The sequence below is a fragment of the Vibrio sp. 661 genome (assembly GCF_033339315.1).
Classification (GTDB): Bacteria; Pseudomonadota; Gammaproteobacteria; order Enterobacterales; family Vibrionaceae; genus Vibrio; species Vibrio alginolyticus.
The window spans coordinates 1-57671 of the sequence record NZ_JAWOUJ010000019.1 but is presented as its reverse complement, the minus strand read 5'-3'; the positions used below and the strand labels follow the sequence as shown (position 1 = coordinate 57671).

Below are 57671 nucleotides of genomic sequence, written 5' to 3'. Positions count from 1 at the left end.
GCTTGACGCAAGCTCTGTTAAGCTATTGGCGATATTGATGAGGAGGGTGTCGCCAGTATGATGGCCTAGCTGGTCGTTAACTGCTTTAAAATTATCTATATCAACAAACACTAAAGCAGACTGCTGAGACGGTTCGGTTTGAGGTTGATGATTAAAGTTTTCCTCAATTGCTTTTCTATTTAACAATCCAGTCAATGGATCACTCGAAGCCAACTTGGCCAGTTGCTGCTCATAACGCTTTTCTTTTGTAATATCGATATGAGTACCCATCATCCGTAGTGGTTCGCCATCAGAACCATACTCGACGATGCGCCCTCGATCGTAGACCCAACTATCACTGCCGTCTTTATGAATCATGCGATGAACTACCTCATAAAGGTCGGTTTTGCCAGCTAGGTGATCTTCAAATGCACCCACCGCAAGATCATAATCTTCAGGGTGGAGATTGTTTTTCCACGTTTCAACCGTCGCGGTTAACTCATGGGGCTGATAACCTAGCATTTTGCCCCACTGCATATTGAATATCGTCAAAGTACCTGAAGGAATATGCTGCTCCCACAAACACAGTCCATTACTGTCGAGTGCAGCATTCAACTTTTCTTGTAGTCGCGCATTCTTCCGCTTCAGCTCTTCATTTTCTTTTTCTAAGCAGGCAATTCGAGTTAGATATTCTTCCATTTTGCGCATAATTTACGTCGTTTTCGGAGCGACAATATACGAAAAATACTTTGCAATTTCTATGATTGAGCTTGGAGATATAAATATTGAATATGCGGTAAATAATAAAGAATCGGTGATGTTACTTAAGAGCAGCAAAGTAAATGCTTGGAAAACAAAGAAGGAAATAGGGGGTAAGCGAGGGGCTCTCCTGGTGCAAAGTCTTAAATGGAGGCCTTTGCACCGGGACTACTGAGGGCTAGCGGTTTAGTGCACCACAACGCTCAGGTTGGTATGTGATATCGACAATTTCAATTGTCTTCACTTGATTATTTGGCATTGGCCATTCAAGTTTTTGGCCGACAGACAAACCGATCAGTGCGCTGCCTACGGGCGCAAAAATAGAGATATCATCACTGCTTTTCAGTTCAGAAGGGTAAACCAGTGTCTTTGTCATGGTTCTATCTTCACCTGAAAATTTAAACTCTACAGTCGAGTTCATCGTGACCACGTTATCTGGCATTTGTTCTGGCTCAAGAACTGTTGCTCGGTCGAGCTCTGCTTCTAATTCCACAAGCTCCGCTGCGATGTTTGGCATTTTATCCAACAAGGCCGTGATTCGGTTCATATCTAAGCTTGAGATGTAGATAGAATTGTTTTCTGACATTTTATGACTCCCAAATAAAAGGCCGCCTCACAAAAATGGGACGGCACTCTATATGTCAATTACGGTATCAATCATATGGACGCTATTCCATATGAACTAAACCCGATTTTAGTCTTTATAGTGCGACTTAGCTAGTAAAAAATTTTTGTTGTGAAGCTTGATTTTTCTAAATCTTTCAATCACTTCAGATATTGTTCTCTGATCACCTTGAAACGGTGAAGTCAAGTGAGTGCGTCGTTTAGAAGCAAAACAGGATTTATCGTAGGTGTGCTCGGTTTCGATGGTCAGCCTAACTTCATAAAAGCAAAACGGTATAGTCCGTTGCTAGCATGGCTTCGGTTATCTCAGTTTGTTAAAACTACCAATATCCGTTAATAAATTACTTTTTATTTCGCAATAGTCAGATAAATACGTTCATCTACCCCTTTAGGGTAGTTTGAAATTGTAATTGATTTACATCATGTATTAATTTTCTTTCACAATTAACAATGAGCTCAGTGATAAGAACCTAACCCTTAGGAATTATAATGAGCAAGTTGAAGCTAGTAGTCATCGGTAACGGTATGGTAGGGCACCGTTATATTGAAGACTTAGTCGAGAAAGCTGATATGTCTAATATAGACATTACGGTTTTCTGTGAAGAACCTCGTGTCGCATACGACCGTGTGCACCTTTCCTCTTACTTTTCTCACCATACTGCAGATGAACTTTCTTTAGTAAAAGAAGGCTTCTACGAGAAACACGGTATTAACATGCTGATCGGTGAACGCGCGATTAACATCAACCGTGAAAACCGCATTGTTTACTCAAGCACTGGTCGCGAAGTTCAATACGACAAGCTGATTCTTGCTACTGGCTCATTCCCATTTGTTCCACCTATCAAAGGTCACGAAAGCAAAGACTGTTTTGTTTACCGTACTATCGAAGATCTTAAAGCGATCGAAGCGTGTGCGAAGAAGAGCAAATCAGGCGTTGTTGTCGGTGGTGGTCTGCTAGGTCTTGAAGCTGCGGGCGCATTGAAAGCTCTGGGTGTAGAAACGCACGTTGTTGAGTTCGCACCGAAGCTAATGGCTGAGCAACTTGACCTTGCTGGTGGTAACCAACTTCGTCAAAAAATCGAGCGTATGGGCGTGAACGTTCACACCAGCAAAAATACGCTTGAGATTGCGGCAGAAGGCACAAACGCACGCAATGTTATGCGTTTTGCTGACGGTTCAGAGCTAGAAACAGACTTCATCGTATTCTCTGCAGGTATTCGTCCACAAGACAAACTAGCACGTCAAATGGAGCTAGAAGTGGCACCTCGTGGCGGTGTTGCTATTAACGACCATTGTCAGACTTCTGATGAGAACATCTACGCTATCGGTGAATGTGCGTCTTGGAACGAAATGTTCTACGGCCTTGTTGCTCCTGGTTACAAGATGGCGACAGTTGCTGTTGATCACCTACTAGGTAACACAGAAAGCAAATTCGAAGGCGCTGACATGTCTGCGAAGCTGAAACTTCTAGGTGTAAAAGTAGGTTCAATCGGTGACGCGAACGGTCGTACTGAAGGTTGTAAGAGTTACGTTTACCAGAACGAAGAACAAGAAGTCTACAAACGTCTTATCGTTTCTAAAGACAACAAGAAACTGCTTGGCGCGGTTATGGTTGGCGATACGTCTGACTACGGCGACCTGCTTCAACTTATGTTGAACGAAATCGACCTACCAGAACACCCAGATGCGTTGATCCTTCCTGCACACGCAGGCGCTGAGAAACCAGCACTAGGTGCAGATGCTCTACCAGAAAGTGCAGTGATCTGCTCTTGTTTCGACGTAACCAAAGGCAAGATCGCACAAGCGGTTGCTGATGGTCACCACACATTGGGCGACATCAAAGCCGTGACGGGTGCGGGTACAGGCTGTGGTGGTTGTATTCCCCTAGTGACGTCTGTTCTAAATGCTGAGCTTGCTAAATCTGGTATCGAAGTGAAGAACGACGTGTGTGAGCACTTTGCATACTCACGCCAAGAGCTGTTCCACCTAATCCGTATTGAAGAGATCAAAACGTTTGATGAGCTTCTAGAGAAATACGGTAAAGGTTACGGCTGTGAAGTTTGTAAACCACTGGCTGGTTCTATCTTGGCTTCTTGCTGGGGTGAGCACATCCTTAAGCCACAACTGGTTAAGCTGCACGACACGAACGATAACTTCCTAGGTAACATCCAAAAAGACGGTACTTACTCTGTTATCCCACGTATGGCGGGTGGTGAAGTAACACCTCAAGCACTGAGTGCACTAGCGAACGTTGCAGCAGAATACAACCTATACACCAAAGTAACCGGTGCTCAACGTATTGGTCTGTTTGGTGCTCAAAAAGACGATCTTCCAGAGATCTGGCGCAAGCTTATCGACGCTGGTTTCGAAACAGGTCAAGCGTACGCAAAAGCACTTCGTATGGCGAAGACCTGTGTGGGCTCTACTTGGTGTCGTTACGGTGTTCAAGACTCTGTTGGTCTAGGTTCTTACATCGAGAACCGTTACAAAGGCATTCGTACACCTCATAAGATGAAGTTCGGTGTTTCTGGCTGTACTCGTGAGTGTGCGGAAGCACAAGGTAAAGACCTTGGTATTATCGCGACTGACGCTGGTTGGAACATGTACGTATGTGGTAACGGTGGTATGAAACCTCGTCACGCAGACCTACTTGCAAGTGACCTAGATAAAGAAACGCTAATCAAGTACATCGACCGCTTCATGATGTTCTACATCCGTACTGCTGCGCCACTACAACGCACATCAGTTTGGATGGAAAACATGGAAGGTGGCGTTGACTACCTACGCGAAGTGATTGTTGAAGACAAACTTGGCATCAACGCTCAACTAGAAGCAGACGTAGCGAAGCTTGTCGACGAGTACGAGTGTGAGTGGACTGCGACCATCAACGACGAATCACAACTGACTCGTTTCGCGCACTTCATCAACTCTGACAAGCGCGATGAAAACGTCGTGTTTGTACAAGAGCGTGAACAGCACCGCCCAGCAACCTTCACGGAAAAACACCCTGAAGCGAAAGGCGACATCCTACACGTAGCGATCACTGAAGCATAAGGGAAGGTTGATTATGTCATTTGAAAAGATTTGCCAAATCAGCGACATCGTACCGGGCACTGGCGTTTGTGCTTTGGTTAATGGTCAGCAAGTTGCGGTATTTCGCCCAACACAAGCAGAAGAAGTGCTGGCGATCAGCAACACAGACCCGTTCTTCCAATCAAACGTGCTTTCTCGCGGTTTGATCTGTGAGCACCAAGGCGAGCTTTGGGTGGCAAGCCCACTTAAGAAGCAGCGCTTTAACCTGACAACAGGTGCGTGCATGGAAGACGAACGTTTTAGCGTGAAAGCGTACAAAACGCGTGTAACCAACGGCGAAGTAGAAATCTCTGCGTAAGCTTGGTTTTCATTCCCTCCTCTTAGGGGGAGGGAATGAACTGAAACCTAGATTCAATAGACAAAGGCTTTCCAAGCATCATCTCAGGGGAACAGGGAAGCGAGGTGTTGTAGATAGCGTTCAGGTGTCAACGGGAAGCCTTTCTCTATTCAATCTTTAACTTTTTAACTTTCAATTTTGGATAAGGACACATTCATGTCTACTGATTTTAAGCCTGCAGAATTCGTGCAAACCATGATCAATGTTGGTGAAGCGAAAACTAATACAAGCACGCGAGACCTTCTGCTTCGCGGTACGATGGCTGGCGTTATTCTTTCGCTTGCGGTGGTGGTTGCTATTACCGCGATTGTACAAACGGGTATCGGTCTTGTAGGAGCACTTGTTTTCCCCGTTGGTTTCGTAATTCTAAGTGTGATGGGGTATGACCTAGTAACCGGTGTTTTTGGTCTAGCGCCTCTGGCTAAGTTTGCTAACCGTCCGGGCATCACTTGGGGTCGTATCTTCCGTTGTTGGGGTCTTGTAGGCTTGGGTAACCTTATCGGTTCTCTGATCGTTGCTTACCTAGTGGCTATCTCTCTAACAGGTAACTTCTCTCTAGAACTGAATGCAGTAGCGAAGAAATTTGTGGCTGTTTCTACCGCGCGTAGCCTTGGTTTTGAAAACATGGGTATGGACGGATGGATCACATGTTTCGTACGCGGCATCTTCTGTAACCTAATGGTGTGTCTAGGCGTTATCGGCAACATGACGGCACGTTCGGTGTCTGGTCGTGTAGCAATGATGTGGTTCCCAATCTTCATCTTCTTTGCGCTAGTATTTGAACACACCGTAGTAAACATGTTCCTATTCCCACTAGGTATGATTCTAGGTGCGGATTTTGGTATCGCGACTTGGTTGAACTTCAACCTTATTCCAACCATTCTAGGTAATATTGTCGGTGGTCTCGTAATGACTTGTATTCCACTGTACCTAACTCACGCAAAAACAGCGCCTTCTATCAACGTAGTTGAAGAAGAAGTAAAAACAGAGCCTGCAATCGCAAAATAAACCGCTTTTATCTGGCCCTACCTATGGTAGGTAGGGCTGTTCAACTCATTTAACTTTCGATAAGTATTGTATTGATTTAGCTATAAAAAGTAATAACTCCTTGGGGTGATTTTAACCTTGAGTTAATGACTTGAGTGTTACTTTTTATGTCCAAATTTTCGATAGGCGTTGATATGACAACTGTTAACTCATCTTTAAACAGCGGCTTTGTTTCTCTTGTTGGTGCAGGTCCTGGTGACCCTGATTTACTCACAGTAAAAGGCTTAAAAGCCATTCAAGCGGCTGAAGTTGTTGTGTACGACCGATTGGTATCAAAAGAGATTCTTGAGTTGGCGCATGCATCAGCAGAGATGATTTATGTTGGGAAAAAGCTCGATTTTCACTGCGTGCCTCAAGATCAAATCAACCAAATCTTGGTGCAAAAAGCGCAAGAAGGTAAACGCGTTGTACGTCTAAAAGGCGGCGATTCATTTATCTTTGGTCGTGGCGGTGAAGAGCTAGAAGAGCTAGCAGAATTCGGCATCAAATACGAAGTGGTTCCGGGTATCACAGCTGCTGCGGGTGCAACGGCTTACGCAGGTATTCCATTAACACACCGCGACCATGCACAAAGCGTTCAATTTATCACTGGTCATGTACAAAAAGATGGTCGTGAGATTGAATGGCATTCACTAGCGCAATCCAACAACACACTTGTGTTCTATATGGGTTTGAAGCAAAGCGGCCATATTATGGATAAGCTGATCACTCATGGGTTAGATCCTGAGATGTCATGCGCCATTATTGAAAACGGTACGCGCCCAGAGCAGCGCGTGTTCCAAGGAAAGTTGAACGAGCTATCGATCATGGCAGAGCAAGCCGTGAGCCCAGCATTGATTGTGGTTGGCAGCGTGACTCAACTTCACAACAAGTTGGATTGGTTCGCAAAGTAATACTGCTCAGAAGTGACTATATTTTACAGGGGCTTTGTTGCCTCTGCATTTCTTGCTTACGCATAGGCATTTGATCAATGAGGTTGTTGATAAACGGCCAGTCTGTTTCTGCGCCCCAGCGGTGCTTTTCTAGACCATCTTTACCAAGCAAAATAGCGGTATGAGAACCTTTTTCGACCGCATAAAGACGAGCTAGCATTTTTAGGTCGAACTCTTCTTTAAGCCAAGCAGGAAAAGTATAACCTTGTTCTGTAATGACCAGTGTGACGACATCTCTGTCTTCCAACTCACACTCATTCATAAGTGTTTCTAGCAAGAATTGTTTGACGTATTCATCATTTTCCGGCGCAAAGTAGAGCACACTTCTATGTGGCCAGTATTTGGAGTGCGCTGGATAACCAAATGCTGTCGATGACAAGATACAAGAAAGTAGTATCACTAGTAACTTTCCGCCCATGACAGTCCCCCTAGAAACCCAAATAACTTTTTATACGTTAAGTTTAGTGGAATTGGCTCATTGTGCTTTTTCCAAAACTGGCATAGGGTAGGCAGCAAATAAATTGAGCGTAGAAATAGATGAGTTCGGAAAGCAAACAAAAAATCGCCATTTTGGTTGATGTACAGAATGTGTATTACACCTGTCGCGAAGCGTATCGAAGCAATTTTGATTACAACCAGTTTTGGTATGTTGCCACACAAGGGAAAGAGGTGGTAAGTGCTCGTGCTTATGCTATTGCGAGCAATGATCCCAAGCAACGTCAGTTCCACCATATTCTTCGTGGTGTTGGATTTGAGGTGATGCTTAAACCCTACATCCAGCGTCGTGATGGCAGCTCGAAAGGCGATTGGGATGTGGGTATTACTCTCGATGCAATTGAAATTGCTCCCGAAGTTGAGGAAGTGATTCTAGTTTCGGGAGATGGAGACTTTAGTCTGCTAGTAGAGAGAATTCAGCAGCGCTTCAATAAAACGGTGACCGTTTATGGTGTACCTAAACTTACATCTCAAACTCTGATTGATTGTGCCGACAATTTTGTCGCGATTGATGACGATTTCTTGCTGTAGTTAATAGTGCAATAAAGAAAGGCGAGTCACTCAGGCTGTACGAAAATGTACAATGACTCGCCTCTAATTTATCGTTGATTTGGCTAGTTACGAAGGAATGATCATTTGCCCTAGCAAGTAACCCAAGCAACACGCACCAATCACGCCGATTAAGCCCACAGACATGAATGAGTGGTTGAAGTACCACTTACCAATCTTAGTTGTGCCCGAGGTATCGAAGTTCACAGTCGCGATATCTGAAGGGTAGTTGGGAATAAAGAAGTAGCCGTATACCGCTGGCATCAAGCCGATAAGCAGCGCAGGTTCCAAACCTAAGCCGAGACCAACAGGTAGCATCATGCGAGCCGTTGCAGCTTGAGAGTTCACCACAACCGACACAATGAATAACGCAAGCGCGAATGTCCAAGGGTAGTTGGTTACCATCTCTACGATGCCGGATTTAAATTGAGGCATAGCGTACTGGAAGTAGGTATCTGACATCCATGCAATACCGAAGATAGCAATCGCCGCCACCATACCAGATTTAAATACCACGCCATTTGGTACGTCGCGCGGGTCAGTTTTGGTCGCAAGCAAAATGATACCGCCGAAGCAGAGCATCATCATTTGAATCACAACGGCCATGCTGATTGGCTTCGAGCCATCTACGATGGTACGAATGTCTGGCCACATCGCGATAACGACGATAACCAAGATCGATGCAATGAACAGCAATACAGAGTTACGAGCACTTGTTGGTAGTACTTCATCAAGAGACGTTGCAGTTGTGTTGAGGATTTTTTCTCTCCACACTGGATCTTTCAAACGCTCTTGGTATTCTTCATCGTCGTCTAGCTCTTTACCACGCTTTAGGCTGTAAAGTGACATCAACAACGTACCGAATAGCGTTGCAGGTACAGTAACGAGCAGAATTGAGAGCAGAGTGATCTCGTGTTGAATGTCGGAGAGTTGCGCCAAGTAGTAAACCACTGCTGCTGAAATTGGCGAGGCTGTGATTGCGATTTGAGACGCGACAGAAGCGGCAGCCATAGGACGCTCTGGACGAATGCCGTTTTTCAATGCAACGTCGCCAATGATTGGCATAATGGAGTAAACCGCGTGGCCAGTACCAAGCAGGAAGGTCATAAAGTAAGTCACGAAAGGAGCAATAAGGGTGACGCGTTTTGGGTTCTTACGAAGCACACGCTCGGCAACTTGCAGCATGTATTTCAAACCGCCAGCGGCTTCAAGAATGGAAGCACATGTTACCACCGCTAAAATGATCAACATGACGGTGACAGGAGGAGAGGTTGGCGGCATCTTAAAGATGAATACTTCAATCACCAAGCCAATTCCGGATACGACACCAAGGCCTATACCACCATAACGTGAGCCGATATACAGCATCACGAGCAAAAATAGAAACTCAAGATACAACATGTGGATTTCCTTATTCAAAACAGAGGGCTACATAGCCAAATTACCTCTTTGTATTGTCTCGATATTCAGAAAGAAAATACTTCATGTTGTTCACAATCCGCTGGATAAGAAACAGCAATATTCAATTATTGGCAATAACTCACGCTACACAGGGAAACTGTTAACACAGTTTTATCAGGGTGTTTTTATGCTGTGTATTTTTGCGGTCATGTCAGCGCTAAATGCGAAGAGGTTTAAGAGTTTGTTGCTATTCATCGCATACTTAACCAGACCTTACAGCTTCACAGAACTCGGAAATACAGTCATAACTAACCCTAAGAGTGTTTCTTTGTTATGAAAACGCAAAGGATAATAGTTTGCATTGCGATTGGTGCTTGGGTATAAAGGTGTCAGAATGACTACACCAACAATAAGCCATCATGTCTGAGCAATTTTTCCCGCAACTGTTTCAAACTTCGAGTGAGATTACACCTTACCTACACGGTGATATCGGCGAGATAGGGCAAGAAGCTATCCATATCGAGAATGATATCAACCCGATCATCCAAGGCCTTTACCAGCAAATCTCGGAGGCTCATCCGGAAGCGGGAAAAGCATATTGGTTGACAAGAACGTGGGATTTACTTTGTTGGCAGCCAGTTTATGTCGCATTCATCTCTATTTACGGTTACCACACGTTGCCAAACATTCGCGAGATAGCGCAGCACCTCAAACCTTGTTTTGTTTCTGGGTACCGATTCGCCGACGAAGCGCATATACATGGCGAGCCAGAAGCGTTGATAAAAGAGGCGGGGCGTCAAATCCGAGAACTGTTCGACTTCTATCAACAAGAGATGAGTCAATGGACACGCATTCGTCCTGGCTTCACCCATCAATTGATGTCGGACGGAATCATGGCTTGTTTAATTCGTCTCCAACAGCGCTTTCCGCAAATGACTAACTCGACACTTCAGGAGCATGCGGTCTTGTGGCTAAGCGCAATGGGTTTGGATGTTGATAATAGCCGCTCACTTCATGAGACGGAATCAGATCAGTCGCTAAAGTTAGTAAGAAAAAGTTGTTGTTTAGTCTATAAGTGTGAAGGCAGAAAGCTTTGTGCAGATTGTCCTCGTTTAGAGGAAAATCGACAGCTTATGAGCAAGAAGGTTCTTAATTAACATTTATTTAACTTGTGTAACAGTGCTCGATTTGAGAGTGAGAATAAGTATCATTGCATGCTCTTGTTGACAACAAAAAGATAAATACAATGATGAAAAGGACGTTTTCTTTCAATCTCATCGTACTTGCGATGAGCAGTGGATACGCAGTTAGCTCAATAGCAGCAGAAGATCTTCAACAAACATCGACTCCAAGCGATGAGCAATTGGTTGTTGTAGGCAGTGTGATGCCGAAATCGATCTCCGATATTCCAGGAACGGTTTGGTTTGTTGGCCAAGAAGAGATTGCTCAGCAATATCGTGCGGGCAAGACACTGGGTGATATTCTTTCTGCAACCATCCCTTCTTTAGACGTCGGCACCGGTGGTCGAACTAACTATGGTCAGAACCTTCGCGGTAGAGCAATGTTGGTAATGATTGATGGTGTCTCGTTACAGTCTTCTCGCCCGATTAGTCGTCAGTTAGACGCAATAGACCCATTCAACATCGAGCGAATTGAAGTACTATCTGGTGCAACCTCCATTTATGGTGCAGGCGCTACTGGTGGTGTTATTAACATTATCACCAAGAAAGCGTACTCGGATGACTTGTCGTTTGAATCCTACGTGAGTGGCACTACAGGCTTTAATAGCAGCGATGACTTTGATTACAAACTCGCTCAGTCTATCTCGGGTGGTAATGAGCGAATTACCGCTAGAGGTTCGGTTGTGTACACCGAGACACAAGGTGCATTTGACGCAAATGGCGACATTGTCACCCCAGACATTTCACAGGGCTCTTTGCAGTATAATTCAACGCTCGATGTTATGGGATCGACCGAGATTCAAATCTCCGATGCCAGCAAGTTAAACCTTGTCGCACAATACTATGACAGCCAGCAAGATTCGCCATACGGTTTGTACATTGTTAACAATAAATTTGTTGACGTACGAGAGGGGTTCGATTCCGACCGTGAACATGGTACAGAGCGAGTTCTCTTAAGTGCGAACTACGCTCACGACAGCGTATTCGGTCATCAACTGATAGGCGAGTTATCTTACCGTAGTGAAGACCAAACCTTTACTCCTTATTACCAAAGTGCCTCTCAACAAAAAACAGAAGTTTTTGCTGGGCGCTTAGCGTTAGCTAAAAGCTGGGAGTCATTCAAACTTGTTTATGGTGTCGATGCGTACTTAGACCGTTTTGAAAGTAACCAGGCTCTGTTCGATCCAACCATTGCGAACAGCTCTGGGAACTTAATTAATCGAACCTATGCCGAAGTGGGACGTTACCCAGATGTTGATGTGGCGTCTTACGCAATGTTTGTCCAGGGGGATTACCAAATCAATCAAGATTGGTCAGTACAAGCAGGCTACCGCTACCAATACATGGACAATAAGATTGATGATTTTGTTGCCTATAGTATACAAAAGAAGATCGCATCGGGTAATGGTGTATCAGCGGATGCGGTTCCAGGTGGCAGCACCGACTACTCTGTGAGCTTATTTAATTTGGGCACTATTTATCAGCTTAACGATGAATCTCAGCTTTGGGCGAACTTCTCTCAAGGTTTCGAACTCGCTGATCCTGCAAAGTACTACGGCCAAGGTAGCTACGATGCCGCGGATGCAAATGGTCACTACTCGTTGAACAATAGCATTAATGTATCTGACTCAAAAATGTCGGGCATCAAAACGGACAGCTATGAAATTGGTTACCGATTAGATACGGATACTGTCGCACTGCAAGCGGCGGGTTACTACTCGGTGTCGGATAACTCAATCAAGTATGACAAGAAGACGCTCCTAATCACCAATGTTGATGACGAGCAACGTGTATACGGTGCCGAAGCAAACATTAAGTACTGGGTAAACCGTGATATTTTGTTAGGTGCATCAGGTCACTATGTGGTTTCTGAGCTGAAAACCAACGGTAAGTGGGAAGATCTAAGCGCGGGTAAAGCAAGTACATCAAAAGCGAACGCGTGGGCGGCTTACTATCAGGATGGCTATTCAGTACGTTTACAAAGCCAGACGATGTTTGATTACGAAGATGACGCAAACAATAAGCTAGATGGATACACTACGTTTGATCTTCTTGGTAACGTAACACTACCTATCGGGCAGTTAGGTTTTGGTATTCAAAACCTATTTGACGAAGACTACACAACCGCTTGGGGACAACGTGCGCAGATTCTTTATGCAGCACACTACGATGCTGCAGCGTACGACTACAAAGGAAGAGGTCGCACATTCACACTGAACTACAGTGTCGAATACTAAAGCTAACTATCTCCGAATATCAAAAAAGCCGCTTGAAGCGGCTTTTCTTTTAGGCTTGATCTGTCTGCGCTGTGTCTACAACGTTTTCCGTGTGTTCTGAAGCTTGGTTTTGTTCTTCAGCTTCCATTTTCGCGCGTTCAGCTTTGGAGATATAACGCGGCTTATTGCTCTTATGTAGCTTAGCGTTATGCTTCTTCTGCTTCGCTTTCAAGATCTGATTGATTTTCTTCTTGCGGTTCATGGTGGTGGTCCTTTAATTTAGCGAGGCAGGATAGTTACTTTTTTATCAAGTTACAACTAAATAAGCGCCGGTATCGGTCGCAAAATTCAAGTACGTTCCTATGTCCAATCATCTATCGCGTTTTAATGGAGCCCAAATGAAAACACTGTACACCGAACGTTTGATACTGCGTCTTGTGAGTGTAGATGATGCACCATTTATACTAGAACTTTATAACCACCCAGACTTCTACCGTTTTGTCGGAGACAAACAAATTCGTACCGAATATGAAGCGGCGCGTTACATAAAAGAAAACATGCTACGCATGCAACAAATTAAAGGCGTGAGTTTACTCGTTGTAGAGAAGAAAGAAGATGGGCAACCCATCGGGATTTGTGGGTTGGTTAAACGTGACACATTACAACACTATGATCTCGGATATGGATTTTTACCTTCCGCTTATGGCAACGGCTACGGAACGGAGTCTGCAACCGCAGTGCTGGATTACGCTAGAGAGGAAATGAAACTCGATAATTTGGTTGCCATCACCAACAATGACAATATTCGTAGTATAAGTTTGCTCAAAAAACTGGGCTTTGAGTTTGAACGAGTTGAGCAGCAATATGATAATGGCCGCACGTTAGAACTTTACACAATGATGTTGTGATTTTTGGATAGCGCATGAGCGATATTTTACTTGGCAAACTCGCCACTGAATTTAAGACAGTAAAAGCCATGGTAGAGGTTTACTGTCATGACCATCATGGAACAAAACGTGAATTATGCTCAGAATGTCGTGAGCTGCTTGAATACGCAGAAGTGCGCCTCGACCGCTGTCCTTATGGAGAGAATAAACCGACGTGTAATAAATGTCCGATTCACTGCTACAAACCAGAGCCGAAAGAACAAATGCGTTTGGTCATGCGTTACTCTGGCCCCAGAATGTTACTGAAACATCCCATCTTGGCGGTTCGTCATTTGCTTCATGAAAAGCGAATGGTACCGGAAAAGCCTGCAGCGAACGCGTCAAACCGTCACAAGCGTTTATCTAAACAAAAATGCGAAGAATAAAAAAACGAGGGCGACATGCCCTCGTTTTCGTTGAGTAGAAGCGGCGTGATTAGAGGCCAGCGGCCATACGCTGTTTGGTTTTGCTCGCAGCAAGTAGCATGTATACGCCAGTCGCAACCAAAGCGGCAAACAAGTAGCCTAGTAAGCCGTGTTCTTGGCCCATAAATTTATCAGCGACAACTGGGCCAGCAACAGAGCCGATGCTGTAGCTAAACAGCATGACTTGTGTCGCAGAGACAATAAAGCGTTCATCAAGTCCTTCGCAACCTAAGTTGATTGCTATCGGGTACAAGGCAAAAGTAGCTGCACCTAAAAAGAATAATGCAGCAGCCAATACCACGGCTGACGAGGAAATAAAGGTCATACCGATCGAAAAAATACCCAAAATACAGAAAAACGCCATTAGCACTGTGCGGCTCATGTATTTGTTTAACGCGGTCACCATTGGTTGAACTAGCATGCCACCTAGAATCACTAGCGCCATCAATGTACCAATGTCTTGATGGCTAATTTTACGGTTAGTTAACTCAACTGGCATTAATCCGTAGATTGCACCTAAGGTCAAACCTGAAACAACACAACCAATAATTGCTGCATGGTTTAGTTTGGCAATTTGCTTAAATGATAAAGCGGTTGATTCATGGCTGTTTGGCTGCTCACACTCAATGAACATTAGCACCAGCATTGCCATTAGGATCAACGTCGTGATCGCAATAAACGGAACGCCGCCACTTACGCCAAGCACGCCAATACCAAACTGGCCTAATGCTGAACCACCATAAAGCGATAGCATGTACAAGCTCAAACGTTTCGCACGCGATGCTTCGTCTCCAGACATTAGCCAAGACTCAACAATGACAAAAACACCAGCAACCGCGATACCCGCAATAAAGCGAGCGGCAAGCCACATCAATCCGTTAGCAAACACGGGTAGTGTGACGATAGTTAGCGAAAATACGGCCAAGCAACCAATAAACGCGTTACGGTGACCAACTTGACGTACGATACGTTCAATAAAAATAGCACCGGTTAATAAGCCGCCATAAAACACACTCGCCAACCAACTCGCGTAATCTGCTGAGATGTTGTATTCACCGAGCATGAGAGGGATCAAGCTCATTAAATAGCCCGAAGCCACCGCATAAAGAGACAGTGCGACGACTGGAACTGTAACTCGTGGTGATGCTGCAGGAACGACTGTGTTTTCCACTGTTTTGCGCCTATAAGTTAAATGAAATCTAAGGGTTATTCGGCGCGAATATGAGGCTAATAGTTAGGCAAGTAAAATGATAAATTTAAGTCGTTTCGACAAATAATATTTATTATCTAGATAGGTTGATAAGTTGCATAAAAACGCCAACCTACAAACAAGGTTGGCGTGGAAGATTATTTAGTAAGTGCTTGATTTAACCATTGATCAAATTGAGTTTTAGGTAACGCACCATTGATCATATCAACACGTTGACCATTTTTGAAAACCATAATGGTAGGAATGCTGCGAATACCAAATTGCGCCGCAAGTTGTTGTTGAGCTTCGGTATCAATCTTAACAAAACGAGCCGTTCCGGCTTGCTCATGAGCAACATCAGAGAAAACAGGAGCAAAACCAACGCACGGGTTGCACCATGGGGCCCAAAAATCTACTACAACAGGCATATCACTTTGTAATAGAGCAGAAAAGTTATCTTGTGTACCTTCGATAGGCGAGCCGTCTAAAAGTGCACTTTTACATTTACCGCAAGTTGCAGATTCGGCAACGCGCTCATTAGGGACACGATTTAGACCGCCGCACGAAGGGCAGCGAGTTTTAAACGATGACATGACTTCTTCCTTTATTACGTATTGATGAAAACATGACTTACCAGTCAGCCTCATTATTTGTATACTTATTTTTTAACCTGCCGAAATAACGCAGCGCAGGTTTGTATTTGAGCCTAAGGTTCTAAGAAATTTTATTAAAATACAACAATAAATAGGTCTGCGATGACAAATTACTACGCTGAAATTACAGGTTGGGGGAAATGTGTTCCGCCAGCCGTGCTCTCTAACGATGATCTTAGCACTTTCCTCGATACTTCCGATGAGTGGATTCGTACCCGCACTGGTATCGAAAACCGCCGTATTAGTCATGTAAACACGTCAGACATGGCGACCGTTGCTGCTAAACATGCATTAGCTCGAGCAGGCGTCGATGCAACAGACGTGGATTTAATCATTGTGGCGACTTGTTCACCAGATTCATTGATTCCAAATATCGCGTCTAAGGTACAGCAGAACCTAGGTATTCGTGCAGCCGCTGCCTTTGACTTAAATGCCGCATGTACGGGATTTGTCTATGGCCTAGAAACGGGCACACGTTTGATTCAATCAGGTAACTATCGTAACGCGATCATTATTGGTGCGGAAAGATTGTCTTTCTACATCGATTGGGCAATGCGAGATACCGCTGTTCTATTTGGTGATGGTGCGGGCGCCGTTGTGTTATCAAGAACGGAAAAAGAAACGGGTTTACTACAGTCTCAAATTGGTTGTGACGCAAAAGGCCGCGATATTCTGTCCGTACCAAAGTTTGGTACTTGTATGGATCGCTTTGCGGAAGACAACGGTTACTGGGATTTCAACTTTGTAGGACAAGAAATTTTCAAACGTGCAGTAAAAGGTATGGGGCTAGCTGCGAAAACCGTACTGAAAGCATCACAGTTAACGACGGAAAAAATCGATGTTGTGATTCCGCATCAAGCGAATATTCGTATTATTCAAACCTTGTGTGACCTGTCTGGAATTCCACACGACAAAGCGTTTGTTAACATTCAAAACTATGGCAATACTTCAGCTGCGACGGTGCCAATTGCATTGTGTGAAGCGGTAGAGCAAGGTCGAGTTAACCCAGGTGATAATATGCTTCTTGCTGCGTTTGGTGCAGGTTTGACATGGGGTGCGGCAGTATTGAAATGGGGTGACCGCGTAACGCCAATTGGCGAAAGTGATGCGGTTCTGCCTGAATGTGAGCAATCCGCGTTAGAATTACTTGAGCGTGCCATTAAGCTGTGTAACGAACGCCGTCGCGACGAGGTGTAACGGACACTTTGCAAACATAAGATGAGTAAGGGAGCGCGAGGCTCCCTTATTTGATGATGCGTTCTACAGCTACCTGTAAAATATCTTACGACATAAAACCCAGGTTTGAATGAGTAAAATTACGGATGTTCGGGAACACGTATTCCAGTGCAGCGTTATCACTCACGCCCATCCACTGCGCTAGTGTTGAACCAACTTGATCAGCGGCAATTTTGGGTATGAGTCGGCCTTGAGAGTAATCATCGTTTCCGCCCAGTATTAGTTCCGGCCATGTACCGATAGGTTGTTTCCCATTTACCGCGCCTCCAATTAATAGTTGATGGCCACCCCAGCCATGATCGGTACCATTTCCGTTGCTCATCATCCGTCGACCGAAGTCAGACATAGTGAAAGAGGTGACTTGCTTGTTTAGCCCTAACCGTTCGACCGCACGATACATTGCTAAAAGGTTTGTCGCGAGATCCTCAAGTAACACTGGATGACGTGCCAGTTGCGAATCGTGTAGGTCATACCCAGAGTGTTTAACGAAAAAGACTTGTCGTTGCTGCTTCAATACATCTTGGCTTGCTATCAATTTGTACACGGTTTGCATCTGCTTGCCGAGCGTCGATGACGTAAACAGCGGCTCGTCAGCAATGTGGTTGAGTTGCTCGCTCAGGACACTACTCATTACCATCGACTCATCAACCATCAAATTAAAATGACCATTAAATGGATTGTCAGTTTGATGAGAGAGAAGGCGACCATAGATCCCCTTGTATAGCGGGTTATCAATCGCGGTAAGCTGAACTGCGCGATCTTTTTTCAGGACGGTTTGGCGGTGTTCCATTGCCCGTAACCAAAGCGAGTTGCCATGCACACTGTATAGCGGTGTTATTTCTGATTCAGAGTTTAATACATCCAACATTCTGCCAGCCCAACCAAGATTTTTAGACTCGCTCATTCCACCAAGTAACCAAGCGTCTGTTTGAGAATTATGAGAAAACAGTTGCTCGGGAAGTGATGCTTCATCTTGCTCAATAGCTTGTTTGGTGACGGGATGGTTGAGAATGCCACTATTGAGCACGATGCTGGCATCGCCTTGTTCGAAAACGGAAGTTAACGCATTTAACTTTGGGTGTAAGCCGAGCTTCACTGGGTGATTTGAGCTATCGACAGCACTTAAATTGATAGGGAGTATGTCTTCTTTTGCGACAGAGAGTGGCCCTCTGACTTTGGAATATTGACGATAGTGCGCCTCCGATAATGGCAGTATGGTGTTGAATGCATCGTTTCCGCCTGCTAAATACACACATATTAATGCTCGAAAGTCATTGGATGGCGCTGCGAGAGAGTAACCTGGCAGACTAAGAGAGGCTAGTGCGCCCATCGATAGCGTGCTTTGTATAAAATGTCGTCGTGAAATATCCATAATTCACTCCTAATCCTGAATATAGAATTCGTCGCCAGAAATGGCGGTAAATATCACTAGAGCGAGTTTTGTTGTTGGCACATAGTCCCCACGATAATCATTCAGGGCGGTGAGCATGAGCTCTTTCAATTCAGCAGAAGCCGTTCCAGCAAAGAAACGCTCGTTAACCAATTCGACTAAGGCACGGTGATCGTCCAGAAGAAGATAAAACTCGTTAAGATCGAAGTGGTAGGAATCACCACCTCCTCTACGAGTGCTGGTTAACATATAGTTGACCAAATCGGTATAAACAGACCAATTGAGAAGTTCATACTCTGGAGAGTTAATACCAGACTCCGTAAACTCGTTAGACGGCTGATAGTCTGGAGAGTAAAAATTAAACACGGAAGGAGAACGAAGCGGCCCTTGATTAGCGATGTTCATCATCGTTGTTGCGTCTTCGTAACGTGATCCTTTAACCGTAAAACCTGATGCTCGATGAAAATTAGTCAGGACCAGTATCGGTTCTTTCACTTTTATAGGCGGGGTATCCGTCATCCCTAATGCTTCAGGGTCGAGCAATATGGCTCGAACAACGGCGGTTAGATCGCCTTTTTCTCCTTCCCCATTGTTGTTAAATATCGTAGCAACACGCGCGACGTACTCTGGGCTTGGATTTGAACTGACCAAACGTTGGATAAGTAACTTTGAAACAAATGGAGCAACATTTGGGTGAGACATCAACATATCAATCACTTTTGAAAGCTCTTCTTGTGCGGTTAGACCCGATGGGATCACGTTCCCTAGAAATCGCTTCTCGCCGGTGTCGTGTCTTTGACTGATAACTCGCATCGGTTTCACGAATGCGATGTCGGAATTTTTCCATCCAGTTAATGCTCGCGCGAGCTCTTGAATATCAGTTTGATTGTACGTGGGGATAGGTTTGCCTGTTGCGTGGTTTAGCTTTTTACTGCCATCTAAATTGAGTTCATACAAACCGATAGTGAATAACTGCATTAACTCTCGAGCAAAGTTCTCATCGGGAAGCGTTCCTGTCGCACTATTTTCTTTTGCACTACCGAGCATAGACAAATAGCTCCCCATGACTGGATGGATGGAAACGTCATACAACAGGTCTCGGTAGTTGCCAAACGCATGCTCAACCAACAGATCGTAGTAATTCACTAACCCTGTAGGTTTGCTGGAAAGAACGCCGCCATAACGAGAAACGACTACGATCTGACTCAATGCATAAGCCGTTCGCTGCCTAAGCTGATCTTCAGCAGTAACAACAATTTGATACCAAGCATTTTCTCGGTTTGACTGTAGGCCTTTAGAAAAAGGCGTTTGATAAAGTGGTTGATGGTAGGTTGCTGGCAGGTTGATTTGTTTCTGTATCCAATCCTCTAACCCGTTTTCCCTAACCTCATTAATTAACGCAGGTGTTGGTCCAAAAGAGGTTTGATAGAGAAAACGCGCAACGGTTTGATCGGATGGGGATTGCTGTATTTGTGCTGATACATTAGACACATGGCTCAGCAATAAGATAGCCAATCCTAGTACCCAAGCAGAGATTTTATTTAGCTTCTGACGTCTCATAGTTAACTCGCTTACCCGAAGTAACGATTTAAGTCCATTTAACGGGAGTTATTAAGCTCTTTTGAGCTGTTTAGTAAATTTATGAAAATCAAGCAGCTGCATAGGCGAGTATAGTAGCTATAAGTGGTGAACAAAAAACTCAAACGGTGAATTTGGTACTATAGTGCTAGAAGTTTTTGATGCTATTTTTTCTAAGATACTGATATTAAATATGGCCAATGAAGAGTGACAAGCAGAGATATCGCAATGGATATAGAAGGGGGACAGCTAAAGTACTGTTAACAAGAGATTGGTATGTTTGTTAAGGCTTAAGTTAGTTTCAAGAAATTATTGAGCCAATAAATAAAGTCCATTGGTTTACACAAGAGAAAACCACACGGATGTTCTCTTGTACAAAGCAACAAAGGTTATTTTCGGGCAAGCTTATGGTGAGCACGAGAGAAGTGATCGGCACAAAATGCGCCCACAATCGAGAGTTCGCCAGCTAGACAAAGCGAAGCTGCGACTTCGGCTAACGCTTTCGCATTGCCGTTGCCGTGCAAACCCAAAATATCCAAACATGCTTTTTGCGTTGGAAGGCCAGTACCACCGCCAACCGTTCCCACCATGATGTTTGGCAAGGTCACGCACGCGTACAAGTTGCCTTGAGCGTCCACATCCATACGAGTGATTCCAATGGCAGACTCTGCAACGCAAGCGGCATCTTGACCACAAGCAATGTAAAGCGCGGCAAGGGCATTTGCGTAATGCGCGTTGACGCCAATTGTCCCGCTGAGTAAACCACCCACCGTGGTCATTTTGCCAAATTGAACCATAGACTCCGGCGTCGTATGCAGATATTTTTCCACCAACTCAGCAGGAATGGTCACTTCGGCGGATACTTTCTTACCGCGTACCGAGCGCAGTGTGTGTGCGTTTGGTTTTTTGTCGCCTGATAAGTTGCCATCCAAGAATGCTTGAGTTGGTTTGATTGGGCTGGTCGCCAAAATATGATGGAACACTTCGTTTGTTGCGATGGTCACCATGTTTTGTCCGGAAGCGTCACCAGTCACGTATTCAAAGACCAAATAAACATGGTTTCCTTCGATATTTACATTGATGTCTTTGAGTTTGCCATGTGAGGTGGTGGATTCCGCAATTTGACGAAATACGTCAAACTGGGTCACAACCCAACTGACGAACTGGCCGGCGTCAGCAAGGTGATTAAAGGCGAATACTGGTGTTCGGCTCACCCCTTCACTTAGTAACAATGCGCTCGCGCCACCAGCGGCGGTGATAAGATTTGCGCCACGGTTGTAGGAAGCGACTAACGCGGCTTCTGTCGTTGCGAGCGGAACCAAAAAGTCATCGTTCGCATACAAGCCGTTGACGCGCAAAGGGCCTGCAATGCCGACCGGCACATTAACAGTACCAATGAAGTGCTCGATGTTGTTGGAGTAAGCATCGCAATGTGACTGCGTGAAAGGATCAAGGAGATGATCTTTATTGGTCACGTGTTCCAATACTTGCCAACGGCGCGCCAAATGCTTATCCGACAGGCCAGGGCTTAAGCAGAGACGTTTCTCTGGCTTGTGAAACTTCGGTTCTAATGCCGATTGAATCTTACTGCTGGTTTCGATATCGGAAAGGGCGGAGCTTTGAACAGGGTTATCTTGGTTTAACTTCGGCATACAAACGTTAACTGAAAAATCGAACCAGAGATTGTAGTGATTGAGGCTTTGATTACAACGTTGATTATACGTTTTGCAACAAATACCACTGTGCAAGCGCCTTTATTATCCAAGTGATTTGATATTGGAGCGACGAATTTACCGGACATAAATGGGTTTTGACAATGAATGTTGCAGTAAATGGCAGATCCGGGAGGTTATGCCTCTTAGAGAAACTGGCCTGTAGGTGTTTGGATTCGACAAGGTGTAAGCATGAGTGCCTTAAAAGCGGAATGGTTCAATCTATGACAGGAATAAATTGTCTAACCCAGTCCCTTGGGTTAGACGCTAGTTTGAATCCGTTGTTCAAAAACTAGTTGAAGGCGCGAGCCACACGTCCCGCACTTCGAATACGGTAATGGCCAACGTAAGCAGGAACAAATACAGACTGTCCTTTCGCGGCGGTTAACGTCTCACCGTTATCACTGATGAGTGTCAGGTCGGCATCAATCGCCATCAAAATCTCTGCGCTATTGGCATCAACCACTTCATTGTTCGGTTGGTTAAGAATGCTGAAACTAAAGTCTGCCACTGGGACCGGATAAAGGCTTTGGCAACCATCGGCACTGGGTTCTAGAACAAGGCTGTTAAACGGCTTAGGCACAAAGTCTGTGCATTTAACCAGTTCTTCAACATCCATGTGTTTCGGCGTGAGTCCTGCACGCAAAACGTTATCTGAGTTCGCCATGATCTCTAATCCCGTACCTTTAATGTAAGCGTGTGGCGTTCTTGCGCTCAGGAACATCGCTTCGCCAGGTTGCAGCGTGATGACATTCAACAGTAATGGCGCAAACAAGCCGACATCGCCAGGGTATTGAGTGGATAGATCCAAGATGAGCTGGAAAACGTCGCTGTCAGTGCCTTGCTCCGATTGACGTGAAGCGTGGGCAAGAAGCTGTTTCAGTGCTCGCTCTTTTGTTTCTCCTTCCATGGTAAGAATGTGCACAAAGAAATCGCGTAAACCTTGTGAGTTGATTTCGCGTTTGAATGTGTCAAGAGGCGCGCGTAGCTCATCGATATCGCAAAGGCTAAATGCCTCAATAATCTCGGCATACGAGCGAAAACCGTTCATGGCTTGGTAACTTGTCAGCGCGTACACCAACTCAGGTTTGTGGTTTGGATCCTTGTAGTTACGATGGCTTGCGTTTAGTGGGATCCCGGCACTTTGTTCTTTTTCGAAGCCTATTTCGGCATCTTGTTTGCTTGGGTGAACTTGAATCGACAGTGCATGTTCGGCCGCTAAGATCTTAAACAGAAAGGGCAGGTCGCCAAATTTCGCTGCGGTTTCTGCTGATAAGTAAGCGGGTTGGTTTTGTTTGATCAGTTCAGACAAAGGCAGCGTGTTTTGCTCAATCTGAACTTCAGAGCAGCCGTTTGGGTGAGTACCCATCCATACTTCTGCTTGAGGCTCATTCGTTTCGTTAGAAAAGCCAAACAAATCGTGAATAGAAGAGGTGCTTCCCCAAGCGTAGTTTTGGATTTTGTTGTTCATTTGAAAGAAGCTATGCGATGAAATAGTGTTCAAATTCATGAATTTTTCCCATAGTTAACCCTCCGAACTGAATCGGAAGAAAAATTGAGCAGAGATACGTTAAATAAGGTGGGCGAGCGCGGTTAGGTCACTCGCCAATTTGCCCGAAGGGCGATAAGTCGATTTACAACCGAGGTTTTGGTTCGAGTGGTTTTCGTGATGGTTGCGCTTGCAAAAATGGCAGCAACAAAAGGCCAATGACGGCTGCACAAACTGAAATGGTGATGAAGAAACCCGTCCAATGATATTCTTCAAGAATTAACGCCAGTGGATAACCAGACAATGCTGCGCCCATGTAGGCGAACAAGCCCACGAATCCTGTTGCCGCGCCGGCAGAATCTTTGTGAGAGCACTCAGCCGCCGCCATACCGATCAGCATTTGTGGTCCAAAGACAAAGAAGCCGATGGAGAACAATCCCGCCGCTTGGAATGCAAAGTTGGTCAGAGGCATCAGCCAAAGCGCAGAGACAGATAAGAAAATCCCAATCGCGAACAGCAAGTTCATTGGCCCACGGTTACCGCCGAAGAGTTTGTCTGAGCCCCAACCCGCAACCAATGAACCAACAAAACCGCCGATTTCAAACATAGACAGAGCAGCGTTGGCGTTAATCAGGCTATAGTGATGCTGCTCGGTCAAGTATAGGTTTCCCCAGTCATTGATTGCGGTACGAACGATGTAAACCAACACATAACTGAACGCGAGCAGCCAGATGTATTTGTTGTTAAATACGTACGATTTCAGAATTTCGCGGTAGGTGAGGCCACGTCCGTAATTTTCTTGCGCAAGTTCTAGCGCGTCGTTGCGCCATTGTCCGACACTTGGTAAACCCATTGTTGTGGGTTTATCGCGCAATCGCCAACAAACGAATAGACCGAGCAATACCCCGATGATGCCGGGTAGAATAAAGCCTTCACGCCAGCTGTAGTGCAACGTTAAATAGCCCACCCAAATAGGGATCAGCGCGCCACCAACGTTGTGTGCGGTGTTCCAAATGGCCCATAAGAAGCCACGCTCGGAGCGTGAATACCAAGTGGTTAACAGCTTGGAGCATGAAGGCCAGCCCCAGCCTTGGAACCACGCGTTTAAGATCCACAGAGTAATGAAAGCCGCGAGTGAGCTAGAAAAACCGAACGCGATATTGACCAGACCTGTCGCAATCAATCCTAATCCCATGAAATAACGAGGATTAGAGCGATCCGAAATCGTGCCAGAAATAAACTTCGAACAGCCGTAAGTAATGTAGAAAAGTGTACCGATAAGACCCAAATCGCCTTTATCTAAGCCAAGATCGGTAATCATCGCTGGTGCGGCGTAGTTAAAGGTCTTACGGGTAAAGTAGAAACCTGCGTAGCCGATGTACATCCCCAACATAATGTGCAAACGCCAATGGTGGTAATGCTGGTCGATTTGCTCGTTGCTCAGGCTCGGTTGAGTAAATTTAGGTGAACGTAAAAATCCAAACATCTTGAGTTACACCTTAGGTAAAGTAATGCTGATTTGTGTGCCGATCACTTGATCGCTGGTGGAGTAGATAACCATTTTTCCACCTAACGCGTGCACACGTTCTTGCATGCCGCGAACGCCCATGCCTTTCATGCTGTCCTGAACTTTGAATCCGACACCATCATCGTGAATCATCAGTGACACCGCAGCTTCTCCAATTGTCAGTTCAATATTGATCAACTGCGCTTCTGCGTACTTGGCAGCGTTATTTAATGACTCTTGGCATAAACGGAATAGGGTTACTTTGAGTGTGTCACTCAGGCTGGTGTAATCGCCTTGCCAGTTCAGTTGAACAGTTGTTCCGTGATTGGCGAATTCCATCTCTCGCGTCAGTTGCTCGACGGATTCTTTCAAGTCCAAATCATCCAGCATTTTGGGTCTTAGCTTGCTCAACAGTCGCTTAGTGGTGTCGTACACGTTGAGCGAAAGTCCTTCAATCATGTCTGCGCAACCTACGCGTGTTTCTGTGTTATTTACCCGCTTAATGATGTTGGCTTGTGTGCGGATTGCCGTGATGTTCTGGCCGATTTCGTCATGTAGCTCGCGCGCAATATCGCGTCTTACCGATTCTTCCGCTTTGATAAGCTGGCGAGACAAATTCTGATTGCGTGCAAGTTCGCCGCGCAGTTTGTGATTGAGGTCTTTTTGTTTCTGAACCCCTAAGCCGAGCATAATGCCGGTGATGGTTTGCGCCGAGAGAGATAATAACAAATCGGTGATTTCTAGATTTGATACGCCGCTGCGAGCCGCAATCAGCGCAATGCTGTTGAGCATGGTGGCGAGCAGGGCTCCTTGCCAGCCGTAACGAAGTGCCAACACGATAATTGGGATAGCCATACAAAATGGCGCAAATCGTTTTAGCTCTTCAGGTAAACTGGTTTGCACCAAAATACTGCCGATCAAAAGCAGCGCATAAAGCACGATATGACGCACCTGAAATACGACGGCATTACTAAGTAGGAGAGAGCTAAGCGGAGACCAACGACTTTGGAACAAATAGCTCCACAACAGGTAGCACATAGGCACCACGAGCAAGCCTCCAGAAATGCTAGCCAGCCATACCATGTAAACAGAAGGCACGTGAAATCCGACCGCCATTACGTTGATGAAGGCGGTAATGATGATCACAATGCCCATGACGGCTAAGTGGCGGTTTTGGTCACCGTAGTAGTATTTTTTCGCAATCAGTGTGACCGGGATACTGGCAATGCTCGCAATCAGCACGGTAAGCCACTGCGGTTGACCCAGTAACATCGCAAGTGCGATGGAAAGTCCCCACTCCGAAAGGTAAATCGTCGGCCAATAAGCGGTGCGAGTGTGTAGGGTGACACCTAATCGTAAAGCGAAAGGAAACAATAAGATCGCCAACTCGGGATCATTGACAAAGTAATAGGCAATCACCCACAAGCAAAACCAGGCGCAAGCCATAACAAATAGTCCGCAAATGGTGGTAACAGCGTAAGCTCGCATTAAAAGGACTCTTGAGAAAATAGTTTGGCGAGCTCAACGTTATTTTTCACGCCGAGTTTGTCGATGGCATTCGCACGATGCACATGCACGGTCTTGTGGCTCAAGCCAAGCTCTGCCGCGACAGACTTTACATCCAACCCGGTCGCAAGTAGCTGACATACCTCGTTTTCACGTTTTGTCAGTTGGCATAGAGAGGTGGTGTTGTCGCTAGGCGTTGCAAGTTTAAGTGCAATATCTGATGTGAGGTAACAGCCGCCAGAAGCACTGGTTCTCACGGCTTGAATAAGTTCGTCTGGGCTACAGCGTTTACTAAGATAGCCTTTTGCACCTAGCTTTAGTGATTTTTCCACCATCGCAGGGGAGTCATGCACGCTAAGCATCACGCAGGCAATGCCAGTTGGTATTTCGCTAAGAAAGTTTAAGCCGCTTTCATCTGGCATGGATATATCTAGGATGACGACATGAGGGTGTACCGCAGGCAAGCCTTTTCGCGCTTCGGCGACAGAGCCGAATTCACCAACAACGGTAATATCACTTTCTAAATTTAATAATTGTGCGAAACCTGAACGCACGATGACGTGATCATCAACTAGAGCAACATGAATCATTATTACAACCAAATAGAGCAGACGACTAACAACAATAAGCTCCAACAGGAGCCAATAGAAAAATCTTTAATGATACTGAATTGAACCTTGCTTTTTAATGATCTTGCGCGCTTTACCGAAGTAAAGCGCGCAGAGAAGTTAGGCTTGGTTTTGTGCAAGTTGAAGCTTCTTCGCGTGTCGAATCTTCTTCTCTTCCGCGATAGCGACGAAAGCAAGCAAAACAATACAAATCATGGCGGAGGTATCTAGGGCTGCGAAGGTACCTTTCCAGCCTGTTAAACCGAAGATTGGTGTACCGTCTGCAATCATACCGAGACCAAGTTTCGCGAAGCTGTCACCGATTAGGTAAGCGAATGTACCTTTCACACCGTCAGCCACACTGATTGCTTTTTTAGGAACAAAACCAACCGCGGCAACACCGATAAGAAGTTGCGGACCAAACACCAAGAAACCAAGTACGAATAGAGATGACAAGTACATGAATTCATTTGTTGCGTGTTGGTAGAACTCAAGCGATACGATGATCAAACCAAGAGACACACAAGCAACCAATGCGCGGCGACCGTTTGCTAGGTCAGATAAGTAACCCCACATCAAAGTACCCACAAGCGCACCGACTTCGAACAGAGTAAAGCCAGAGATTGCCGTTTCTTTTGACAGACCAAGCTCTTGGTACGCGTATACCGTTGACCATTGGTCGATACCAATACGCACGATGTAAAGGAAGATGTTGGCAAAGCAAAGTAGCCAGATAACTTTGTTTTTAAGAACGTATTCAACAAAGATTTCTTTTTTGGTCATCTGGTTTTCTTCAGCAGCGGTGTCTTCTTCACTCACTGCTTCATCGAAAAGTTCTTCTACTTTACCTAGACCGTAAGCTTCTGGAGAGTCGCTACCAAAGCGCATACCGATAAAACCAACGATGATCGCGATGATAGAAGGGAACACGAACATGCCGATTACGTGTCCGTCGAATAGGTAGTTGGCACCGAAAAGAGCAACACCCGCTGCGCCCGCACCACCAACGTTGTGTGACATGTTCCACAAGCCTAGGTAAGAGCCGCGTTTGTTACGAGGTGTCCATTTTGTAATGGTTGAGTAACTAGAAGGGCCACCAGTACTTTGGAAGAAACCACTCAGAGCGTAGAAAGCCACCATCAAGAACAGGCTTGCACTACCGCCGCCCATGCTGAAGCTGAAACCAAGCATTGCAAGACCAGAAAGGATCAGCATAAAAGGGAGGAATTGCTTGGTGTTCTTACCGTCAGCGTAGTAAGACACAACGGTTTTACCGATGCCGTATGTGATGGAGAAGCCAAGGCCAATAAGACCTAGGTCTGTCATGCTCAAACCGTAAGTTGAGATCATGTCGTTTTGCGCGACATTGAAGTTCTTACGAATCAAGTACATGGTTAGGTAGCCGATAAATACGACCAAGTAAGATTGGATGAACGGTTTAAACCACATCTTTCTTCTAACTTCGACAGGAAGATCGAGGGTCGGCTTCCGCACCTGTTCGAGGAATTTTAACATGATGAACTCTCTTGTAATTGTTTTAGAAACACAACGGAGACCGTTATGCGCTCTTGTTACCTTTGACTGAGCGGAATTCTAGAGAGTGGTTTTGTGAGGCACATGAGATGGTTGCCTAGATCGGCTAGGAAAAATTCCTAGAAATGCCTAGGAAGGAGGAAAAGCGTGAAAAGAGTCACACAAAATCCTTACTAATCTATGGGTTTTTGACTGGGTTCTTATCGGATTGGAAAGCGTTCAAATGCAAACGGGTTAATATGCGTAAGCTTAGTGCAGACAAGGGGTGAGCACGTTTGGTTGGAGAGAATAGTGTCTTGTCGCTAAGTATCAATAGGGAACGAGAAGCAAACAACAGAGATCCAGAGGTCTCTGTTAGAAATATTAGGAATTCGGCTAGGTTGACGTGTTAAGGCGCGGGGCTGTATAGACGCGGCGAGCCGTGTTTTGGGAAGTGAATTAGGTTCAAATGGTTTCTTCTTGCCCATTCGACGGTTAACGCTGTCGGTGCAGATAAGCAAACCAGAGTGGGGATACGCGCGCGAACGGCTTTGTGGATCAACTCTAAGCTGCAACGGCTTGTCATGATTGCGAAGCCACTTTGAGGTTCGATGTGATTGTTGGCCAATGCGCCAATCAACTTATCTAGCGCGTTGTGGCGGCCGATGTCCTCTCGGCACAACTTGATGTTGCCTTGTAAATCTGCAAATAAGGCGGCGTGTAACGCGCCAGATTCACGTGCGGCTTCTTGATGCAGTGCGACTTTGTCTCGCAGCCCTTCGAATACATCGGAGCGCGGAGGAAGAGACGGTGTTAGCGGTGCTAAATCAGGCAAAGCTTGTTCCAGAGCCTCGACACCACAAATGCCGCATCCAGTTGTGCCGGCAAGATTCCGGCGTTGTGTTTTTAACGCCCAGAAAGCGCGGTTGCTGATTTCCACTTCCGCATAGTGAGATTCGTGATCGCCACCAACTTCAATGTCTTTGATCTCTTTGAAGTCGTGGACGATGCCTGTGCTTAGGCTAAATCCTTTTACGAAGTCTTCCAGATGGCCTGGCGTCACCATCATGACCGCTTGGCTAATGCCGTTGTAGCTGATAGCTAAGGCGGATTCACTCGCCAGCGACATTTGTTGCACTGGGCGGCCATCAATCAATTCTCGGTAATTGAACGCACTTGGTTGAGGTGGTGCTTGATTGAAATCGGATAGTTCAAAATAAGATTGAGTAGTACATCTCATGAAATCACCTCATAAGCCGTTATGTATGCCAAACATTGACGTGTGGGTTGTTGTTATCGATTGAATATGTTTTTTGCTTCTGCGAAGCACTGATCGGTTAGCGCGGAAAAGGGTTCTTGTTTTCGCTTTAACAAACCTAGCGGGGCGTGAACGGCGGCTTCTTCGATAGGGATAATGCGAAGCGTATCGTTCAACTCTTCTAATCCACAGTTCAGCGGCATAATGGCGCAACAAAGGCCACTGGTTACTGCTTGGATCAAGTGAAAGGTGGAGTTACTTTCAATGACGGTTTGCGGAACCAGCCCTTTACTCACAAAGCTAAGATCAATTGAGTGGCGATAGTGCATACCCTTCGAAAGCAGCCCTAGCGGAATGTTATTGAGTGACTCCCACAACACTTCAGATTCGGCAAAATCGAAATGACGCTCATCGAATAAAACGCCAAGTTTGGTCGAGTATAGCTCGATAACATCGAAGTAAGCGGTGTTGACTTGATCGACATAACACATCCCCAAATCAAGTTGATTGCGATTGAGTTGGTCTATGATCTGTTCGGTCGTCATGGAGAGTATTTGAAAGCGTAACTCAGGGAACTGTTGAGCTAATGGTTTGAGCAATTCCATCGGGTTTTGGCTGGCGAGTGGCACCATTCCAAGCCGAAGTGAACCGACCAACTGACCACGGCAGTTAGCAGCCTCGGCTTGCAGTCCATCATGAGCGGCTAAGACGGTTTTCGCCCAAGCTAAAATGCGTTCTCCTGCTTCAGTAAACCCTTCAAATCTTTGACTTCTTTGGATTAATTCGAGATCGAGTTCTTCCTCTAAGCTTCGGATTCTCATGGACAAGGTAGGCTGCGTAATGTGGCACAATGCGGCGGCTTGACCAAAGTGTTTGGTCTGTTCAAGTGCGATGAGATATTTAAGTTGTTTGATATCCATAATGGCTTGTTAACCTTGCGTTGTGAGTCACATGTACGGGGGGAACTCCCTAAAAAGGGCACAGCACTACCGTACTTTTTAAGCGCTGGAGCGTTTTAACTGGGGAATGGAAAACCAAAACCAAGTCAAGAATAAAACCTCACTCAAAATTGATCTGAATCAAGGCTATTCCTGATATTAATTAGGGTCAAATTTAAAGTATCTATAGTGTGATAGATATTATCTATTATCAAGAGTGGCGATTTTATTGAGTTCGTTAAGCGAACTAGGTGGAATCGGATGGGAAAACGATTAACCTCATAAATTGTATTGATTAAAAATGTGATGACCGTCAGTGGAAAAATTCGTCATAGATTTTGTTTATCACTCGGTCAGGATTATCAATTGGACGCATATTGAATAACGACTTAATCTTTGATTTAGATCAAGACGCAACAATGCGCATTGAATCTAACAGTCTTAGAAGCAGTAGGCGGGTATCCGATATCAAGAATCTAGATAAGTAAACGCTCGGACAAGCGAGAGCATGTTGAGTGGTTACTTATTTGGATTAAAAAATACATGGATTAGAAACTAAGCCCTTCAATACTTCCGCATTATCTCAATAAATAACGCGCTTGTTTTCACGGGCACCCTGCTTGCTGGTATATCTGCGAGGAGTAAAGTCGTGAGCCAAAAAGAACAAATAAAAACATACAAAGGTCCAGCTGGTGGTTGGGGTGCACTGAAAGCCGTAACCAGAAGTTGGTGGGGCAGTGAAAATGCAGTTAAAAACATTCGCACTATGCTCAAAACCAACCAAAATGGCGGTTTCGACTGCCCTGGATGTGCATGGGGCGAGTCGCCAGATAGTGGTAAAGTCAATTTCTGTGAGAATGGCGCGAAAGCGGTAAACTGGGAGGCGACCAATCGTCTGGTTGATCCTGAGTTTTTTGCCAATCACAGCGTTTCTTCTCTCTCAACGCAAACCGATTACTGGTTGGAATACCAAGGCCGTATCACGCACCCAATGCGATACGATGCTGAATCCGATCACTACGTGCCAGTCTCTTGGGATGAGGCTTTTGCACTTGTCGCGAAACATCTCAATCAATTGGATTCACCACACCAAGCTGAGTTTTATACCTCTGGTCGTGCAAGCAACGAAGCGGCGTTTTTGTATCAGCTATTTGTGCGCGCATTCGGTACCAATAACTTTCCAGATTGTTCCAACATGTGCCACGAAGCCAGTGCTATCGGGATGAAAGACACCATTGGCGTTGGTAAAGGCACAGTGATCTTTGATGATTTTGAAGAAGCTGATGCGATTTTCGTGATTGGTCAAAACCCGGGTACGAACCACCCACGAATGCTTGAACCTCTGCGTGAAGCGGTAAAACGTGGAGCACAGGTTATCTGTCTAAACCCGCTGAAAGAGCGCGGATTAGAGCGTTTCCAAAACCCACAGATGCCGATTGAGATGTTGAGTAACGGTTCAGAGCCTACCAACACGGCGTACCTGCGTCCTGCTTTAGGTGGAGACATGGCAGTGTTTCGTGGCATCGCGAAATTCTTGTTGCAATGGGAACGCAAGGCATTGCAAAACGGTGGAAAAGCGGTATTTGATCGTGAATTCATCAAGCAACACACAACAGGTATTGATGAGTATTTGGCTGAAGTGGACGCAACCTCTTGGGAACACATCGCGGAACAATCGGGTCTTGATTTAAGTGAAATCGAGATGGTGGCGAGCATGTATCGACGTGCAGAACGTGTGATCATGTGTTGGGCGATGGGGTTGACTCAGCATCGTCACTCTGTGCCAACCATTAAAGAAGTCGCAAACGTGCAAATGTTACGAGGTAACGTTGGTAAGCCGGGAGCGGGGCTTTCACCAGTGCGTGGTCACAGTAACGTTCAGGGCGACCGTACGATGGGCATTGATGAAAAACCTTCAGATCTGTTGTTGGATCGCATTGAAAGTCGATTTAACTTTGACGTCCCGCGTGGTGAAGGCCACAACACTGTGCAAGCCATTAAAGCGATGGAAGAAGGGCAAGCGAAAGTATTTATCGGTTTGGGCGGCAACTTTGCACAAGCAACGCCAGACACAGAACGTACGCACAACGCGATGCGAAACTGTAATTTAACCGTACACATTTCGACGAAGTTAAATCGTTCTCACCTTGTCACAGGTAAAGATGCGCTTATTCTTCCATGCTTAGGCCGTACTCAGATTGATCAGCAAGCGACTGGCCCACAAGGCGTGACGGTTGAAGATACCTTCAGCATGGTACATATTTCATTTGGTCAGCTAAAACCGCGTTCGGAGCATTTGCGTTCAGAACCAGCGATTATTGCCGGTATTGCCAATGCTACACTTGGAGCAAAACCAATTGATTGGTTGTGGGCGATTGAAGATTACGACCGTATTCGCGATTTGATTGCCGACACGATTCCGGGCTTTACCGACTTTAACCATAAGCTTAAACACCCAGGTGGATTCCACTTGGTAAACCCAGCTGCCGAGCGTCGATGGAATACACCAAGCGGCAAAGCGCAGTTCAGCTCTAGCGAGTTGCCGAAGCAGTTGATCAGCGAAGCGATACTCGAAAAAGGCCAAAAGCCAGATTTGATCTTGCAAACCATGCGCTCACACGACCAATACAATACGACACTTTACGGCTTGAATGACCGTTATCGTGGAGTATTTGGTATGCGCGAAGTGCTGTTTATCAATGAAGCGGATATTCGTAAACTCGGTTTTGAACCGGGCGACAAAGTGGACATGGTGTCATTATGGGAAGATGGCGTAGAGCGTCGCGTAAGCGGATTTACGCTTGTTGCCTATGATGTGCCAGCAGGTCAGGCGGCGGCTTACTATCCAGAAACAAACCCATTAGTTCCTTTGGACAGTTATGGGGATAGAACGTTTACGCCAACCTCTAAGTTTATTGCGATAAAATTGGAAAAATCGACATCCGATAAGATCGCTTTGGTGGAAGCGGAATAGTGACCAAACCGGCACAACGACATTTCCGATAAGCAAACGGCTGATATTAATTATCAGCCGTTTTTAATTGCGCTCAGTCTGCATTTAGTGCGCATAGCTTGTGTATAATGTTAATGACATTATGCTGCTCGATAATAGACAGATAAGGCCGATTTGAATCTAATTTCAAGTAGTAAAACTAATAAGAAGATGCTTATGACCTTGAAAAATATAATTAAATTAACAATCAGTCACTTAGTGGCAGTTTCTATTGGCATTGCGATCGGTATCTATACTTTACCGATCCTTATTGCACCACCTGCGCCGACCGATGAGCAAGTTGCTAAGAGCAAGCAAGGCGCAGAATACAGCGCAGTGTTTAAGAGGGAACTCAAAGGTAGCGACGCTTTTCATTGGGGGGAGGGAGAAATTCATTTGAGTTCTGAAGTCATTACGTTGGTAGGAAAACTCGCTCCCGGACCAGACTATAAACTCTATCTATCTCCTAAGTTTGTCGAAACGGAACAAGAGTTTAATGACCTTAAATCTGAGATGAGCTTAATTGGTGATGTCAAAACGTTCGATAACTTCGTTGTTGAGGTTCCTCAAAGCACTTCAATTTCTGAATACAATACGGTTGTTGTATGGTGCGAGACATTCGGTGAGTTCATTACTTCGGCAAAGTATCAATAAACCTTAGCAGTAGAGTGAAAGGCTTTTCTTTTCACTTTACGCTAGGATGTTGTTTCGCATAATTAAGAGGCAAAGACTCTTAAACATTCTAAATTTAAGAGCCTTTGTTTAGAGTTATTGACAGAACCATTCGACTTGTAAGTCGTTTGCACCTTTCAGGCTACGTTCTGGAAAAACAAGATTTCGAACTATTTAGAGTTATTCTCTGTTTGGCTTGTTTCGTTCGATGACGCTAATCGCAATGGCTAAAAATAGAATATCTTTTACTAAAAAGAAGTTTGTCACCAAAACCCCATCAGACACTTTCCATGTATTCGGTGTCGTAATTAGAAAGCTGAGTGTCGCAAGAAAAATAATTGCGGCGGCTATGCCAGAAAAATAAGCGACTCGTGTGTTTTTAAGGCCAACGATTAATCCAATAGCGACAATGATTTCTGTTGCGCCAATGATGTTTGATACGGTTTGAACTGACATCACATCATACAACCAACTCATCAGAAAATGATTTTCAACGAGCGGTTGTATAAGCTTGGCCTCTGTAGGTGTGAATTTATAAATACCAATCCATATTAGAACTAAAGAAACGCCGAAAACTCCGATAAGATATCCAATTGAGTCACATTGATGATGGCTTTTTACGTTTTGCATAATTAACTACATTCTCCTGTTTGTTAGCGCTTCCAACAAGACCTATAAGGTTGGTAGAAAATTTCATAGGTTTTTTCGCTCAAACAGATATTAAAAATCACGTGATACAGAATTACGTGTTTGATAGAACTTAAGGATATTTCGTGGAAGTTAAAATTTTTCAGGTTGACTCGTTTACATCAGAGGTTTTCAAAGGTAATCCCGCGGGTGTTTGTATCACAGAGTCAAGCCTTGATGAGGAAACGATGTTGGCCATCGCGGCCGAGATGTCGTTATCTGAAACGGCATTTCTGTCACTCAGTACAATGCAACTTCGTTGGTTTACACCGAGGACGGAAGTTGCTTTGTGTGGACACGGCACACTTGCAACGGCGCACGTTCTGAAAGAGCAGGGGTTATATAATACTGGAGATACGATTGAGTTCGTTACGCTATCCGGGGTTTTAACTGCACAACTCGATCATGAAGAAATTCATTTGGTGTTTCCTGCTCCAACTTTAGATATGAGAGCTAGTATTAACAAAGACTTACTTCATGGCTTGGGGCTAGATGCCGCCAATGTAGCCGCCTACGCTCAGTTTGATAATAAGCAGTTGATCGTCATTAATAATGAATTTGTGCTTGAACAGCTCGACCCTGATTTTGGTGCGCTGCTTAAACAAAAAGGCCGTGGCGTCGTCATCACTGCTCAATCAAGCACTGACGCCGATTTTGTCTCTCGATACTTCGCGCCTTGGGTAGGTGTTAATGAGGACCCAGTTACAGGCTCTGCACATTGCGCTTTATGTGTTTACTGGGCTAAAGAGCTCAACAAAAAGCAACTGAAAGGCTTCCAAGCCTCCAAGAGAAGTGGGGTCGTCCATACAGAGTTGTTAAGCACTGAGCACGTTAAGCTTTCTGGAAATGCAGTAACGATATTGCGAGGATATATGAGAATCGCGTAGCGGTCCTTGTGGGAATGATTTTATTTTCGTGTTACCCAATGCTCAATAGTGAAGACGCTTGAATGCTGCTTATTTAAGTGGCTGATTTTTTTTTGTAAAAACACCCCTGGCACGGTGGTGTATAACGATTGGAGAGTTATATGAAAACTATCGGTCTTCTAGGTGGTATGAGCTGGGAGTCGACGCTTAGTTATTACAAATTGATCAACGAAGGAGTCAAAGAGGCGTTAGGCGGCCTAAATTCCGCAAAAATTTGTATGTATAGCGTGAATTTTTCGGAGATAGAGAAACTTCAACATCAAGGTAAATGGGAAGAAACGGCAAGCATTCTATCTGATGCTGCATCTTCAATAGAAAAAGGGGGCGCTGACTTCATTCTTATTTGTACTAACACAATGCACAAAGTTGCGCCTCAAATTGAAGCCAGTATTAATATCCCCATACTACATATCGCAGACGCGACTGCTGAGTTACTTCGTGAGAAAGGGGTTCAAAAGGTCGGACTCCTTGGTACTCAATTCACAATGGAGCAAGACTTTTATAAAGGAAGGCTTTCCGACCGTTATGGGCTTGATGTCGTCATTCCCGATCAAGACGACCGCTCTAAAGTACATAACATTATTTATAAAGAGTTATGCCAAGGTGAAATCAAAGAGGAGTCAAGGACGATATACTTGCAAATTATTGAAAAACTAAAAGAGCAGGGAGCTGAAGCTGTGATTCTCGGGTGTACTGAAATTGCCTTACTTGTAAACCAAAGTCACACCGATGTTACACTACTCGATACCACTTCTATCCATGCTCAAGCAGCAGTCCGTTTGGCAATTGAAGGTGAATGATCTACGCTTTCTTTCCTGCAAAAAAAGAGAAAACCAAGCACGTGGTTTTCTCTTTTTATTATCAAGTTATAAGCGAGCAAATTTGAGAGTTCTGTATCCACCAATCAAGTTGCGGGCTTTGTAACCATTGTTGACCAGCTGACGGTATGCTACGTTACCACGTAACCCAACTTGACAGTAAATCACGATCTCTTTGTCTTTAGGAAGTTCGTGCATGCGACGACGTAGTTGATCGACAGGAATATTAATTGCACCTTCAAGATAACCAACGGACTCCAATTCACCAGGATTACGAACATCAAGTAACAGTTGGTCTTCTGTCAGTGAATCCATTTCATCATAATGAATCGCAATCGCGTCACCTTTGATGATGTTATTTGCCACAAACGCCGCTTGGTTAATTACATCTTTAGCAGAGCCATAAGGTGGCGCGTAAGTTAGCTCGAGGTGTTGCAGTTGCTCTACCGTCATACCAGCACGCTGAGCAACTGCCATTACGTCGATACGTTTATCAACACCGTCTTTACCTACTGCTTGCGCACCTAATATTTTACCTGTTACTGGATCAAACAGCATTTTGAATGACACGGTTTCTGCACCTGGGTAGTAACTCGCGTGACTTGCTGTATGCACATACACTTTTTCATAAGCGATGTTTTCACGTTTCAGCTGTTTCTCGTTTTTACCAGTAGAAGCGACGGCTAAATCAAAAATCTTACAGATCGCCGTGCCTTGCGTACCTTGGTAAGTTTCTTGGCGGCCAAGCATGTTGTCTGCTGCCATTCGGCCTTGACGGTTTGCCGGGCCCGCAAGTGGCACTAGAGTTTGCTCGCCAGTCACAAAGTCTTTCTCTTCTACCGCGTCGCCGACAGCGTAGATCGAAGGATCGCTGGTTTGCATGTATTCATTGATATAAATACCACCAAGAGCGCCGATTTCTAAGCCAGCTTCTTTTGCTAATTTGGTCTCGGGGCGAACACCAATTGCCATAATCAAAATATCGGTGGTGAGTCTTTCACCATTGTTTAGTGTTAATTCCAATTCACCTTCTAGATGTTGGTGTTTTTCGCTCTCACCAGAGTCGAAACTTGCCACGTGCTCGTTAGGTACGAATTTCACCGACTCAAGTGCGACGCCAAGTTTAAGGTCGATGCCTTTCTCACGAATTTCAGCATGTGCGAAGCCAGCCATTTCACGGTCAACGGGCGTCATCACTTGATCCGCCATTTCAACTAATGTGGTTTTTATGCCTAGCTGGTGGAAGGCTTCCATCATTTCCAAACCGATAAAACCACCACCAACGACCGTAGCGTGTTCAACTTTGTTGGTTTCGATCGTTTTAATGATGCGATCCATATCTGGAATATTGCGCAGCGAGTGCGTTAACGGGTTATCAATACCCGGAATAGGCGGCACAACTGGACCTGCGCCAGGGCTGAGTAGAAGAAAGTCGTAGCTCTCTTGGTATTCCGAGCCATCAAGCAAATTGTTAACCGTAACCGTTTTGTCTTGACGGTTAATAGAAACCACTTCGTTCATCACACGGACATCAACATTGAAACGCGCTAGAAAGCTCTCAGGCGTTTGAAGAAGCAGTTTGCTGCGCTCTTGGATATCGCCACCAATGTGATAGGGTAAGCCACAGTTTGCAAAAGCTAATTGTATGATAGACTGCATCTGACTTAAAAGGTTTGTGAGAGATAAAAAATGAGTAAATACCACCTTTATCACCGTGTTAGTACGTCTGTCCAAAGTGAGGAAGGACATGGTATAGCTCGTCAACAACAGGGTAGCGAAATTTGGATTGAGAACCATAACAAGAAAAGGATTGATGACGGCTTGCCAACTTATAGCCGTGGGCAGATCTACGAGGATAGAGGTCGTAGTGGATACACAGCAGCTAACCTAAAGAAAGGTGAGCTTGGTCAGCTAATGAGTGATATTGAGCGTGGCTTTATCGCAAAAGGTGACATTATTGTTATCGAGCTGATTGATAGGTTTAGTCGAGCAAAGCCAGATTTTGTGCGCAAGCAATTTGAACAAATTTTGTCCGCAGGTGTGAAAATAGCGATTACTAAATGGGACATTGTGTTCGAAGAGGACATGCAAGGCATTGAAGGTGTGAGTGCTCGAGTCCTGCTGGAGATTAGTATCTATCTTGCAAACCAAGAATCATCTCAGAAAAGCGCAAGGATCCGAGCAAGCAATAATACAATGAAAGAACAGGGCTTAAAGCATATAGCAAAAACCCCGATCTGGCTCACTCGTTCCTATGATCGTAAGAATCACGAAGTCATCCCCCAAAACGCTGAGATTGTTCAAAAGATTTTTGAACTGAAATTGAAGTATGGCTGGGGCGCTATAAGAATTATGAATAAGTTAAGAGACCTCGAAGCTGAAGGCGAGCTAAAAGGCTTTGTTACTGTGGGTGATGAGCCAAGCTTAGTTTTGGCTAGGTACACATATAATCAGAAAGGGCAGTTGGTTCGAGGGGCGCTGAACTCTCCTCTTGCTGAATCTACAATTAATGCGGTTTTACGTAATAAAAATGTAATTGGACAATTGGGTGAACAAAAAACTTACTACCCGCCTATTGTAGATGAAGGTGTATATTATGCAGTACAGAAAAATTTCGATACCAATAGGGGAGGCGGAGGTAGTGGTAAATTCAACAATGTGTTCCGTAACATCGCAACATGCGGCTGGCCTAGCGACCGAGGGAATGAGTGTGGATACACGTTAGCTTACGGGCGAAAACCTGGGACTAAACCACCGAAAGGCATGTATCTTAAGTGTAATAACAAAAAGAAGCGTCACCGTTGCAAAGCTAAAAATGTTAACTATTTTCAAGCTCAGAATATCGTGTATGGAGTATTAAAAGAGATCAAATATGAAATAAGTAGTTCGATTGATATCTCTGCATTAGAAGCACAAAGAGGTGAAAAAACTGAGCACTTAAAGAATATTAGACAGTTTTTAGCTAGGAATCCCAACGATACGGGGTGGTTAGAACTATACGACAAGTTACGCTTGGAAGAAGCTGAAATAATGGCGCAGTTAGAGAGTGCTAAAGCAAAAATCACGGGTACTTTAAAAGAACTAAATTTAGACCTAGGCAACTCTGAAGGTAGGTATAAATTTAATCAAATTATGAAAGACTATAAAATTAAAATTATCTTTTATGAAATGCAGATAGTGATTAAAGTTGGAGTCTGGAATGACTTTGAGATAAGAATTCCCCACGATTATACTGAAAGAGATGTTAGTAAATTAACTATAACAGCGAAAGATACCATGCAAGGTATTGTATTGAGGAAGGGTAAAACTCCATCGCTGTTACTATCTTCGAGAAAGCTGTAGCGTTGCTATCGAAAACTTAAATACTGATGAAGATCTTGCGGAAGCACAATCAGACTCTAATCAAGACATAGAGTGCGAATTCTGGCTATTAAAGCATCAAACGTAGCCAAACTATAGAGATCAATCGGGTTCGACATAAGTGGGTGACATTGGCAAATAGTTGTAGAGATTGAAACCAGATCTTGACCCAAGAAACTACAGATTAAAGAGTTATCTGACTTTTTTGATAAGTATCTAACACGTTATAGAACTCGCAATACTAAACAGTTTCAGTTGATAACAAAGGCTAGCAAACAGAAATAATGTCTGTCGTAACAGATAGTTTAAATAGGTTTTTCTGCTCACAATTGCCCTTTTCATGCTGGCAACTAGGAAGTGATCCTTCTCGGTTGCTTTCCAGCTCTTAGCGATACTTAGTAATTGCGTCCTCGGTCGCTGTAACGAGCCTTTGCCCCAAAATGAGTTGCAACAAGTGTCAAAGAGAATTATTTACAGGGTCACTAGATATCACACATTTTTTGAGTCTGACTTCTATTAGACTCCATGGGTGTTTGTGGACAGATGCATACTAGTTATGAGTAACGAATCCCAGTTCACCTATGGAATCCCTAACAGCCGCCATATCTTCTTTAGCGAGTAAATCGTGATCTAAAGCTAACACCAGCCTCTTTTTGGCACGAGTAAGAGCGACATAGATTTTTTTCCATTCTTTATTAAATCGATTTGCTTTGCTAATACCATTTTGAGTTAAGTATTTCAGGGTATTAGGGCTAAGTATGATTACACACACATCAGCATCCAATCCCTTGATAGATTCGATACTTTGGACTTTGAATTGAACATCATTTTTTGTGCATGAATTGCATAGCTCATGTAATTGGGCGAAGTGCTGTTTATTAAGAGCCAATGAATGCCGAGCAATGAGTTTACTTATGGCTTTCTTATTATCTTCATTGATCGCATCGTCCATAAAGTCAGAAAAAGCTGCTTTAACAAACAAAGCTTTGTCTTTCTTGTGGTTAGAATCACGAATCATTTCCTCGATCTCTCGTGGGAATGAGTGTTTGTGTTTAGATGAAGTTGTATAGCGACCATTCTTTTTGTCGATACAAACAAGCTGTTTTGTATCTAAGTAGTGCGTTAGTAGATCGTCATATCGCCCGTCCGTCGATTCAATGTACATGAGTTCACCAACCATTTCTGATAGTGACTCTTGTTGCTGATTTTCATAACAGAAGCTGTTTGAGACAGTTAGTATCTCTCTGGGGACTCGCCTAGTTTGATTGTTGATCGGTAGTATGGTCGCGTATTTTTTTTGAGCTAATTTTTGAACGAAAGCATCAAGATCTTGGGGAAACTTGATTGCTTGTTTTGGATCTCCGATCATGTATATGTCAATATCGTTGCTGCCTAGAACTTCGAAAAAGCGAAGTGCATCTTTATCTAAGTCTTGGACTTCGTCGATGAATATCTTGTCAAAACAGCTTCCTAGAATAGCCAAAAGTCTGCGGACTTTAGCTTTCTTCGCTCTGTTGTTGTGCTTGCTGGTGGTTTCATCAACAATTTGTTTAGCGATGTTGTAGACGCTCTCGGCATGAATGATGTTTTTATCTTTTAATCGCTTTAAGTGCCAGTTTTTGAATCTAGCATCGCTCGGTAACATCATTATTGATGCGTCGTTATACACATCTCCGAGAGTGAATGACGAGAATGGGTAGATGATTTCGTTTAACAAGAAGCTATGTATGGTCTGTATACAGAGATTCGACGGAATAAAGCCATGCTGTTTGATTATCTCTTGCTCTATCTTCGCTGTTGCAGAGTTTGTGTACGTAAGTGCAAATGTCTTTTTGTGACTAGTACAAGCTTCGATGTGCTCTATCAAAGTCTTTGCTAAACCATAAGTTTTTCCAGCACCTGCACCAGCAATCTGTACTTCTATCATGATACCGCCTCGATAACCTCAGCGATGTGAGCTGGTAACTTGATATCCAGCGGATTCTCTTCATCAACCATCGCATCACATACATCAAGCATTCTTGCTGTCTTACCATTAATCATGTGTTTGGATACTGCGTCGAGGTCGCCTTCCATTTCGAATAAATCACTTAGTAAAGCTAGGTTGTCTTCTGCTTCTACTAAATCAATTTCAAGTGTGTAGTTTGTTGTTGTTCTTACAGTGACATTCGCATGCGCTGTGTCATAGGCATCATGTTTGGCTTTAGCCGCATCTGAATTGTCATAATCACGGACAACACCAATTTTCTTGTTCTGGTTATCTTTGTTCAAGGCTAGCCATATATCTAAGAAAGTGGCGTAACCACGTTGACCAATTGGAATAATATCAATGTCGTTGAGGGCTGGCTGTTTAGACAGATAAGTGCTGATTAGCATTTCTTCAGTCGGACCCTCTAGGAGAATGACTTTGTTCGCAAACAGCAGCTTTAAGATGTCGAAGTTAGGTCTCTTTCTTAGGTAGTCAACTAGCTTAGTTGGAGTATCAGACAGACTAATTGCTTTCTCGCCAGTAAACGCCAACACATTAGAGATCTTTAGCTTGTTGATGATCGATGGGTTATGGGTCGAAATGATAGTTTGTACAAGCGAGCCACTGTTGCTTGAGCTTTTCTCAATGAAGTCTCTTACTAAACGAAGGTTGTTAACGCTCAAGTGTGCTTCTGGTTCTTCTATACAGCACAAGTTGAATGTATCACCACATGACTTGTAGTAAGCAAACAAGATGAGTATGTAGATAAGATTTCGTTGTCCTAAGCCTTTTTGGTACAGAAATTCATTCCCGTATTTCAAAGTGATGTTCGATAAGATGTTCTTCAAGTTAGGCAGGTTAGGAGTGCACTCAAGCTGTTTGATAATACTGTCGTAATTCTCAAAATCGTCATTAGTTCTAATGACTTTGTCGAATGTTTCAGTCTTTTCAATAGCACTAAAAAACTCAGAGTAGGCGGTATTGATCTGACCTTTGTCGTCATCGTTGAGAGTGTTCATAAGCAGTTTGGTGAAAATGCTATTGGACTTCATTGAACTGCTTTCTGAGAAGTCATCTCGCTCTGCATTGATGCTATGGAGACTGACGTGTTTTAAGTCACTGTATGCGATAGGCTTTTCGTTGTTCACAGAGACGACTTGGTAGTCGTATAGCTCAACGGGTAGAGTAAACCAGTTAATATCATCTAAAGTCTTACCAGCGAACGATTTCTTCACGACCTCAAGCAAATCTTTGTCGTCTTTAGGCTTAAAGTCGTATCTGATTTTGTAAGTTTCTTTATCTCCATCTGCAACAATCCACTTAGCTAACAGTGCTGTTTCATAAGCATCTTTCGGATCAGCGAACTCTACGGTTACTGATACTTTAGGGATCTTTTTAAGCTGATTCTCTTCGGTGTCATCATTGACAACGGACGTTAGAAAATCAATAACGGAATCTTTGTTGATATCAGAAACACTCAAACGCTTCTGGTTGAAGTCTATTAGGTTGCCGCTTAACGGTAACGAAAGTGCGGTGAAAAAGTTCGTCTTACCAGTATCGTTTTCACCAATAACAACTGTCAGTTGTTGAAGTTTAGCTTCGAAAGTGCGGAAACTACGGTAGTTGTTAATCGTTACCTTTCTGATGTACATAGGAATTTCCCTAAAAAAGAAAACAAGCGCATATGCTACTAATGTACTACAGGTTATTGTATTGTTCCTACTACTTGTTGGTGCCTAAGTGTGATCGCACGTAACTCACAAATGTCCACTTTCGAGCTAGTGAGGTTAAGCTTGATTGGTCGGACTATAGGTCAGCACAAGCACTTGTTGCTTGTGCATTCAGAAAAGTGCATTTTTGTTCGATTATATATATAAACTGAACAAATGCACTTTTTACATTAACTGAAGCTCTTTCACTAGAACACTCACTCTTTGTCTAGATAGTCCCATTTCTCTGGCAATTTGGGATAAATTGACACGTCCGTTATCTTCCAACTGCTTACGATAGAGTTCACGCAAAATTTCTCGGCGTTTCACGTCTGCACCATAGCCTTTCATAGGCCCCGACTTCAATGGCTGATATATGCGCTGCGTAGCTTCATACCTCGCTAAAATATTCAGAATAGCAAACCTCAATGGACCGTTATTGAAATGATTTAATTCTTCTGAAGCTTCCCATCGTGAAGATTCAACCCCCGAGTCATCAAGGCTTTCGATAACCATGAATCCCCAACCTAGAAGAGAATTAAAGCTGGAGAATTGCGTTAAATTATCGGTCTGTTGTAAGCGATGAAAGCTAGTAGGGTAGTTATTTTTAGCATAGAGAATTATCGATTCGGCATATGACTCCCAGTGTTCATCGGTTTGATAACTGAGAACATCAACTACTGCTGGGACGCTATCGTTCACCATGCTGAACAACTTAGCAGCTAGGCCTCTTTGCTTTCCGTTCTTCTTTCTATATGCATTGGAAAAATCTTTTAACTCTGAATTAGAAGAGTGTCTTTCCGTAAACGATAGAACCTTTCGTACGGCCGAGTTGTACGCCTTTTTGTTGTGAATGGAATGGTGATCTTTACAATAGTAACTGGATGAAAATGTCCGTTTCCAACAAACAGCACACATAGGCAAACGAGTTTTGTATTGGGACTCAAAAAGATTTAATCGTCCTTGCTCTTGAGCGATTTCAAAAGGTATCCACTTTTTAGTTTGGCTAGTTGCACTCCTTGCTTTTAGTAAAACGCTTTCTAACGAAAAAAGTAAGAACTCTAAATCATCATCTACTTCCACCCTCATCGGTAATTCGAATTCGTAAGCATATTGGATGTTATTTATAGCTGTGCTTAGTCCACCACAGTAGCGTATTAACTCTTCAACACTTTGTGGCTTCAGGCCTTCATATTTCCTGCAAAAAGGAATGGTATCTGAAATTAAGCTTGAATAATGGGCTGACAATTGTGGTTGAGAAAATGCTGTTGAAACCAGAATTCCCGAACTCTTGTGACACTTCTTTTTGAGGAGGTTAAGCCCTTTGTGAGATGCACTAGCTTCGAGTTTTTCAAGGTTGGATACTAATTCGGCTTCTAGTTCTTTATATCTCATGTCAACAGGGTTGGGTGGTTTTTTGGTTATTTTGTGTATGGTACAGAGATTTTAAAGTGAAGTCATGTTCAACACATAAGTCGAAAAACAAAAATGAAAAAACAAAATTACAACCAAACAATGTCAGTCAGCGAGCAGACTATAAGTAACTTACTTACTGACGGACATACCGAACAGACTGACCAAACTTACTTGCTGATGGAAGCATCGTTTTTAGAGAAACTGAAATTGTTGGGGTATAGCCCCCAAAAAGGAAAGCCATTTTCAGATTACTACAAAGCAATGAAAGAGGGTGAAAATTCAGGGGACTCAATTGAAAACATGACCCAATTGAATGAAGCGGTCGGCGGTAAGTTCAATAAATCGAGAGCGGCTTATGAAGCGTACTGGGAATTCCAATCTCCAAACCTGCCGTCAGAGCCAGTTCCGCAAGATTTTTCTCAAAAACTAATGGGTTCGATTCAGGTGGATATTAAAAGTATTTGGCGACAGACACAGGAAGAGATTAACAATGCCCTAGCTGAAAAATCTGCTCAAGACGAAGATGAAAAATCAATGCTATCACTTAAGTTGATAGATAGTGATGAACTCATCGATGAGTTGAGGGGCCAGTTAGTAGTATTGGAAGGGAAGGCGATTGAGTCTCAATCAAAGATGGAAGAACTTTTTGAGACTAAAGCTCAGCTTATGCAACTAGAGCAATGTCAGATAGAAATTGAAAGCTTACAAGACAGAGATGCTGAAAATCAGAGAGTGATAACTGAGCTTAATGTCATGAATCGACAGCTAGAAATTCAAGCTCATCAACTCATGGAGCAAAACCAAAGGTTACAACAAGAATATGAGTTCTCAATGGCAGAGAGGTACCGTCTCGAAGGCCGCTTAGAACAGCATTTATCTGAACAGATATAGAGCAATCAACATAGATATACAGGCACTCAGTGCCTGCTTCAAAAAACTAGAATAAGAATAAGAATAATGAAACTAGTAGCTAAAAATCATAATTTTGCTCATTTAGTTGAGCAAGAAAGACAAACGAAAAGTATCGTTGTTAAGGCATCAGGCAAAATCAATTTCCAGTCAGAAACAGCAACAATCGTAACCCCTTTAGATAAAAAAAATCTCCAGAAAGTTTGTGAGTATTATCGATATGCAAACTATCGTGTAACCATTGCTATTGACAGCCAAAATTTTCGCAAAGACGCAGTCAGGATATTACAAGAGAATTACTTAGGGCTAGGTTGTTCTGTGTTTGATTTGTCAATTTCGGAGTCCCTCCCGCATCCTAAAAATGCAAAGCTTGAGTACTTATGTAAAGCATTTGAGTTAACGCGCTCTGGAAACCTTGCTCAGCTAGCAGCGAAGATAGCGATCATAAAAATTCCGTTTGTTTTTTCTTGTGCTAAACAGTGTGCAGCAGCATATATTCAGGATGATAGTTTGAAAGCACCTTTCATTCGATGTCTTGAGCGCAAGATAGAAAGGGTGAAGGAGGCTGTAGAGCGTGACTTTAAAATCAATTCATCTGATAACTATCAGCGAGTAGACAGCTTGAGAGGTTTAGAACTCTCTCAACTCCCGTCAACCACGGCAATTATCGCTGCGACGGGAGTGGGTAAAACAAGCTATGTATATACTCCTATTGCTCGTAGCGCTTCGGCAGATAAAAATGTGACTTATATTTCGCATTTGATTTCGTTAGTGGAGCAATTTTGTTTGGAAGTAAGCTGTGCGTCCTATCAAGAGCAAGATCTAATGAAGTTAGGACAAGCCAACAGCATGGGGAGTGTAATTAATAGTATTTGGAAACCCCATCTCTTCGAGAAGATATGCTCATCACATACTTTACTTATCGATGAGTTTGAGAAGGTCTACAAGACTCTCGTATGTAGCGAGAACAGTCGAACGATGCAAGCAGATAGAGTGTTTGATGCACTAGTTCATATTTTAAAAACTGTACCAAGGGTAATAGTAGCTGACGCTGATCTTACTGATAACTCATTAGCTTTTCTCAAGCAGATTCGCGGGGAACTGTCAGTAATTGAGTGCGAAGAAAACCCATATAAAGGCCTTAACGCAACGATCTTGAACAAAAAGGAATTTTTAAATCCGAAGCACGTTCGAGATGTATTAGAACGGGATAAAGTGTTTCTGTTTGACAATCTTCAAACACTGAAACAAGTCGTTGGTCAGCTAGGCTATCAAAATCATCTGGGTTTAGATTGCGAAACGAAAGCTTTAAATGACGGTGTACTTGTGCTGCATAGTGATAATCGAGATATGCCAGCTCAGAAAGCTTTTCTAAAAGATCCAAATCGAGAAGTGACAAAGTACAAAGCTGTCATTGCATCTCCATGTTTAGGTGCTGGTTTTTCGATTATTGAAAACTATACCAACACAGTGAATGTCATCTGTGAATCCACCTTGATACCAAGAGAGTTAGTTAATTTCTCGAGGCGATTTCGATGTGCAAAGGAATATAACTTTTGGTGTGGCGATTTGAAAAGCTCTCGTAATAACCAATCTAACGACTGTCTTGAAAAACACCGCCACTCACATCTCGGGCTACGTTATACAGAAAGGTTGAAATTCGAAAGGCAAAAGCGAGAGCTTAATGAGCATCTAGCTCTATCAATGCGATTTACACTAGAAAAGCTTGGCTTTGCAGTCTCTTGTGAAAATTCTATGCAGCACAATACTGCCGTTTCCAAACATAAAAGGCAGTTTGATATTGAATTCAAAGCCCAACAGCAAATTGCAGTCGTGAAAGCGGTTGATATAACATCGACGGAATTTGCCACCAAACAACGTTGTAATGCACTATCGTCAATAGCTTTAGCAGAGGTCAGAAAGTTTGAGATCAAAATGATCTACAACTTAGACAAAATCAATGTAGAGCATGTAAAGTTTGATGATAACTTCGATAGAGAGCTATTTGCTCACCTCCCGTTTGTGTTGGACAAATCGAGTCTTCTAAAGCTCGGTATTTATTCAAGGCAGAAAGAATACATAGCGAATATGATTTATCTCGTAGTGTTTGATGGCTATAACTTCGAAGAAGAAAAGTCGAATCACTTCTTATTTAAATCTTCTGTAGCCGACGTATTGAGAAAGATGGATGGTGATGGCCTTGGCCTCTATTTCCCACCGCACTTGAAATTCCCCAGCTTAGATAAAGCGGAGCAGACTTACAAAGCAACAAGTTATTTAAAAGCAGTGCTGGCTAAGCTTGGGTTTGTGCTTGGAAGATACGGTGGAAAGGAGCAAAAAGCTAGAGTATCGGTGTCACCTCTAGCAATAGAGTACAAAATATGGTTGCGTAACGCCTCACTGAAGGTTGTAACTGGTTACGAATGATTTAATGTATTAGTTATATAATCAGTTTTTATACAGTACGGTAAGAGAGGGTCTAGAACAAGAAAAGTGGTGCTTCTTAGTACCGCTTTATATCACTCCCACTCATACAACATTCTTTAGACAGTAGTACGATTGACAAGCTTATTTCGCTCTCAGTTACCAAGTACAGAGAACTAGAAAAAATAAAGTGATTAGTATTTCAGATATAATTTTAAATAAAACATTGACTCTTTGCTATGAAGTGATTAATGTATTAATAAGTTGGCTGGCAATTTGGTCTCTCATCGCTAACTAGACACTAAATGTATCGTTCTGATATCGGTGTTCTCATAGATAATAATAGTCTTAAGAAAAATAAAGCTGCTTAAAGCAAAGTTTAAATCTACTTAATTCTGATTGTCTGTGGAGGACATTATGTATAATTCTGACATTATTGAATTCGATCTATCTAGTCACCCTTTAACCTCGTCAAATCTTGATGTACACATATCTAATATTATTAATAACATCGGTGTGATTAATAATATTAATCCTAAAGAATATATATGTGATATTCCATTAATAAAATCAGTACAATTGGCACTATTAAATAGAAAGCCAGACATGGACTTAGATTTTGAGATTAGTTGCAGTCTCTCAAAATATATCTCAAACATAACCGAATATAATGAGTTAGAAAGCTATGTTAGGCAGAACTATCTTGATACTAATTACTTGTATTTCCAAGGAAATGCTCTTCGCGGAGAACTTTCTGCTGTAAATGAGATTAAGCATATCTTGCTATATCATAATAACAAACTCATTGTTGATGATGATTGTTTTTCTGCGTTTAAGTTTGGGTTAATCACCAAGAGTGGTTCTCATTTTTCTTGCTTATTCATAAATAGAACTTCTGATTTACAAAGCCATCATGTTAAAGGTGTCGACTATATATTCTGTCAAGTTGATGATTTCCTTATCCCTATGTCAGAAGAAGTAACCAAGTGGGAATATAAGCCGCATTTAAAAATTGTAACAACTGCCGAATTGGGTTCTTGGCACGAGAAGAAGCTTTGTTGCTAGATAGGGGAGCCGCTATGTATGGATATTCAGAAGTGTATTATTTTTGTGCGCTTAGATTTGTTTATCAACTTACACCAACGGAGAGGATGTTACTGAGACAGAACCCGAGAGGTTCTCAGTTTAATCAAGAGTTGATTAAATGTTGTTTAATGATGGTTGATGGAACAGCGAAGGTGTCGGATATGAGAATAAGTGATGTAAATTTGGTGAAACTTCTCGAGCGATTTAGCAAGAAGTCTTTGAGTACAGAAATTGGTAACTACATAATCGAGCGCGACAATGGGCGAGACATTACGATTGATTACGATGTTTACCAATTATATTTTGAAGATATAAAAACTGATTTTGATTATCAAAACAGAAACATGAGTCACGGTACTACTTTATTAAACGTGAATATACCTGCTTATGGTGTGATGTCAAAGTTGAAAGTGAATGATAGGTTGGAGATGATCCCTCACTCCTCTGTGTCATTAGCAGTCACGTTTTTAAAATCAAAACCCTCTTGGATTTTGAAAAGCTTCGATGCAATAAAATTTTCAAATTCAGAAAAAAGTAGCGCTCTGATAGGAAAATTCCTGACTTCTGATGGTTGTGAGAATAGGTTTATTTTTAGCATTTATGCATCTCACGTTAAGAGTAATCGAGAAAACTTGGATGTAATATGCTTAATCGATGACCGTGAATACGAAGTTTGTATTCACGGACAAGAGCAAATGCATGCAATCTCAATAATTGATTTGTTAGTTTGAAAGGGACTTGCAGCTTAAGCTTAAGATAGACAGGGCAGTATGATTCATCATACTGCTTTTTCTAGAGTAACCTTACTCCCGAAGTCTCCAGTATCACTCTCTCTGAATGATCTAGGCCTAAGGCTTTTCCACTAATATGATCAATGCTTATGCTTTAATTATACATAAACGTAAGCAAAAAATACTATTTTGAAACTTCTCGCTTTAATAAATGGTTTTTCTGTTGACTTTGTGTTGGATGTGGTGGTAGCTTCTATAGCGTTCCAGTGAGGAAACTCAATGGACTCAATAATAATATAACAACTTAGATAATAAAATAATAAGTTCGATGTGTGTTTCTAAAAAGTACTTGAAGCAGCATTGAAAGATACGTGCCAAAACGGCTAAAAATTAGCCAGAAGATTTGGCGTTTGAACTAAGTTATCAAGCTCAACAATGAGTTTGTATTATTAATTGGAGTCCATCATGGATACATTTAACACAGAAAAACAATTCACTTCTTTCTACCTAGATCTTGATTGGGATAGATTAGACTCTCTATTTAAGTCTTCCGACGCTCATCTCATAGTCACATCTTACGACGGTATTCCACTTGATGATGATGTATCAGGTCAGTACCAGATAAGACTCTTTATGGATTTAGAGCTAGTTGCTATTTGTAACGCTGATGAATATAACGGCATTAGCGACGTAGCGCTGCATCCATCATTTGCCAGCCATAGACAACTTATTACTCAACTTTTTTCTGGATACCTGAATGCTCCAGAGTTTTTGTTCGAAATTAGTGAATTTAATGTTATCTCATTGACAGTACGACAAGCAATGCGAGATGGTCAGTACGCAGTTCACACTCTTAATGGTGATGAAGTTCTTCTTCTACACGATTATGGAGACATCGCTGCGTTGAGTTTTTCCGCCGAAGGCCAAAAGGTATCATTTACATCTGAATTAGTCATTGGCAGCCCAATTTATAGTGACAAACTAACATCTCAAATCCTCGATTCATTTAGCCCCAAGGTACAAGGGCTGATCAAACAAGTTAAAGCAGACCTTGTAGAAAAGGTTAAGACTCTGAATGAAGATCTTTTATTCGATCGCGTTCCTCGTGCCATGTTGACGACGAAAGAACCATTATTTGTATCGTCAATTTTCAAAGAAGGTGAGGTATAAGATGGTGATTAAGGAGCAAAAACTTATTCTGGTGCGAGGTATCCCAGGCTCTGGAAAGTCAACGCACGCTAAAGCTTTAGATGCAAAGTTGGTCGAGGCTGATAAGTTTTTCATCGATAAAGATGGTCGATATCAACACGATAGTACATACATTAAGGATGCTCATAACTGGTGTAAGCTTGAAACTAAGCGTCTCTTGAAAGCTGGTTTCAATGTTGTTGTTGCTAACACGTTCGTGAAAAACTGGGAAATGAAATTCTATCAAAACCTAGCGAATGAAATGGGTCTAGTCTTTGAGGTCATTGAAATGAAGGGGAATTATCAGAACATACATGGTGTCCCTGATTCAGTGGTTACTCGTATGGCTTCTCAGTTTGAAACGCTAGACTCAAGCTTTGGAACTGCAAAAAGATGTTACGCAGCATGAGTAGGATTGAAGTTAGATTTAGTAACATTGAAAAAATGTATATGAAAGCTACGAAGCATTGGTATGGGCGAGTGTTGAGAGTGATACTGTCAAGAGGGAAGGTGAGTTTTCGGTTCAGTTAGTGGATGGTAAGTTTGATTGTTACTGTCAAATTCATTCTTGCGATATCAGTCATGATAACCGCCTTTGGGGTAATCACAAAGATACTGAGGAATTAGGTATCTTTGACGAAAACCTAATGAGCAGATTCTTTGAAGAGGTCGTCGCTATAGCCGAGCAAGTTTTTTATGAAGAATGCACTCTTAATGTACTGTTAACGGAAAGTTGTGGGTTGAAGCTAAATGAATCTTCTACAAGTGCTGCTGGTTGTGGAATCGTGGGCGGCTTTCATTTAGAGAAATACACAGAAGCAGATGGAGATAAGGTTTTGCTGGTAGCAATTGACTCTGAAGCAAACGGCGATCGCATAATCAATCGTACCAAAGTGTTTGATAGTGAAGAAGAGTACGATGAATATGTAGAGGACTATAGTGAAATCAGCGATAAATGATAGGAAATTCGAACTACAGATGAACAAGAAAATGATTGATTGTGAGTACGATTGATTCATTTCACTAAGTTATACTAGCTTAGGCCTGATCTGACAGTTAACCACTTTTGAATCGGTGTCTGTCAGATTATGTCTAGGTTAGATTCTTTTCAGCCCATATTGCTTTTCCATCTTCTAATGTCTCCATTGGCGTTCTGTCACGGCAGGTTTTCCCTAGATGAGTACGATGATTGTCATAGTAGTCCATCCATTAGTTCAGATCTATCTGCAACTCTTCCATTGAGCCATATAGTTACTTTCAGAAGATGACTTGGTAAAGTCATTTGTAAGCAGGTCATAGCCCCGTATGATAACCGTCTAGCCCGAATAATAAGATCAAAGCTTCCGCCCCCCTCAACTAGATTTAAAATGGCTAAACTTCGTTAGAAAAAGCAACTGGAAACAGAACAATAAAGCCTTCATCAATCGTGGTTCGCTCACCTTCTAGATTGATGAACAAGAGATAAAAGAAGGGAAAAAAGCAAACAAAATAAGTGTGGAAGACCACGTTACTTCTGTGATCTGGCATCCACGATAGTGTTGAAGATGAAATATATCTTCTCGATGCCGTTTCGAACTCTACAAGGATTAAGTAACTCTCTATTGACGATTGCTCTTGTTCCATTGCAGTGCCTACATTACACTCGTATCAATCGCGCGGAGCCAAACAGGTTGAAATTTCACTCAAACCTCTGATGTCATAAGACACTTAGCCATTGATACCATAAATCTCAAGGTTTGTGGTGAAGGTGAATGTAAAATCAAAAAGCATGGCGTGGATGGTTAGAGTTGAGTTTGGCTAAAACGACATATCGCTGTTGATAGTGACAAACAAGAAATTATCGCTGAGGAGTTGAGTTTATCGAACACAACTTCAAGTATTTTTGCAGCATGCGATAAGGGAAGGTTTGAAAACAAGAAATAAATATATGCAGATATAGTTTTTCATGAAGAACTATGAATACGTTTAGTCTACAACAATCCTTCCCCAATCGCTGATTCTATTTTAAAGTCAACTATAGATATCATCAGAAATAAAAGTCTAAATGATAAGGGGATTTAAATAGCGAAGTCGTCTAAAGTGGCACCTGAGTCCAGCGCCAATTGTATCACTTTAGGTGTACGTCCTTGTCCAGTCCAAGTCTTTTCAAATCCATTTTCATTGACGTATTTATATTTGGCTGGCAAAGGTTGTCGTTTATTCTTGCTTTTGGCTTGCTGTTGGGAAGATAGGGCAGAAATTACGGCATTAGCATCGAGTCCTTGCTCACGAATCTGTTTAGCAATTTCCTCAAGTTTTTCTTGTTTTTTCTCTAGTTCAATCTTTATCTTGTCTTCTTCTGTACGGCGTTCTTCTACAACCTTTGAAAATTTACTTAGAGCTTCTTCAAGCTGAATTAAAGATAAATCGCGAGAAAATACTCTTAAACTACGGATATTAAGTAGAGTTTTTTCAAATTCTTTTGTCATGATCTCTAGTACCTCATTTTATATTTTTCTTTAAAACTATATGCAGCTTATCACATGAGTGTTCCTATTCGATAATAATTAATAATAAATTGTGAGTGGAATCATAACAAAGAGTTGGCAATAAGATATATAAATTTATAAAGAAAATATTTTAACTCCCTACAAGAATATTGCAGGGAGGTTTGTTTAGAAATTGTATTTAATATTTACACTATAAGTATCTAGTGTTACGGAGTAGTCTTTGTTATTCGCTTTTGATTCTAAATCGAATTGTTCGGCATGATATGCAACATTGAACGAAACTGGACCTAAGAAATCAGGAGTAAACTCTAGCCCAAGACCATAGGTAAAAGTTGCACCAGTATCTTTATCAATGGAATCCTGGTTCTCATCTAAAGAGATATAGCCTACACCTACAGAAACGAAAGGAGATAAGAATTCTGTAATCGGGTAAGATACATTAGCATTAAATGATAATGACTTCGGACTCCATTTATACTCATTTTTGGCAAGGGGAGATTTAAAAGAAATATCACCATGCTTTTGTAGCTTGGTTTCGAAGGAAACATAAGGGTTTAGCTTATACCCTGCATTGATAAAGATAGGTGTACCTTCTGAATCAATAGTCATTGGAATAGGTATATCTTTAGCTATATCAGTATCTATACCGCCTGTGCCTAGGCCAGCACCAATATAGAAGTCACTTTCGTTAGCCGACGCAGATAGTGCAGTAATTAATGGTACTACCAATAAAATAGACTTTATCTTCATTTTAATTTCCAAGTTTTGATTGATTGAGTTTATTATCTAGTTTTTTTATGATAAAACTTTCCCAGTCCGTAGATGTTATATTAGTTGCAATTGCTCTTTTACAAGAAATTCTAATAAATGATTCATTCTGATTTCCATATAAATTTATAAATACATTCTCTCCCCAACTGAATGCATTTATAGGTGTTTGAGCAAGTATATTTCCGTTAGGCTTATCTTCGTAAACAAGTTGAAGATCAGAATTGTTAATTATTTTTATAGTATCAATCCATAGGGTTTCAATACTGACAGAGTACTGATGTGTTTTCTTTTCATTGATGGAGCTTCTAGAGTCCTTAATTGTCGAGCAACCAGTAACAAAAATAATTCCAAGTACAATTAATAATTTAATTGTTTTTATAAACATAAAAACCTATATCTATGATAATTCACTTCATGGTTGTGAATTCTATTGAATTAGATATCAATAGTCACTGAGAAGTGGCCGATTATAGGTAAACAAAAGTAATCATTTTTCATTTATGTAAGCATATGTAAGAGAAATGAATGGTCTTTATTAAATAGTCTATAATTATGAGTTTACCATATGAAATAGTGAACAACATGAGTACAAAGAAAGTATTGTTAGTTGAAGATGATCATGAAATCGCTCGATTGATAAAGATGTACTTAACTACAGAGGGGTTTGAGGTTGATACCTTTGATCGGGGAGAGGATGCATTAAAAGAAATTGAAGAAAATGCCCCTGATGTTTTGATTTTAGACCTTATGCTACCTGGGTTAAATGGTAGTGAAGTATGTCAAAAAGCTAGATGTTTCTATGATGGAGCTATATTGATTTTGACTGCGTGTTCCGATGACTTGAATGAGGTAGCTTTATTGAGGCTTGGGGCAGATGACTTTATCTCAAAACCAGTTAAGCCACATGTGTTAGTAGCTAGAATTGAAGCATTGATAAGAAGAGTACTACCCAAAGATTTGCCCTTAAATGGAAAAGAAACACCGCTAAAAGTGCGAGATATTGAGTTAGAGCCGCATTCAAGACGGCTTATCTTTAGAGGGAATAGAATTTACTTATCGAATGCAGAATTCGAAATGTTACTCCTACTCATGAGTAACGTAGGAAAAGTAGTGACTAGAGAAGATTGTTGTAGATCATTGAGAGGGGTAGAGCATGGATACAATGATCGCTCCATAGATATGAGAATATCTACTTTAAGAAAAAAGTTACAGGATAACAGTTCTCCACACAGGTACATTTTGACCATAAGAAACAAAGGGTACATGATGATCGATGAATAACTTTCTTCCTCCAATGTTTACAAGAATCTATATAAGTATGATCTTGTCGCTATTTACCAGTGTAGGATTCACTCTCTTCCTCACTACTGAATACCTCAGTAATGATGAGTTAGTAGATTTTCATAGAGATACAAAATATGTATTTAATACTATTAAAAATCAATTAGAACAAGATAGCGTATCGTTCGAGAGCTATTTTGAAGATTCCAAAAATCCAATGCCTTATCAACACTTCGATGTGAAGTGGGTTCCAAAATTGGACGAGGATAATTTAGAACATCTAACTTATCTATCAAACGTAAAAGGAATTGATATCTTTGAAAAAGATTCTGAAACTCTGTTTGCGATTTATGAAATTGGAATTGACAATGGTTTTCTTTTAATTAGTGATCGACCACCTTTAAAGCTAAGTGAAGAGGCTTTATCCACAACTCCAATATATAAAGATCCAGAGGTTCTTGTACCTTTACTAGTTTGTTCAGTTATTCTAATTGTTATCGGAGTTTTATTGTATTATCCAACTTATCAACTTCAAAAGCAGATTGAAAATCTAACCCTTGTACAAAAAAAGTTTGGGAAAGGAGAACTATCCGTAAGAGCTAATGAAAACATACCTAAGCCATTAAGTAAATTGGCTTTTTACTTCAATGAAATGGCAGAGGAGATATCTGCTAGTTTTACAAGAAGCCAGATCTTTGCACAAGCAGTACCACATGAAGTAAGAACACCTCTTAGTAAAATTCAATTAGCTGTCGGAATAATAAGAAAGGGAAAAATAGATAAAGATACAAAAGAGTTACTTGATGATATTGATAGATATATTGATGACTTAACGGATTTAAGTGATAAAGTTGTTCTTCTTTCTAAACTAAATAATCTTAGTAAATGTCAAAAAAACAATAAAGAAGCATGTAATGTTATAGCTTTAGTCAAAGAAAGGCTGAGCTTTTTGGATAATTGCGATAAGAAAGTTAAGGTAGAGTCTGATGATGAAATAACATTATTTTGTTCTCCTATACTTTTGAGGCTTGCATTGGATAATTTAATTTCAAACGCGATTAGATATTCATGTGATCATGTACATGTAGAAGTTACGACTAAAGGTAGATTCATTAGGATTACTATCAAAAATGATGGGCCTCCAATCGAAGATAATAAAAGAGAAGAGTTATTTATGCCTTTCTCTCGATTAGATGATAGTCGAGCATCAAAGTTGGGTGGATTTGGCTTAGGGCTTGCAATTGCAAAATCTGCGGCTAATTCAATGGAAGGAACCTTAAGCTTAGTTAAAAGTGATGCTTTAGAAACTGCTTTTGAACTTAACATTCCTGTTAAATAGTGTATGAGTGAAATTTAAAATGTACGTTTACTTGAAGGTATTTTATGAAAAATTCTTTTGATTTCATAGTGTTCTACTGTGTCGTAACCAGTGGGTCTTTTAGTCAGGCAGCTATACAGTTAGGAATTGCTAAATCAGCTGTTAGTAAAATTATATTTCGAATGGAAGAAGAGGTTGGCGTTCAGCTTTTATATAGAACTACTAGAAAACTTTTCTTAACGGAGGCAGGTAGCAAGCTCTTTGTAGGAGCGAAGAAAGTATATGATGCGGCAAAAAAAGCAGACGAAGCACTGAGGGATCCCCTCATAATTTCCCCAAAGCGCAACCATGTTTGAATAGATTTTGAGCAAGCAGGATTGCAGCT

49 protein-coding genes and 3 pseudogenes (1 of these 52 running past the window's edge) are annotated in these 57671 nt (G+C 42.6%); 26 read left to right on the top strand and 26 right to left on the bottom strand.

The genetic code is table 11. From position 1 onward, the window contains the following. Both R7P69_RS21535 and rnk read right to left on the bottom strand, forming a co-directional pair. Positions 1 to 678: the 5' portion of a GGDEF domain-containing protein gene (locus tag R7P69_RS21535; protein WP_025767735.1), read on the bottom strand. It extends 282 nt beyond the left edge of the window; the window shows 678 of its 960 coding nt (coding positions 1-678); it begins with the start codon at positions 676 to 678; its stop codon lies beyond the left edge, outside the window. A 238-nt stretch (positions 679 to 916) separates the two neighbouring features. Then, on the bottom strand, positions 917 to 1324 hold the full coding sequence (gene rnk / locus R7P69_RS21530) for a nucleoside diphosphate kinase regulator (RefSeq protein WP_005376048.1): 408 nt from the start codon (positions 1322 to 1324) through the stop codon (positions 917 to 919). Between the two features lie 527 nt (positions 1325 to 1851). On the opposite strand from rnk, the gene nirB reads away from it, so the two are divergent. From nirB to cobA, 4 genes are all read left to right on the top strand, one after another. Next, a complete protein-coding gene (gene nirB / locus R7P69_RS21525) occupies positions 1852 to 4416 on the top strand; it encodes a nitrite reductase large subunit NirB (protein WP_213987610.1) in 2565 nt (854 codons plus the stop codon). 13 nt (positions 4417 to 4429) lie between these two features. After that, positions 4430 to 4753 (top strand): nitrite reductase small subunit NirD, encoded by a 324-nt coding sequence (gene nirD, locus R7P69_RS21520; RefSeq protein WP_054575426.1) that lies wholly within the window; start codon positions 4430 to 4432, stop codon positions 4751 to 4753. A 195-nt stretch (positions 4754 to 4948) separates the two neighbouring features. Then, positions 4949 to 5800 (top strand): formate/nitrite transporter family protein, encoded by an 852-nt coding sequence (locus R7P69_RS21515; protein ID WP_033907034.1) that lies wholly within the window; start codon positions 4949 to 4951, stop codon positions 5798 to 5800. 173 nt (positions 5801 to 5973) lie between these two features. Further along, positions 5974 to 6732 carry a uroporphyrinogen-III C-methyltransferase gene (gene cobA / locus R7P69_RS21510; RefSeq protein WP_025767740.1) on the top strand — a complete coding sequence of 253 codons (759 nt, stop codon included), beginning with the start codon at positions 5974 to 5976 and terminating at the stop codon, positions 6730 to 6732. 16 nt (positions 6733 to 6748) lie between these two features. Here the strand turns inward: cobA and R7P69_RS21505 are convergent, their stop codons facing one another. Next, the gene (locus tag R7P69_RS21505; RefSeq protein ID WP_017820187.1) at positions 6749 to 7189 is read right to left on the bottom strand and encodes a DUF4174 domain-containing protein; all 441 of its coding nucleotides are present in this window, start codon (positions 7187 to 7189) and stop codon (positions 6749 to 6751) included. 119 nt (positions 7190 to 7308) lie between these two features. Here R7P69_RS21505 and R7P69_RS21500 point away from each other — a divergent pair, with 119 nt between their 5' ends. Then, positions 7309 to 7797 (top strand): NYN domain-containing protein, encoded by a 489-nt coding sequence (locus tag R7P69_RS21500; RefSeq protein ID WP_005387978.1) that lies wholly within the window; start codon positions 7309 to 7311, stop codon positions 7795 to 7797. 87 nt (positions 7798 to 7884) lie between these two features. Here the strand turns inward: R7P69_RS21500 and R7P69_RS21495 are convergent, their stop codons facing one another. Next, on the bottom strand, positions 7885 to 9216 hold the full coding sequence (locus R7P69_RS21495; RefSeq protein ID WP_005376060.1) for an anaerobic C4-dicarboxylate transporter: 1332 nt from the start codon (positions 9214 to 9216) through the stop codon (positions 7885 to 7887). 419 nt (positions 9217 to 9635) lie between these two features. On the opposite strand from R7P69_RS21495, the gene R7P69_RS21490 reads away from it, so the two are divergent. Continuing rightward, positions 9636 to 10373, top strand: coding sequence for a siderophore ferric iron reductase (locus tag R7P69_RS21490; RefSeq protein WP_005376062.1), 738 nt, complete (start codon positions 9636 to 9638; stop codon positions 10371 to 10373). Positions 10374 to 10462: 89 nt separating this feature from the next. After that, positions 10463 to 12634: a TonB-dependent receptor gene (locus R7P69_RS21485; protein WP_238952607.1), complete on the top strand. Its 2172-nt coding sequence runs from the start codon at positions 10463 to 10465 to the stop codon at positions 12632 to 12634. Positions 12635 to 12683: 49 nt separating this feature from the next. Here R7P69_RS21485 and R7P69_RS21480 read toward each other — a convergent pair whose 3' ends face one another. Beyond that, positions 12684 to 12875: a DUF2986 domain-containing protein gene (locus tag R7P69_RS21480; protein WP_005376066.1), complete on the bottom strand. Its 192-nt coding sequence runs from the start codon at positions 12873 to 12875 to the stop codon at positions 12684 to 12686. Positions 12876 to 13011: 136 nt separating this feature from the next. Here R7P69_RS21480 and R7P69_RS21475 point away from each other — a divergent pair, with 136 nt between their 5' ends. Together R7P69_RS21475 and R7P69_RS21470 are read left to right on the top strand one after the other, a co-directional pair. After that, on the top strand, positions 13012 to 13521 hold the full coding sequence (locus R7P69_RS21475) for a GNAT family N-acetyltransferase (RefSeq protein WP_238952608.1): 510 nt from the start codon (positions 13012 to 13014) through the stop codon (positions 13519 to 13521). A 14-nt stretch (positions 13522 to 13535) separates the two neighbouring features. Continuing rightward, on the top strand, positions 13536 to 13925 hold the full coding sequence (locus R7P69_RS21470; RefSeq protein WP_238952609.1) for a nitrous oxide-stimulated promoter family protein: 390 nt from the start codon (positions 13536 to 13538) through the stop codon (positions 13923 to 13925). Between the two features lie 49 nt (positions 13926 to 13974). Here the strand turns inward: R7P69_RS21470 and R7P69_RS21465 are convergent, their stop codons facing one another. Next, positions 13975 to 15135, bottom strand: a complete 1161-nt coding sequence (locus R7P69_RS21465) for an MFS transporter (RefSeq protein ID WP_033907039.1) — start codon at positions 15133 to 15135, stop codon at positions 13975 to 13977. 176 nt (positions 15136 to 15311) lie between these two features. Further along, positions 15312 to 15746, bottom strand: coding sequence for a thioredoxin TrxC (gene trxC / locus R7P69_RS21460; RefSeq protein ID WP_005376074.1), 435 nt, complete (start codon positions 15744 to 15746; stop codon positions 15312 to 15314). A 162-nt stretch (positions 15747 to 15908) separates the two neighbouring features. On the opposite strand from trxC, the gene R7P69_RS21455 reads away from it, so the two are divergent. Beyond that, positions 15909 to 17003 carry a ketoacyl-ACP synthase III gene (locus R7P69_RS21455; RefSeq protein WP_238952610.1) on the top strand — a complete coding sequence of 365 codons (1095 nt, stop codon included), beginning with the start codon at positions 15909 to 15911 and terminating at the stop codon, positions 17001 to 17003. Between the two features lie 85 nt (positions 17004 to 17088). Here the strand turns inward: R7P69_RS21455 and R7P69_RS21450 are convergent, their stop codons facing one another. The 10 genes from R7P69_RS21450 to R7P69_RS21405 all read right to left on the bottom strand — a co-directional run bounded on the left by R7P69_RS21450 (position 17089) and on the right by R7P69_RS21405 (position 30522). After that, entirely contained in the window at positions 17089 to 18414 is a 1326-nt protein-coding gene (locus tag R7P69_RS21450; protein WP_238952611.1) for a DUF1501 domain-containing protein, read from the bottom strand. A gap of 9 nt (positions 18415 to 18423) precedes the next feature. Beyond that, positions 18424 to 19992, bottom strand: coding sequence for a DUF1800 domain-containing protein (locus tag R7P69_RS21445; protein ID WP_161441635.1), 1569 nt, complete (start codon positions 19990 to 19992; stop codon positions 18424 to 18426). 407 nt (positions 19993 to 20399) lie between these two features. Beyond that, a complete protein-coding gene (locus tag R7P69_RS21440) occupies positions 20400 to 21662 on the bottom strand; it encodes a hydroxymethylglutaryl-CoA reductase (RefSeq protein WP_005376082.1) in 1263 nt (420 codons plus the stop codon). A gap of 352 nt (positions 21663 to 22014) precedes the next feature. Continuing rightward, complete coding sequence (manA, locus tag R7P69_RS21435) at positions 22015 to 23232, bottom strand: mannose-6-phosphate isomerase, class I (protein WP_238952612.1); 1218 nt, start codon at positions 23230 to 23232, stop codon at positions 22015 to 22017. Between the two features lie 124 nt (positions 23233 to 23356). Then, positions 23357 to 24697 (bottom strand): MFS transporter, encoded by a 1341-nt coding sequence (locus R7P69_RS21430; protein WP_238952613.1) that lies wholly within the window; start codon positions 24695 to 24697, stop codon positions 23357 to 23359. A 6-nt stretch (positions 24698 to 24703) separates the two neighbouring features. Then, positions 24704 to 26206 (bottom strand): signal transduction histidine-protein kinase/phosphatase UhpB, encoded by a 1503-nt coding sequence (uhpB, locus tag R7P69_RS21425; protein ID WP_213916908.1) that lies wholly within the window; start codon positions 26204 to 26206, stop codon positions 24704 to 24706. Beyond that, the gene (gene uhpA, locus R7P69_RS21420) at positions 26206 to 26814 is read right to left on the bottom strand and encodes a transcriptional regulator UhpA (protein ID WP_005376090.1); all 609 of its coding nucleotides are present in this window, start codon (positions 26812 to 26814) and stop codon (positions 26206 to 26208) included. The genes uhpB and uhpA overlap by 1 nt, the downstream gene beginning before the upstream one ends. A gap of 138 nt (positions 26815 to 26952) precedes the next feature. Further along, a complete protein-coding gene (uhpT, locus tag R7P69_RS21415; RefSeq protein ID WP_005479317.1) occupies positions 26953 to 28347 on the bottom strand; it encodes a hexose-6-phosphate:phosphate antiporter in 1395 nt (464 codons plus the stop codon). 406 nt (positions 28348 to 28753) lie between these two features. After that, a complete protein-coding gene (gene fdhD / locus R7P69_RS21410; protein ID WP_085569019.1) occupies positions 28754 to 29584 on the bottom strand; it encodes a formate dehydrogenase accessory sulfurtransferase FdhD in 831 nt (276 codons plus the stop codon). Positions 29585 to 29637: 53 nt separating this feature from the next. Then, positions 29638 to 30522, bottom strand: a complete 885-nt coding sequence (locus R7P69_RS21405) for a LysR family transcriptional regulator (protein WP_054730252.1) — start codon at positions 30520 to 30522, stop codon at positions 29638 to 29640. Between the two features lie 667 nt (positions 30523 to 31189). On the opposite strand from R7P69_RS21405, the gene R7P69_RS21400 reads away from it, so the two are divergent. Together R7P69_RS21400 and R7P69_RS21395 are read left to right on the top strand one after the other, a co-directional pair. Next, entirely contained in the window at positions 31190 to 33514 is a 2325-nt protein-coding gene (locus R7P69_RS21400; RefSeq protein WP_238952614.1) for an FdhF/YdeP family oxidoreductase, read from the top strand. A gap of 195 nt (positions 33515 to 33709) precedes the next feature. Then, a complete protein-coding gene (locus tag R7P69_RS21395) occupies positions 33710 to 34186 on the top strand; it encodes a DM13 domain-containing protein (protein WP_005376099.1) in 477 nt (158 codons plus the stop codon). A gap of 198 nt (positions 34187 to 34384) precedes the next feature. On the opposite strand, the gene R7P69_RS21390 is transcribed toward R7P69_RS21395, so the two are convergent. Further along, on the bottom strand, positions 34385 to 34834 hold the full coding sequence (locus R7P69_RS21390; RefSeq protein WP_053303648.1) for a YkgB family protein: 450 nt from the start codon (positions 34832 to 34834) through the stop codon (positions 34385 to 34387). 143 nt (positions 34835 to 34977) lie between these two features. Here R7P69_RS21390 and R7P69_RS21385 point away from each other — a divergent pair, with 143 nt between their 5' ends. Both R7P69_RS21385 and R7P69_RS21380 read left to right on the top strand, forming a co-directional pair. Next, on the top strand, positions 34978 to 35778 hold the full coding sequence (locus R7P69_RS21385; RefSeq protein ID WP_017820175.1) for a PhzF family phenazine biosynthesis protein: 801 nt from the start codon (positions 34978 to 34980) through the stop codon (positions 35776 to 35778). Positions 35779 to 35918: 140 nt separating this feature from the next. Further along, positions 35919 to 36617, top strand: coding sequence for an aspartate/glutamate racemase family protein (locus R7P69_RS21380; RefSeq protein WP_042520941.1), 699 nt, complete (start codon positions 35919 to 35921; stop codon positions 36615 to 36617). A 66-nt stretch (positions 36618 to 36683) separates the two neighbouring features. Here R7P69_RS21380 and R7P69_RS21375 read toward each other — a convergent pair. After that, positions 36684 to 38276, bottom strand: a pseudogene (locus R7P69_RS21375) (FAD-dependent oxidoreductase); the annotation flags it as partial. 48 nt (positions 38277 to 38324) lie between these two features. Between R7P69_RS21375 and R7P69_RS21370 the strand changes: the two are divergent. Then, the gene (locus R7P69_RS21370) at positions 38325 to 39977 is read left to right on the top strand and encodes a recombinase family protein (protein WP_046875409.1); all 1653 of its coding nucleotides are present in this window, start codon (positions 38325 to 38327) and stop codon (positions 39975 to 39977) included. A 568-nt stretch (positions 39978 to 40545) separates the two neighbouring features. Here the strand turns inward: R7P69_RS21370 and R7P69_RS21365 are convergent. The 3 genes from R7P69_RS21365 to R7P69_RS21355 form a co-directional block, all read right to left on the bottom strand. Beyond that, complete coding sequence (locus R7P69_RS21365) at positions 40546 to 41922, bottom strand: UvrD-helicase domain-containing protein (RefSeq protein ID WP_046875410.1); 1377 nt, start codon at positions 41920 to 41922, stop codon at positions 40546 to 40548. Beyond that, complete coding sequence (locus R7P69_RS21360) at positions 41919 to 43616, bottom strand: ATP-dependent nuclease (protein WP_046875411.1); 1698 nt, start codon at positions 43614 to 43616, stop codon at positions 41919 to 41921. Before R7P69_RS21360 ends, R7P69_RS21365 begins: the two co-directional genes overlap by 4 nt. A gap of 243 nt (positions 43617 to 43859) precedes the next feature. Then, positions 43860 to 45068 carry a winged helix-turn-helix domain-containing protein gene (locus tag R7P69_RS21355; protein WP_046875412.1) on the bottom strand — a complete coding sequence of 403 codons (1209 nt, stop codon included), beginning with the start codon at positions 45066 to 45068 and terminating at the stop codon, positions 43860 to 43862. A 93-nt stretch (positions 45069 to 45161) separates the two neighbouring features. On the opposite strand from R7P69_RS21355, the gene R7P69_RS21350 reads away from it, so the two are divergent. The 7 genes from R7P69_RS21350 (at position 45162) to R7P69_RS21320 (ending at position 52386) form a co-directional block, all read left to right on the top strand. Then, entirely contained in the window at positions 45162 to 45980 is an 819-nt protein-coding gene (locus tag R7P69_RS21350) for a hypothetical protein (protein ID WP_046875413.1), read from the top strand. A gap of 66 nt (positions 45981 to 46046) precedes the next feature. Beyond that, a complete protein-coding gene (locus tag R7P69_RS21345) occupies positions 46047 to 48425 on the top strand; it encodes a hypothetical protein (RefSeq protein WP_046875414.1) in 2379 nt (792 codons plus the stop codon). A 414-nt stretch (positions 48426 to 48839) separates the two neighbouring features. Further along, positions 48840 to 49487 (top strand): hypothetical protein, encoded by a 648-nt coding sequence (locus R7P69_RS21340; protein WP_104973702.1) that lies wholly within the window; start codon positions 48840 to 48842, stop codon positions 49485 to 49487. Next, the gene (locus tag R7P69_RS21335; RefSeq protein ID WP_162860669.1) at positions 49460 to 50239 is read left to right on the top strand and encodes a hypothetical protein; all 780 of its coding nucleotides are present in this window, start codon (positions 49460 to 49462) and stop codon (positions 50237 to 50239) included. The genes R7P69_RS21340 and R7P69_RS21335 overlap by 28 nt, the downstream gene beginning before the upstream one ends. 465 nt (positions 50240 to 50704) lie before the next feature. After that, the gene (locus R7P69_RS21330) at positions 50705 to 51409 is read left to right on the top strand and encodes a hypothetical protein (protein WP_046875417.1); all 705 of its coding nucleotides are present in this window, start codon (positions 50705 to 50707) and stop codon (positions 51407 to 51409) included. 1 nt (position 51410) lies between these two features. Then, complete coding sequence (locus tag R7P69_RS21325) at positions 51411 to 51836, top strand: AAA family ATPase (protein WP_250158264.1); 426 nt, start codon at positions 51411 to 51413, stop codon at positions 51834 to 51836. A gap of 121 nt (positions 51837 to 51957) precedes the next feature. After that, complete coding sequence (locus tag R7P69_RS21320) at positions 51958 to 52386, top strand: hypothetical protein (protein ID WP_046875418.1); 429 nt, start codon at positions 51958 to 51960, stop codon at positions 52384 to 52386. Between the two features lie 133 nt (positions 52387 to 52519). Here the strand turns inward: R7P69_RS21320 and R7P69_RS21315 are convergent. Continuing rightward, a pseudogene (locus R7P69_RS21315) lies at positions 52520 to 52678 on the bottom strand (IS481 family transposase); the annotation flags it as partial. A gap of 168 nt (positions 52679 to 52846) precedes the next feature. Between R7P69_RS21315 and R7P69_RS21310 the strand changes: the two are divergent. Then, positions 52847 to 53299 (top strand): annotated as a pseudogene (locus tag R7P69_RS21310) (transposase); the annotation flags it as partial. A gap of 185 nt (positions 53300 to 53484) precedes the next feature. Here R7P69_RS21310 and R7P69_RS21305 read toward each other — a convergent pair. The 3 genes from R7P69_RS21305 to R7P69_RS21295 form a co-directional block, all read right to left on the bottom strand. Then, complete coding sequence (locus R7P69_RS21305) at positions 53485 to 53895, bottom strand: H-NS family nucleoid-associated regulatory protein (RefSeq protein ID WP_025510137.1); 411 nt, start codon at positions 53893 to 53895, stop codon at positions 53485 to 53487. Positions 53896 to 54081: 186 nt separating this feature from the next. Then, a complete protein-coding gene (locus R7P69_RS21300) occupies positions 54082 to 54666 on the bottom strand; it encodes a porin family protein (protein WP_052708185.1) in 585 nt (194 codons plus the stop codon). 1 nt (position 54667) lies between these two features. Further along, positions 54668 to 55072: a hypothetical protein gene (locus R7P69_RS21295; protein ID WP_046875420.1), complete on the bottom strand. Its 405-nt coding sequence runs from the start codon at positions 55070 to 55072 to the stop codon at positions 54668 to 54670. Positions 55073 to 55269: 197 nt separating this feature from the next. On the opposite strand from R7P69_RS21295, the gene R7P69_RS21290 reads away from it, so the two are divergent. Genes R7P69_RS21290 through R7P69_RS21280 form a run of 3 tightly spaced genes read left to right on the top strand, consistent with a single transcriptional unit; the run spans position 55270 to position 57642 of the window. After that, positions 55270 to 55968, top strand: a complete 699-nt coding sequence (locus R7P69_RS21290) for a response regulator transcription factor (protein WP_046875478.1) — start codon at positions 55270 to 55272, stop codon at positions 55966 to 55968. Then, positions 55961 to 57307 (top strand): sensor histidine kinase, encoded by a 1347-nt coding sequence (locus tag R7P69_RS21285; protein ID WP_213961097.1) that lies wholly within the window; start codon positions 55961 to 55963, stop codon positions 57305 to 57307. Before R7P69_RS21290 ends, R7P69_RS21285 begins: the two co-directional genes overlap by 8 nt. A gap of 44 nt (positions 57308 to 57351) precedes the next feature. Then, positions 57352 to 57642, top strand: coding sequence for a LysR family transcriptional regulator (locus R7P69_RS21280; RefSeq protein ID WP_318121685.1), 291 nt, complete (start codon positions 57352 to 57354; stop codon positions 57640 to 57642). Positions 57643 to 57671: the final 29 nt, after the last annotated feature.

Excerpts from the sequence above, each read along its gene's own strand:
- R7P69_RS21470 (WP_238952609.1), top strand. The coding sequence starts at position 13,536 with ATGAGCGATATTTTACTTGGCAAACTCGCCACTGAATTTAAGACAGTA.
- fdhD (WP_085569019.1), bottom strand. The coding sequence starts at position 29,584 with ATGAGATGTACTACTCAATCTTATTTTGAACTATCCGATTTCAATCAA.
- rnk (WP_005376048.1), bottom strand. The coding sequence starts at position 1,324 with ATGTCAGAAAACAATTCTATCTACATCTCAAGCTTAGATATGAACCGA.
- R7P69_RS21495 (WP_005376060.1), bottom strand. The coding sequence starts at position 9,216 with ATGTTGTATCTTGAGTTTCTATTTTTGCTCGTGATGCTGTATATCGGC.
- R7P69_RS21305 (WP_025510137.1), bottom strand. The coding sequence starts at position 53,895 with ATGACAAAAGAATTTGAAAAAACTCTACTTAATATCCGTAGTTTAAGA.
- R7P69_RS21500 (WP_005387978.1), top strand. The coding sequence starts at position 7,309 with ATGAGTTCGGAAAGCAAACAAAAAATCGCCATTTTGGTTGATGTACAG.
- R7P69_RS21455 (WP_238952610.1), top strand. The coding sequence starts at position 15,909 with ATGACAAATTACTACGCTGAAATTACAGGTTGGGGGAAATGTGTTCCG.
- R7P69_RS21490 (WP_005376062.1), top strand. The coding sequence starts at position 9,636 with ATGTCTGAGCAATTTTTCCCGCAACTGTTTCAAACTTCGAGTGAGATT.
- trxC (WP_005376074.1), bottom strand. The coding sequence starts at position 15,746 with ATGTCATCGTTTAAAACTCGCTGCCCTTCGTGCGGCGGTCTAAATCGT.
- R7P69_RS21285 (WP_213961097.1), top strand. The coding sequence starts at position 55,961 with ATGAATAACTTTCTTCCTCCAATGTTTACAAGAATCTATATAAGTATG.
- R7P69_RS21355 (WP_046875412.1), bottom strand. The coding sequence starts at position 45,068 with ATGAGATATAAAGAACTAGAAGCCGAATTAGTATCCAACCTTGAAAAA.
- R7P69_RS21340 (WP_104973702.1), top strand. The coding sequence starts at position 48,840 with ATGTATAATTCTGACATTATTGAATTCGATCTATCTAGTCACCCTTTA.
- uhpT (WP_005479317.1), bottom strand. The coding sequence starts at position 28,347 with ATGTTAAAATTCCTCGAACAGGTGCGGAAGCCGACCCTCGATCTTCCT.
- R7P69_RS21405 (WP_054730252.1), bottom strand. The coding sequence starts at position 30,522 with ATGGATATCAAACAACTTAAATATCTCATCGCACTTGAACAGACCAAA.
- nirD (WP_054575426.1), top strand. The coding sequence starts at position 4,430 with ATGTCATTTGAAAAGATTTGCCAAATCAGCGACATCGTACCGGGCACT.
- R7P69_RS21380 (WP_042520941.1), top strand. The coding sequence starts at position 35,919 with ATGAAAACTATCGGTCTTCTAGGTGGTATGAGCTGGGAGTCGACGCTT.
- R7P69_RS21280 (WP_318121685.1), top strand. The coding sequence starts at position 57,352 with ATGAAAAATTCTTTTGATTTCATAGTGTTCTACTGTGTCGTAACCAGT.
- R7P69_RS21300 (WP_052708185.1), bottom strand. The coding sequence starts at position 54,666 with ATGAAGATAAAGTCTATTTTATTGGTAGTACCATTAATTACTGCACTA.
- R7P69_RS21325 (WP_250158264.1), top strand. The coding sequence starts at position 51,411 with ATGGTGATTAAGGAGCAAAAACTTATTCTGGTGCGAGGTATCCCAGGC.
- nirB (WP_213987610.1), top strand. The coding sequence starts at position 1,852 with ATGAGCAAGTTGAAGCTAGTAGTCATCGGTAACGGTATGGTAGGGCAC.
- R7P69_RS21505 (WP_017820187.1), bottom strand. The coding sequence starts at position 7,189 with ATGGGCGGAAAGTTACTAGTGATACTACTTTCTTGTATCTTGTCATCG.
- R7P69_RS21330 (WP_046875417.1), top strand. The coding sequence starts at position 50,705 with ATGGATACATTTAACACAGAAAAACAATTCACTTCTTTCTACCTAGAT.
- R7P69_RS21360 (WP_046875411.1), bottom strand. The coding sequence starts at position 43,616 with ATGTACATCAGAAAGGTAACGATTAACAACTACCGTAGTTTCCGCACT.
- R7P69_RS21445 (WP_161441635.1), bottom strand. The coding sequence starts at position 19,992 with ATGAGACGTCAGAAGCTAAATAAAATCTCTGCTTGGGTACTAGGATTG.
- R7P69_RS21395 (WP_005376099.1), top strand. The coding sequence starts at position 33,710 with ATGACCTTGAAAAATATAATTAAATTAACAATCAGTCACTTAGTGGCA.
- R7P69_RS21370 (WP_046875409.1), top strand. The coding sequence starts at position 38,325 with ATGAGTAAATACCACCTTTATCACCGTGTTAGTACGTCTGTCCAAAGT.
- uhpA (WP_005376090.1), bottom strand. The coding sequence starts at position 26,814 with ATGATTCATGTTGCTCTAGTTGATGATCACGTCATCGTGCGTTCAGGT.
- R7P69_RS21290 (WP_046875478.1), top strand. The coding sequence starts at position 55,270 with ATGAGTACAAAGAAAGTATTGTTAGTTGAAGATGATCATGAAATCGCT.
- uhpB (WP_213916908.1), bottom strand. The coding sequence starts at position 26,206 with ATGCGAGCTTACGCTGTTACCACCATTTGCGGACTATTTGTTATGGCT.
- R7P69_RS21480 (WP_005376066.1), bottom strand. The coding sequence starts at position 12,875 with ATGAACCGCAAGAAGAAAATCAATCAGATCTTGAAAGCGAAGCAGAAG.
- R7P69_RS21440 (WP_005376082.1), bottom strand. The coding sequence starts at position 21,662 with ATGCCGAAGTTAAACCAAGATAACCCTGTTCAAAGCTCCGCCCTTTCC.
- R7P69_RS21365 (WP_046875410.1), bottom strand. The coding sequence starts at position 41,922 with ATGATAGAAGTACAGATTGCTGGTGCAGGTGCTGGAAAAACTTATGGT.
- R7P69_RS21345 (WP_046875414.1), top strand. The coding sequence starts at position 46,047 with ATGAAACTAGTAGCTAAAAATCATAATTTTGCTCATTTAGTTGAGCAA.
- R7P69_RS21450 (WP_238952611.1), bottom strand. The coding sequence starts at position 18,414 with ATGGATATTTCACGACGACATTTTATACAAAGCACGCTATCGATGGGC.
- manA (WP_238952612.1), bottom strand. The coding sequence starts at position 23,232 with ATGAATTTGAACACTATTTCATCGCATAGCTTCTTTCAAATGAACAAC.
- R7P69_RS21475 (WP_238952608.1), top strand. The coding sequence starts at position 13,012 with ATGAAAACACTGTACACCGAACGTTTGATACTGCGTCTTGTGAGTGTA.
- R7P69_RS21515 (WP_033907034.1), top strand. The coding sequence starts at position 4,949 with ATGTCTACTGATTTTAAGCCTGCAGAATTCGTGCAAACCATGATCAAT.
- R7P69_RS21430 (WP_238952613.1), bottom strand. The coding sequence starts at position 24,697 with ATGTTTGGATTTTTACGTTCACCTAAATTTACTCAACCGAGCCTGAGC.
- cobA (WP_025767740.1), top strand. The coding sequence starts at position 5,974 with ATGACAACTGTTAACTCATCTTTAAACAGCGGCTTTGTTTCTCTTGTT.
- R7P69_RS21350 (WP_046875413.1), top strand. The coding sequence starts at position 45,162 with ATGAAAAAACAAAATTACAACCAAACAATGTCAGTCAGCGAGCAGACT.
- R7P69_RS21390 (WP_053303648.1), bottom strand. The coding sequence starts at position 34,834 with ATGCAAAACGTAAAAAGCCATCATCAATGTGACTCAATTGGATATCTT.
- R7P69_RS21295 (WP_046875420.1), bottom strand. The coding sequence starts at position 55,072 with ATGTTTATAAAAACAATTAAATTATTAATTGTACTTGGAATTATTTTT.
- R7P69_RS21485 (WP_238952607.1), top strand. The coding sequence starts at position 10,463 with ATGATGAAAAGGACGTTTTCTTTCAATCTCATCGTACTTGCGATGAGC.